Origin of the sequence: Actinokineospora globicatena, assembly GCF_024171945.1 — a bacterium.
Classification (GTDB): Bacteria; Actinomycetota; Actinomycetes; order Mycobacteriales; family Pseudonocardiaceae; genus Actinokineospora; species Actinokineospora globicatena.
In genome coordinates this window covers 57100-114653 of record NZ_JAMTCR010000008.1, presented here as the reverse complement: position 1 = coordinate 114653, position 57554 = coordinate 57100, and the positions used below count along the sequence as shown (strand labels likewise).

Below are 57554 nucleotides of genomic sequence, written 5' to 3'. Positions count from 1 at the left end.
TCGAAACCGGGGTTGGTCAGCAGGTTGTCGGCGTGGGCGGCGATCGGGGTGATCACCAACCCCGCGGTGATGAGCGCTGCGGCGCCCAAGCCGGTGAACAGGCGATGTCGGGTACGCACGGGACCTCCCGGGTGAGGTGGGCTGACGGGGAGTGCAGGGGACACGTCGGCCCAGCATCGGGAATTGGTCTGGACCATATGTCGGATTGAAGCGCGGTACCGGGAGGGTGTCAATAGTGGGGAAATCGCGGCCCACGCGGTGATTCCGATATCCGGACACCGCTGTGCGGCCAACCGCACCCTCCACAGCGGACTACCCGGATGGCCCAACGATCATGGCGTAACGCGCCGCGTACAGCGCACGAGGTGCGGAGTGCAGCGCACTTCCCCGAGCAGGAAGCGAAGGTGGCCGATGCCGTCAGCGCACGAGACCGTCACCAAGTGGGCCAACATCCACCACACGCTGACCACGTTGGTGGTCCTGGACTTCACCACCCCGTCGGTGGACTACGAGGGCAAGTCCGACGGCGGCTGGATCTACCTCAACGGCCTCACCGTCACCCTCGACGGCAAGGCCTGGAACGCGCACATCACCATCACCAAGCCCAGCAAGAAGGGTGCGACGACCGACACCTGGAACCTGTGCCACCTGACCATCACCCGCACGTCGAACCCGCACGTCTTCTACGAGGTCACCGACGACGGCGAGGTCAAGACCACCGACAAGCTGCTGGACATGACGGGCAAGAACCGCAAGGCGTCCGAGCACTACGAGGGCAACCAGATCAACGACGCCAAGGTCGTCAACGCGGTGAAGTCCGACATCGCGCAACTGTTCGCCCACCTGGCATAGCCAGCGGGACTGGGACCGCGGCCCGCCGGTCCCAGTCCAACCCCCAGGTCACAGGCCACCGCCCTCAGGCGGGCCCGCTCGCGGTCGAATCATCCCCGTACCGGCCTGTCGCGTTGCACCCGTTGCACACCCGAGGACCAACCCGTCCCACTCCCGCCCCGGCTGATTCTTGTCCCATCCAGCCAGGAGCCGAAGGGGACGCACAATGGGCCGCAACCGGATCACCGCACTAGTCGCCACCACCGTCGCGGCCTCCGCCGTCGTCGTGGCGCAGCTGCCGGTGTCCACGGCCACCGCCGACGACCGGCTCTACGTCGTCGCCGAGGCGTTCACCTTCGACGAGGCCGGGATCCCCGGCGGCGACGCCAACGCGACCACCACCGCCAAGGCCGCCGCGGACACCTCCTGCTCGGACGGCACCTACGCCCTCAAGACCTGGAAGGTCGGCACCCTGACCTGGCTGTACAACAGCGCGGGCGTCCCGGCCACCATCGCCTCCACCGCGCTGAACACCATCACCACCTCGACCAACACCGTCGCCAAGGGCACCAACCGCTGCGACCTGGCGAACCTCACCACCTCGACCTACACCTACGGCGGCACCACCACCCTCAAGCCGCAGGTCAGCTCGAACGGCAGCTGCTCCGGCAACGACGGCAAGTCGGTCACCGGCTGGGGCGCTCTCCCGACCAAGGTCCTGGCCTACACCTGCACGTTCTACAACGCGCGCGGCGTCGTCGTGGCCTCGGACACCCTGATCGACAACGTCGCCTACACCTGGTTCACGACGAAGCCCGCGAACTGCACCGGCGCCCAGTACGACCTCGAGACCACCCTGACCCACGAGCGCCTGCACACCGCCGGTCTCGGTCACGTCGACCAGGCCCGCAACGCCGCGCAGACCATGACCCCGGCCAGCTCGCCGTGCGACACCTCCCGCCGCCTGCTCGGCGCCGGTGACTACGCGGGCCTCAAGGCCCTCGCCAGCAAGTAGCCAGCACCCCAGCAGCCCCTGTGCCACCAGGCGCGGGGACTGTTCTCGGGACAAACGCGTAACCCATGGGTTACGCTTCCCGGGTGGACGAGGTGGCGGGCGCGATCGCGGACCCGGTGCGGCGGCGGATCCTGCTGATGCTGCGCGACGGGGAGCGCTCGGCCGGGGACATCGCCGCCCAGTTCGCCATCAGCCGACCGGCCGTGAGCCGCCACCTGCGCGTGCTGCGGGAGGCCGGGCTGGTCACCGACCAGGTCGTGGGGCGGCAGCGGGTCTACCGGCTGGAGCCGGGGCCGCTGCTGGCGTTGGCGGGGTGGCTGGGCGGGTTCGCCCCCGCCTCGAAGTGGGAGCCGCGCCTGGCGGCCCTGGACACCGAGGTGCGACGGGCGCGGCGGGACCGCCGGGCCCAGCGAGAGGAGGACACCGGGTGAGTGGCGAGTTGATCCGGACGGCCCTGGGCGACGAGCTCGTGGTGGGTCGCACGTTCCGGGGATCACCGGAGGACGTGTGGGCGAGCATCACGGAGTCGGAGCGGACGGCGCGGTGGTTCGGGCCGTGGGAGGGGGTCGGCGGGCAGGGCAACACGATCCGGGTGCAGATGCTGTTCGAGGAGGGCGAGCCCTGGTTCGACGCGCGGATCGAGACCTGCGACCCGCCCCGGCGATTGGGCCTGTCCGTGCTCGACGAGAACGAGTCGTGGCGGATCGACCTGCTGGTCTCCGCGGTCGCGGACGGCACGCGGTTGCGCCTGGTGCACCACCTGCGGAACCTGGACGCCATCGGCGAGATGGGGCCGGGCTGGGAGTACTACCTGGACCTGTTGGTCGCCGCCCGCGACGGCACCCCGCAGCCGACCTTCGATGACTACTACCCGCGGCTGAAGCCGCACTACGAGGCGCTAGCTCGCCCCGATGGAGTGGGCCAGGGAGTCGAGGAGCCAGGTGTGTGATTCACCGAGGGCGACCGGTTGCGCGGTGACGACCCGAACGCCTGTCCAGTAGCGGCGCATCCTGGGGTCGCGGTCCACGGCGACGTCCGCGAGCAGCGACCGCCGGAACGACGGGCTGTCCCGGTGGCCTCGGACAGCGGCGTGGGTCGCCACGAACAGGTCGAGTTCCTGGCCGGGGCCCGGCGCCTGCCCGGCCGCGACCTTGGGCAGCGCGGCGGCGCACGCGGCACCGACGCCGTCTTGGAGCGCGGCCTCGTCGGTGATCACCTTGGCGTTGGCGTGCGCACTGGCCCGCAGGCCGGCCGCCAGGGCCGGGTCGTTGACCAGGGCGACGAGCTCGGCATAGGCCACGACCTGCGCCGGGGACGGGTCGGTGGGTGGCGGCGGCGCGCTGACGTCGAGGAACATCGCCAGGGTCTCGTCGGGCACCGGGTTGGTGAAGCGGTCGCGCCAGAACACGGCGAGGACCTGGTGCGCGACCCGACCGTCCTGCGCGGCGGCGAGCAGTTCCAGGCGGGCGGCCCGCTCGGCTGGTCCTGCCTGCTCGACGGCGCTGAGGCAGGCGCGGCGCCAGGCCAGGGCGGACAGCTCGACGTCGAGTGCGGCGCGCTCGGCGGCGACGGCCTCCCCCATCGACCGCTCGCCGGTCAGCACGCTGGTGATCGCGGGCAGCCCGAGGCCCAACGCGCGCAACCTGCGGACCAGGTCCAGCCTGGGGATCGCGTCCTGGTCGAACCGGCGGTGGCCGCCGACGCTGCGGACCGGGTCGAGCAGGCCCTCGTCGCAGTAGAACCGGATGGTGCGGACGGGGACGCCGGTGCGCCGCGCGAGGTCCCCGATGCCGAGCGTGTCTCCGGTCACAGTCTGTGGAACCTCCATCCCGGTGGAGTTCCTACGGTACGGGCGTCGCCCCTGAGAGGAGCACCTCGTGGACATCACCCAGCTCGCGGTCGCACTGCGGGACCAGACGGCCGCCCTGGCCGCGGCCCTGACCGGCACGGACCCGGACGCCCCGGTGCCGACCTGCCCGCAGTGGCGGGTCCGGCACCTCATCGGCCACGCCGACCAGGCGTTGCGGTGGAGCGCGGACCTCGCCAGGACCGGGCAGCCCACGGCGGTGCCGGATCCGCTGCTGTCCGACCCGGGCGACCCGGCGACCTGGCTCGAGTCGATGCGCGCGGACGCCGATGGCCTGATCACCGCGGTGGGCGAGGGCACCACGCCGGTGTGGACGTTCTTCGGCTCGCTGCCCTCGCGGTTCTGGCTGCGTCGGATGGTCGCCGACATGACCATCCACCGCGCTGACGCCGCGATCGCCGCAGGTCAGAGCTACGAGGTGGACGCGGCGCTGGCGGAGGAGGTCATCACCGAGGGCCTGGAGCTGCTGACCTCCCCCGCGACGCTGGCGCTGCGCCCGACGTTGGCGGAGCTGCGCGGGACCGGCGAGACGATCCTGCTGCGCGCGGACTCCGGTCGGGGTTGGCTGATCACGCGCAAGCCAGATGGGCCTACCTTCGAGGACACCACCGGTGACGTTGACGCGACTGTTGCCGTGTCAGGGACGGTTCAAGACCTGCTCTGGCTGTTCTCCCAGCGCCTGACGCCGGACGACCAGCGCGTCACGGTCACGGGTGACCGCTCGCAGCTCGACCACTGGTTGGCGCACACGGAGTTCTAGGCGTCACGCGTTGGGACTGTAAGAGAGGTCCACACGGGGTCTAGGACGAACATCGTCGAGTACCTGCGTAGTCCTGGCGCGGACTTGAGCACTCGGTCGGCAACGCGCCGGTGGTGCGGCATCCCGGTGGTCGCGAGCACGACGACGTAGTCGTGGTCACCGGAGACGTTGTAGAGCTGCTGCACTTCCGGCGCCGCCAGGACCCACTCACGAAATCGGGCGTGCTCTTCCGGTGACTCGTGGTCCAAGGTGACCAGGCACACCGCGAGCAACGCCGCGCTGGGATCGACCACCGCGACTTCGCGTCGCACCAGCCCAGACGCGCGATACCTCTCGACTCTTCGCTGCACCGCGCTTGGCGATAGCCCTACCAAGTCCCCCAGCTCCGCGAGAGTGCGGCCGCTGTCTTGCTGTAAGAGGTCGAGGAGGTGGTGGTCGATCTCGTCCAGGTTCGCGGGCACGCGAGATTATTGCGTGATCGGCGGTAAACGCTCAATCGCGGCCCGCATGGTTTCGGATAGCGTTGCCTTCACGCGGATTACGTTGCAGGGCAGAGCCTTCTCCGCGTCCACTGGGGAATCGAGGGCGTGTGTCCGGTAGCAGGAACTTGATGCTCGGCGTGGTAGCGGCCGTGGCGATGGGTAGCGCCGCGCCCGCTCTGAAGCTGTTAGCGCTAACGGAGATGACACCGGTCAACGTCATCCAGGCACGGACAGTGCTAGGGGCCGCTGCGCTGATGTGCGCCGCGGTGTTGTTGCGGCGCAAGCGGTTACGGATCCAACGGTCGGACTGGTGGCTCGTTGCCTGCTATGGCGTGGTGACCCTGGCCGTGAACCAGGTCGTCTATACAGCGGCGATCGCCCGGGTGCCGGTCGGCGTGGCGTTGTTGCTGGAGTACCTGTCGCCGGTGCTGGTGGCGCTGTGGGTGCGGTTCGTGCAGCGGCGCCAGGTACCCGGCCTGCTGTGGGTGGGGATCGCGGTCCTGCTGGTGGGGCTCGCGTTGGTCACCCAGGTGTGGGCGGCGGCCACGATCGACGGGCTCGGGGTGCTGTTCGGGTTGCTGGCGGCGATCACCCTGGCCGCGCGGTTCCTGCTCGCCGAACGTGGGCTGCGGACGCACGACCCGCTGGTGCTGGCCGCCTGGGGTTCGTGCCTGGGCGCCGTGGCGCTGGTCATGGCCGGTGTGGCCGCCCCGTTCCCCTGGCCGGTGTTGGCGACCACCACCGGGGGCGTGCCGGTGTGGGTACTGGTGCTGCACGTGGGCCTGGTCGGCATGGCGGGGGCGATCCTGCTCGGCGTCATCGCGCAGCGGAGCATCCCGTCGACCGCCGCGAGCCTCATCGCCGCTTTGGAGATCGTCATCGGTGGCCTGCTCGCGGCTGTGCTGCTCGACGAGCGGCTCAGCGGCGTCCAGTGGCTCGGCTCGGCGGCGATGCTGGTCGGCATCGTCCTGGCCCAGGTGGCGATGGCCAGGCGCGAGCCCGGGGCGTCGGGCCTGGGTCGACCAGGGACAATCGCCGTGTGAGGGTGAGACTGGGGCAGATCTGGCAGGCGGTGCGCTACCTCTTGGTCGGGGGCGCGACGTCGATGCTGGCTGTCTTCGCGCTGTGCGGCCTGCTGCTGGTGACGGCTATGTGCGCCGTGTTCGGGTTAGGTCTACCGGTGGTGCCGGAAGCTATGCGGGTCATCCGCCTCCTACCCGGACTCGAACGTCGACGCGTAGCCCGTGCCTTGGGCGTACCGGTTCCGGAGGCATACCGGCCAGTGACCGGTCCTCTAAGTCAGCAGATCCGTACCGTGCTCGCCGACCCAGCGACCCCACGGGACATCGCCTGGTTGGCGGTGCACGCCTTCACCGGCATCCTCGCGGCTGGTGGCGCGGTAGGTCTACCGCTGGCCACTCTCAACCAGGCCCTCATACCGACGTACTGGTACCTGCTGCCGAACGGCGCACCAAGCAGCTTCGACTACCAGGTGACGTCTTGGCCGCTGGCAATGGTGAGCGTGCTGGTCGCACTCCTCTATGGAGGGCTGACCCTGCTGCTCCCGGCTGCCGCGCGCAAGCAGGCCCAGTTCGCGAGATGGCTGCTCAAGCCAGCCGAGGGCGTGATGCTGCAAGACCGTGTCGCCGAGCTGACGGCGACCAGAGCGGCCGCGTTGGACGCACACGGCGCTGAGCTGCGGCGGATCGAGCGGGACCTGCACGACGGCACCCAGGCCCGTATCGCGGCGGTCATCATGCAGCTGGGGATCGCCGAGCAGATGCGCGGCCGCGATCTGGACACCGCGTTCGACCTGGTGCGCAAGGCGCAGGACACGGCGATGTCGGCGCTGGCCGAGCTGCGCGACGTCGTCCGCAGCATCTACCCGCCGGTGCTGTCCGACCGCGGCCTCGACGGCGCCGTGACCGCGCTGGCCGCCCGCTGCCCGATCCCGTGTGAGCTGGACCTCGCCCAGGTCGGCAGGCGACCGGCCGCGGTGGAGGCGGCGGCATACTTCATCATCGCCGAGGCGCTGGCCAACGTCACCAAGCACTCCGGCGCCGGACACGTCTCGATCGGGCTCGACGCCGCGGAGGACAGGTTGCTGATCACAGTGGGCGACGACGGTCGCGGCGGTGCCGACGAGGCGCTGGGCAGCGGCCTGGCGGGCATCCGGCGGCGAGTCGAAGCGCTGGACGGCGACACCGCGCTGAGCAGCCCGGTCGGTGGACCGACGGTGTTGCGGGTAGAGCTGCCATGCGGGTCGTAATCGCCGAGGACGACGCCCTGTTGCGTGAGGGGCTCGTCTTGCTGTTGAGCACCGCAGGCATAGAGGTGCTCGCGGCTGTAGACAACGCAACGGACTTTCTTACCGCTGTCACGGCAGAGCGTCCGGACGCGGTCGTAGTAGACGTCCGGTTGCCTCCTACGTTCACCGACGACGGTCTCCGTGCGGCGGTCGCGGCCCGGAAGATGTACCCCGGCCTGCCCGTGTTGGTGCTATCGGCCTTTGTGGAGGACAGCTACGCCTCCGAGCTGCTCGCCGACGGCGCGGGCGGGGTCGGGTACCTGCTCAAGGAACGCGTCGGCCGGGTCGACAAGTTCCTGGACGCCGTGCACCGGGTCGCCGCCGGGGGAACCGCGATGGATCCCGAGGTCATCGCCCAACTGCTGGTGCGGCACAAGGCCGACGACCCGCTGGAGACGCTGACCAGCCGGGAGCGCGAGGTGCTGGGGCTGATGGCGGAGGGGCACGACAACACCACCATCGGCGCCCTGCTCGTGGTCAGCGAGGGCGCGGTGCACAAGCACATCCGCAACATCTTCAGCAAGCTCAACCTGACCAGCGACGAGGCCGGGCACCGGCGGGTGCTGGCCGTGCTGGCGTACCTGAACGCCTCCTGATTCCTGGGCCTTGCGCCCGGTTCGGGTGACGACGCGTGCCACGACCGGGGTCGGCGCGGTCCCCAGGCCACATTCCGTTGACACCGCGCCGTTGTGGGGGACATCCCTCGAGGGCCAACCCCCTGCTGTCGGCTGCGGTCCGTGGGTTCTGAGGCCTGCACCCGAGTCGCACCCGAGGCCGCACCCGACCCGCTCCCGCCACGGCTGAGTCTTGGTACCAGCAAGCCGGAACCGAAGGAGCCAGTCATGATCCGCTCGATCACCACCCTCGCCGCCACCGTCCTGGCCGCCACCGCGGTGATCGTCGCCGGTCAGCCGGTCTCCTCCTCCTCCTCCTCCTCCGACGAACTGTTCCTCGTCGCGGAGGCCTTCACCTACGACGAGGGCGACGCGGTCACCGCCGCCGCCACCGCCGCCTCGGCCGCCAGCGCTTGCGAGGACACCTCCTACGCGCTGAAGACCTGGAAGGTCGGTACCCTGAACTGGATGTACAACGGTGAGGGTGTTCCGGCCAACATCGCCTCCACCGCTCTCGCCTCGATCACCACCTCGACCAACACCGTGGCCAAGGGCACCAACCGCTGTGGCCTGGCGGCGCTGACCACCTCGACGTACAACTACGCGGGCACCACCACCGTCAAGCCGCAGGTGTCGTCGACCGCCACCTGCACCGGCAACGACAACAAGTCCGTCACCGGCTGGGGTGCGCTTCCGGCGAAGGTCCTCGCCTACACCTGCACCTACTACAACGCCAAGGGTGTTGTCATCGCTTCGGACACGCTGATCGACAACGTCGCGTACACCTGGTTCACCACCAAGCCGGCCGACTGCACCGGCGCGCAGTACGACCTGGAGACCACCCTGACCCACGAGCGCCTGCACACCGCCGGTCTGGGCCACGTCGACCAGACCAACAACGCCACCCAGACCATGACCCCGGCCAGCTCGCCGTGCGACACCTCCCGCCGCCTGCTCGGCGCCGGTGACTACGCCGGCCTGAAGGCCCTCGCCAGCAAGTAGTTCCAACGGCTTCGCAGAATCCCTCCCAGCCTTCGCGGCCGGGAGGGATTCTGCTGTTCTAGGCCATCCGCACGATCGGGGGTAGTGCTAGGACTACCCTTGGCACTACAGACAAGTAGAACCCGAAGACTAGTGCTAGCACTATGGGAACGTCCTCCTCGGACTTGTAGCGTGGTTTTCACCGGGATCACAGGGGAACCCGGATCACCAAGGGGGAAATCCAGTGTCGACAACACGTTTGCCGCGCACCGCTCGTCCGCGCCGAGGCGCGAAACGCATGACCGCGCTCTTGGCCGTCGCGGGCTTGGTGTCGGGGGCCGGAGTGGCACAGGCAAGATCCGATGTGGACAGCACAGGTCTGGATCGGTACTACAACCAACGCGTGGCCTGGAAGAGTTGTGACCACGCCGAATTGGACGCGGCGGGGGCGCGGTGCGCCGATGTGACCGTGCCGATGAACTACGCCGAGCCGCGCGGTCGGACCATCACCGTGGCCATCTCACGGCTCAAGGCGACCGACCCCGGGCGGCGGCGGGGCGTCATGCTGTCGAACCCGGGCGGCCCAGGTGGTGCCGGGCTCGACGTCATGCTGACCATCCGCAAGGCGATGACACCGGAGGTGACGGCGCGGTACGACCTCATCGGCCTGGACCCGCGCGGGATCGGGCGGTCGACACCGGTCGACTGCGGCTGGCCGATCGGGTCGATGCTGCGCTCCGGCGGGGTCGACCGGGCCGCGTTCGACCGCAACACCGCCGTCCAGGCCGATCTGGCTCGACGGTGCGCGGACCGACACGGGTCGTACCTGCGCCACGTGTCGACCCGCAACACCGCGCGGGACATGGACGTCGTGCGCGGCGCGCTCGGGGAACGGCGGATCAGCTACTTCGGCTGGTCGTACGGCACCTACCTGGGCGCGGTGTACACGCAGATGTTCCCGGGTCGCGCCGACCGGTTCGTGCTCGACAGCGCGGTCGACCCGAGGGCGTGGCACACCGCGACCCTGGCGTCGATGGCCCGACCGAACGAGGCCGCCTTCGACGACTGGGCCGCCTGGACCGCGTCCCGCGACGCCGAGTACCACCTGGGTGGCACCGCGCGGCAGGTCAGGGCCGTGGTCGAGGGCCTGATCACCCGGGCGGCCGCGGACCCGATCCGGATCGGGCGGTACCGGGTCGACCAGCACGTGGTGCCGATGGTGCCGTTCGTCGAACTCGACGACCCGCGCAAACGGGCCGCGCTCGCGGGCGACATCCGGCTCTTGGTCGACGCCGCGAACGGAAAGGCGGTGCAGCCGAGCCCGAGCCTGGTAGGCATCCTCCAGTTCATCTACGAACCGACCGCCCAACTGCACAACTCCGGCCAGGCGGCCGTGCTGTGCGGAGACGCCGCCGCACCCCACGACCCCGACTGGTACTGGCGCCAGATCCAGCGCGACCGCCGCCAGAACCCCATCTTCAGCGCCATCGCCAACAACCTCAACGCCTGCGCCTTCTGGCCCGCCCCAGCGGAACCGCGGACCACGGTGCACAACACCGTCCCCGCCCTCATCGTCCAGTCCACCGGCGACACCCGCACCCACTACCAGGGCGCCGTCTCCTTACACCGCGCCATGCCCAACTCCCGCCTCATCACCCTGGCCGACGTCAACATCCACGCCATCTTCGGCAACTACCCCAACCCCTGCGTCGAAAACACCATCAACACCTACTTCCGCGACGGCACACTCCCCCACACCAACATCACCTGCCGGGAGCACTGAGCGCTCCGCCCGCCTAACGGTCGGATGATCACCAGGACGTCGATGAAATAAGCAGCGGCCGCGATTCACCAGTATGTCGGCGATGGTCGGCGGCACTAGCCGCCGGTGTTGGGATTGTTCCTCGTTGATCGTCACGCTGACTTGTGTGGCGGAATCGCGTTCTGGCGGAGTTGACAGAATCGACAGCGACATGATCATCCAGTTCCACAACCCCACAGACATGAACAACCACGATGACAGAAATACTGCAACTTCCGACACCGCAAGCACCCGACGGTCTGATCTCGGCGGGCAAGCTGGCTGTGGGCGTTCGACTCGGCGGTCCCGACTACCCCGGCCGGTAGTACAGCGAGCCGATCTGACCTTGCCGCAGGTCTTCAACGATCAACTACGGGGCGCGCTGATCCGTCGAGGCCGCCCGGGCCGCGACCAGGCACCTTTGAGCCCCGATTCCGGTGCCGACGGGTTCGCGGGTTCTGTGGTCGTGGCGCGGCCACCTGACCGTCCCGGACGATGCGGACTCCGCACGGTCGCGGTCGACCGAGGTGTACCTCGTCGGCTGAGGCGGCCTGCTCGGCTGGGTCGTCGCTACCCCAACACCCGCGCCGCGCCCGATCAATGAGTTGCCGACATGACTGAAACCATGAGCTGTCCAGGTCGGGAAGATCAACAGCGCATTGGTCGCTGCTAACACCTTCTCACGGGAAAGTCTTCGTGGAGAGGATCTGCCCGACCTGGACAGCGGTGAACGTCAAGCTGGTCCTCAGTGGAGGACCTTCAACCCCACTACACAACCGACGATGCCGAGAAGGAGGAATACCTTGATCACTGAAACCGGTTCGGCTCCGGTCACCATGGCGTAAGCGACGGTCAACACCGCGCCGATTCCGACCCAGACCGCGTACGAGGTTCCGACCGGGAGCTCACGCATCGCGTAGGCCAGGCCTGCCATGCTGGCGAGCAGGGCCACGACGAAGGTCAGTGACGGCCAGAGTCGGGTGAACTGCTCCGACCTGCCCAGGGCGGTCGCCCACACTGCCTCGAGGACCCCGGAGAGAACCAGCACGAACCACGCCATGACGACCTCCACCAAGCGCCGTCTTGTCACGCCGGGTACGGCACCGCTCGTCCGGGAGGCTCCCATCGGGAGTTCATCTCCATCGTCGCACCACTACCGGCGCCGGGGCCAGCACTGGTGGCCCACCTCTCCAGGCCAGGGCTCACCACCACTCCGCGGGGCGGATGGCTGGGACACGGTGGGCGCGCGACTGGCGCGGCGGTTCCGGAGCGGGTTGGGAGAGGTGGCATGCCCGCGAGCCAATCACGCACCGGTGGCTGGGACGGGCTGGTGGGGCCCACTGGGTGCACGGTGTCGGGCGGGGTGTTCGCAGGCGACGGGCACGAGGTGTCGGGGCTGAGGGTGAGCGCGGCTGAGGTGACCGGTGGGGTGGTGGGGCCTAGGTTGGTGGGGTGTCCACTTTGTTGCTCGTCACCGACCTGACCTATCCGGCGCGGGGGCGTCGCTATGGCGATGAGGATGTGTTCCTCGGGGCTCGGCTGCGGGAGCACTTCGTGGTGGCGTTGTGCCACCCGAAGGACGCGGTGGGGTTGATGGACCGGTTCGACCTCGTCATGGTGCGCAACAGTGGGCCGGTGATGCACTACCCGGCGGAGTACGGGGCGTTCCGGGCGCACGCGCTGCGGCAGGGCAGCGTGGTGTTCAACCCGCTCACCGGGCAGGGTGACATGGCGGGGAAGCAGTACCTGGTGGACCTCACCAGGGCCGGGTTCCCGGTGATCCCCACCGTGGACCGGGTCGCTGATGTGGACGCGTTGCCGGTGGTCGAGACCTACGTGGTCAAGCCGAAGGCGGGCGCGGACTCGGTCGGGCTCGTGCGCACCGACCGCGAGGGCATTCCGGACGGTGAGGGGCTCCTCATCCAGCCGGCGATTGATTTCGACTACGAGGTCTCGTTCTATTTCGTCGACCACGAGTTCCACTACGCCCTCTACGCGCCGGATCCCGAGAAGCGCTGGGAACTGCGGCCCTACGAGCCCTCGACCAGCGATCTCGCCTTCGCCGAGCGGTTTGTCCGGTGGAACACGCTCGACCACGGGATCCAGCGGGTCGACGCCTGCCGGGTCGGGGGTGACCTGTTGCTGGTGGAGCTGGAGGACCTCAACCCGTACCTGTCGCTCGACCTGGTGGCCGAGGAGATTCGGGAGGCCTTCGTCCAGGCGGTGGCGGCGTCGCTGCGGGCGATGAGCGGCGACTAACGGCGCAGATACACCGTAGGGCGTCGGGCACCGGCATGCCGCTGGATACCGGCCCTTCGGGTGATGGGCGAACACGAATCCGCCCGGTCGCGCGGTCGCGGTTCAGTCGTCCAGGGAATTGGCGACCACTCCGGCGAATCCGTATGGTTTCCCTGTTCGCTTCTCCCAGCACGACGGGGGTACGGGGAAGCAGACCTGGACGGACTATCCCGATCGGACAGTCCGGGCACCTGATCCGCGGGTTCCCCTCTCCTGGCGCCAAGCCAGGCGGAGGGGGACCCGCTCCAGTAAGGGGGCGCTACCGGGAGCGGCGGGACGCGGGCTTGCGGACGTTGCCCGCCTTGTCGGTCCGCGGCGGCTTCGGGGCGGGCTTGGGCTGCTTGTCAGCGGCGGCCTGGGTCTTGACCCGCTCGGACTCCTTGCGGAACTCGGCCTGGGTGGTGCGCTCCTGCTGCAGCCACTCCGGGTTCTCCGCCTTGATCGCCTCGATCTGCTCGGTGGTGAGCGGGTCGGCGAAACCGGCCCTGGTCAGGCCACCGATCGAGACGCGCAGCTTCGCGGCGACCACCGTGCGCGGGTGCGGGCCGTCGCGGCGCAGGTCCCGCAGCCAGCTGGGCGGGTCGGCCTGCAGCGCGTTGAGCTCGTCGCGGGTGATGAGGCCGTCCTGGAACTCGGCGGGGGTGGCCTCCAGGTACACGCCCAGCTTCTTCGCCGCGGTCGCGGGCTTCATCGTCTGGGGCGTCTTGTGCGGCGAGGTCATGGGGGCAAGCGTAGCGGGGGCGTTCACCGGCGGTAGTCTGGCCTGGTGACAGGGCCGGACCCAGCTGCACCCTTCAGGCTCGCGTACGCGCCGGGGGTGATCCCCTCGAAGTGGTCGCGGTTGTGGGCCGAGCGGTCGCCGCGGGTGCCGCTGGAGTTGGTGCAGGTGAGCCCCGCCGAGGCCGCGGACCAGATCCGGGAGCGCAGCGTGCAGGCGGCGCTGCTGCGGTTGACCGCCGACCGCGCCGGGCTGCACGCGATCCCGCTGTACACCGAGGTGACCGTCGTGGTCATCCCGAAGGACCACCTCCTCGCCGCGGCCGACGAGGTCACCCCCGGCGACCTGGCCGACGAGGTCGTGCTGCACCCGCTCGACGACACGCTGGACTGGGCGCAGCCGCCCGGCCGCCCGGCCCTGCAGCGCCCCGACACCACAGGTGACGCGATCGAGCTGGTCGCCGCGGGCATCGGTCTGCTGGTGGTGCCGCAGTCGCTGGCCCGCCTGCACCACCGCAAGGACCTGACCTACCGCACGATCACCGACGTCCCGCAGTCCCAGGTGGCGCTGTCCTGGCTGGAGGACGAGACCACGGACGCGATCGAGCAGCTGATCGGCATCGTGCGCGGGCGGACCGTCAACAGCACCCGGGGACGGCAGGCCGAGCCCGAGCCGGTCCGGGAACCCGCACGCGCCGCCAAACCGCAGCGCAGGCCCGCGACCCCCGCCAAGAAGCCCGCCGCCCCGAAGCGCGGGAAGCCGCGCCGCCGCTCCTGACGTTCTCCGTTCCTGACATTCCACTGTGGACGCCGCCGATATTCGGTGGACACCCCGTGCGGGGCGGCGCCAGGGTGGGGTCATGGGCCTGGACGAGACCTGGAACGCCGAGACCGCCAGCCGCTACGACACCCCTGGTGTGGGCATGTTCGCCCCCGAGGTGCTGGATCCCGTCGTCGACCGCCTGGTGGAGCTGGCCGACGGGGGTGCCGCGTTGGAGTTCGCGATCGGCACCGGGCGGGTGGCCGTGCCGTTGGCCGCGCGCGGGGTGCCGGTGACGGGGATCGAGCTGTCCGAGCCGATGCTGGCGCAGCTCCGCACGAAGGTCGACGACGCCACGATCCCGGTCGTCCTCGGCGACATGGCCACCGCGACCGCGCCGGGCGAGTTCTCGCTGGTGTACCTGGTCTTCAACACGATCTCCAACCTGCTCACCCAGGCCGAGCAGGTCCAGTGCTTCCGCAACGCCGCGCGCCACCTGCGCCCCGGCGGCCGGTTCGTGCTCGAACTCGGCATCCCCGACCTGCGCAAACTCCCACCTGGCCAGGACGCCGTCGTGTTCGACCACCGCGAGGGCTACGCGGGCTTCGACACCTACGACACCGTCAACCAGCGCCTCACCTCCCACCACTACACGGAGGTGGCCCCCGGGGACATCCGCCTCGTCCGCAGCCACCACCGCTACCTGTGGCCCGCCGAACTGGACCTCATGGCCCAACTAGCCACCCTCACCCTCGACTCCCGCCACGCCGACTGGACCGGCTCACCCCTCACCCCCCACTCCCCCTCCGCCGTCTCCACCTACCGCAAGCCCACCTCTTAGCCCCCCGCCCAGAGCCCCCGCGAGGCGCGAGGCGCGAGGCGCGAGGCGACAATCGCACCGGCTCTTCCTGTCCCCCCAGCCAGGGCCGAGTGGATCTCCACCGGACCTCTCTCCCCGCTCCGCCTCCCTCCTCTCTCACCTCACCCCCTTCCCTTCCTCCCCAGCGTCTTTCCGCTCTCCCCTCCCCCGCACCCACCCCCTCCTCCCGACTTAAACCCGATATCTTGATAGTCAATAGCGGATAATGAGAACCAACAGCCGCAACGGCTAGCCCAAAGCGTGCTCGGGTGGGTACTGAGCGTGGGATAGTGGGGATCTTGGGGTCGGCGGGGTGGAGGGGTGGGGCGTGGCGGAGAACCTGGGCAATGTGCTGCCGGTGTACGTGGTGGCTGATGAGTCGGGGTCCATGGCGCCGGTGGTGGGGGAGTTGAACGCGGGGTTGGCGGAGTTGCACCGGGCGTTGCTGCGGGAGCCGATGGCGGCGGCGAAGGTGCGGTTCACGATCCTGGGGTTCTCGGTGGACGTGCAGACCCGGTTGTCGTTGGCGGACCTGCGGACCGAGGCGGCGTTGCCGGTGTTGAGCACCCGGTCGTCGACCAACTACGGGGCCGCGTTCGAGGCGTTGCTGAGCCAGATCCCGACCGATGTGGCCGCCCTCAAGGAGCAGGGGTACGCCGTCTACCGGCCCGCGGTGTTCTTCCTGACCGACGGCCAGCCGACCGACGAGCCAGCGTGGCGGGACTCCTACAACCGGCTGGTGGACCGGGAGACCACGCCCGCCGCGCCGAACATCATCGCGTGCGGGATCGGGGGTGCGCGGGCGCGGACGATCCTGGATGTGGCGACCCGGCCGGAGTTCGCGTTCGTGGCGACGCCAGGGGTGGAGCTCGGGCTGGCGATCGCGGAGTTCAGCGTGGCGTTGACCAAGAGCATCGTGGCCTCGGCCCGCGCGGTGGCCGCGGACAAGACCGAGTTGGTGGTCGAGCGGCCCAGCAGCTTCGTCATGGCGGTCGACGTTGTCTGAGGCCCACCTGGGCACGCCGCTGGTGCTCGGCACGCCGGTCGCCGAGTTCGAGCCGCGCCCACCCCGGCGCGTCGGCGGGTACCGGCCGGACACCGCGGTCGACGGGTGGTCGGGCGGCACCTTCGCCGCGCGAGCCGCGTCGGTGCGCGGCTACCAGCACCGCCACGACGGGACCCCGCGGCAGGACGACTTCGCGGTGTCCTGGCACGAGGGCACCGGGGCCGTGGTGGCCGCCGTCGCCGATGGGGTGTCGAGCGTGGAGTTGGCGCACCTGGGCGCCACCCTCGCCTGCCGCAGTGCCACCGACCAACTGCTCCGGGTGCTCGACGCGGGCGAAGAACCGGACTGGCCGGAGGTGATGCGGTGCGCGGGCTGGGCGTTGGTCGAGTTCGCCGCGGCCCAAGCCGGTGATGACGACCCCTCAGCGCGCGCGGAACGCCTGCTGTCGACCACGTTGCTCGTCGCGTTAGTCCGACCGCGTGCCGACGGATCCGCCCACGCCGAGATGTGCCGGGTCGGCGACTCGACCGGGTGGGTGTTCGACGCGGGCACCTGGACCCGCCTGACCCAGGAGTCCCCCGGCATCGCCGAGGTCGCGACCGTGGCACTCCCCCACCTGCCCCGCGACCTGCGCGCCGAGTCCGTCGACCTGCCCGCGGGATCAGTGCTGCTGCTGGGCACCGACGGGGTCGGCGCCGCGCTCGGGGACGGCGCGGGCCTGGTCGGTGCCGCGTTCGCCGAGGCGCTCGGGACTCCCCCGCCGCCCCTGGAGTTCGCCCGGTTGCTGGACTTCTCCCGCGAGACCTTCGACGACGACCGGACGTTGCTGGGGGTGTGGTCGGGGCTCGGTCGGTGAGCGAGGTCCCGGAGGTCGACGCCAGGGCGTTGGGCAGGTTGCGGCTGCTCGGCACCGGCGGCCAGGGCCGGGTGCTGCGGTTGCTCGACCACGCCGACGGCCCGGACGCGGTGGTGTACAAGGAGTACAGCCCCCGGGTGGTCGACGACGTGGACGTCGACGTGCTGCGCCAGTTCGTCGGGTTCGCCCACGACTTGGACGCCCCGGCGCGCGCGGGATTGCTGGCCAGGACGGCGTGGCCGGAGGCGGTGGTGCGCAAGGACGGCGTGGTCGTCGGGTTCCTGATGCGCAAGGCGCCCACCGCGTACACCGCCAGTCTGCGCTTCGGCGACGAGACCACCTCGGAGTTGGCGCTGGTGCAGTACCTGCTCAACCCGCCCGAGTACCTCGCCGCGCGCGGGCTGCGGCTGAGCCCGCGGTTCCGCTACGAGTTCCTGCACGACACGGCGGCGGCGCTGGACCTGTTGCACGGGTTGGGGATCAGCGTCGGGGACCTCTCGCCCAACAACCTGCTGTTCAGCCTGACCGCCCGCCCGCGCGGCTTCTTCATCGACTGCGACGCGATGCGGCTGGCCGGGGAGAGCGTGCTGCCGCAGGTGGAGACCCCGGACTGGCGGATCAGCGAGGTCAGCGACGAGGACCTGGCGACGCCGTCGAGCGACACCTACAAGCTGGGGCTGCTCGCGGTCCGGCTCTTCGGCAACGACCAGCAGAGCAGCGACCCGCGCCTGGTGCCGAGCCGGTTGCGCGCCAAGGTTACGGCGAGCCTGCGCGCGGACCCGGGCAGGCGCCCGTCCGCTCGGTCCTGGGTCGACACGCTGGCGCCAGCGGCCCGTGACGCCGCGGACGTCTCCGACACCCCGGAGGCGACCCCGCCGCCACCGGCACCGGACCCGGTCGTCATCACGCCGCCCACCCCGGTCACGCCCACCCGGGGTCGGTGGATCGCCGCTGGTGTCCTGGTGGCGGTGGTGATCGGCCTCATCGCGCTGGTCGTGGACAACACCCCGACGTCACCGACGGGCGGGAGCTCCTCGGGGTCCGGGTCCACCTTCACGCCGAGGGTGGTCCTGCCCACGTTCAACCCGACCTTCCCTGATCTCCCCCTGCCGACGTTCACCCGGCCCTCGTTCACCCTGCCGACGAACCTGCTGCTCCCCACCGGGGACTACTCCCCGCTGGCCTGCCTGTTCAGCGTGAGCGCCGCGCCGGACGTGCGCGGCGGGGACGGTCTGGACGAGGCCAAGTTCGCCCTGGGGAGCACGGTGTGCGCCGTCAACCGGGCGCAGCGGACCCACATCTCGCCGATCCCACTCGCACCGCTGGTCGAACTCGGCCCCATCGCTACCGCCCGGATCGTGGGCTTCCGGGGCGAGGGGACCGCGTCGCCCCGGGCGGTGGTCGACCTGGCCAAGGAGGCGGGCGGCTGCGTGCGGGCGTCGATCCAGTTCGACCGGGACTACGCGGTCGTGTCGTCGGCGGTCGCGGGGACCTGCTGAGGGGTGGCGCCCTTGTGCAGCTGGTCGTTGACCGCGTCGGCGATCCGAGGCGTCAACCCGCTCGCCACGTCGTGGCCCAGCGCCTCGGCCAGCCCGAGGTGTCCCAGGTCCACAGTGGACTCCACAGCGCCGCCGAACACCTCCGCCGCGACCCGCCCCCTGCGCCAGCCGACCAAACCCACGCCAACGGCGATCACCGAGGCGGGCCACCAGAACCACACCGGGACCAGGTAGAGCAAGCCCCAGCCGACCAGGGTGGCCGCCAGGTCGAGCCTGCCGCGGGCTTGGGCGACGACGACCCGGGTGTCCGCGTCGAGCCGGTGCCACAGGCGGGGCCAGACCAACGCGAGCACCAGGCCGTACTGGGCGTCGACCCGGACGTCCACCAAGCGCAGCCGGTCGCCGATCCAGGTGGGCAACGCGGGCAGGTACCGCTCGGGCAGGCGGGTCCCGTCGCGCTTGAGCCCGCGGCGGACGCGGTAAGCGCGCAGTCGGGTGAGCAGCCGCGCGGGCCAGGCCAGCGGTCCGCGCCAGCGCCCCCACCACAGGGACCGCACTGCGCCACCGAGGCCGCGTGCGGCCAGGCTGGTCAGCATCGCGGCGCCGATCGCGAACCCGCCCCAGGCCAGGGCCTCGGTCGGGCGGTCCCGGACGAGGGTGCCGATCGCCTTGGCCGTGCCGGTGACCGCGCCGGGGTCGAACGGGTGGGCGTGGCCCTGGCGGACGGCGATGGCGAGCACGGCCAACCACAGCAACCCGGGCAGCAACGTGCCCACCAGCCACCGGTCGGGCAGCCGCTTGGTCACCTCACCCAGGAGCGCGGCCACGCTAGCCGCCACGCACGAAGCGCATTTGCTCGTCGAACACCGCGCAGCGCGGCGGACGGGCGTCGTCGTCGCGGTCGGCCCGGCGAGCGCACCGTTTGCCGGGGCAGACGTAGCCACCCACCAGGCTCGGCACGGGCAGCCAGTCGGTTCGTGGCCCGGTGCCGTCGTCGCGATTGGGCGGCGGGGCAGCCGCGGGGTCGAGTTTCAGCTCCTTGCAGGCCGACACGGCGGACCCGCCAGCGGCGACCTCGGCGACGTGCATCTCCAGGGTGTCTTCCCAGAAGCCGCGCACCGCGCGCGTTCGGAGCCCGGGCACCGCGGCGCAGAACACCGCCAGCGCGTACTGCTCGCCGTCGACCGTCGCGGGCACTGCTGTCCCCTTCCCGGCCCGGCGTGGCCGGGCTACCGTGGCGATGATCGACTCTACCCGAGGGGGCTGGCTGGGATGGCCGATCCGCGGCGGGCGGTGCTCGACGACCTGACCGCGCGGATGGCCCGGTTCGACCGGGACGGCACCCAGTCGGCGGTGCTCGACGCCGACGCGCACCGGGCCGCGCTCGCGCTCTACGCCGACGCGGTCGCCGACCGGACCACCGATGCCGAGGTGCTCCAGGTGCTGGGCCAGTGGTTCCTGCGCCACCACTACGCGCTGCCGACCGGGTTGGGCGCGGCGTCGCTGCGGACAGCGCGGCTGTGCGCCGGGTTGGCCCGGGATCTCGCCCCTGACGCGCTGCCGCCGGACCTGCGCGCGTTGCTGGCCGGTGAGTCCGATCCGGCGCAGGCCACGCACGCCACGGCGGTCGTCCTGCTCGGCCAGTTCGAGGAGACCGGGGACCCGAGCCGGGTGGCGGCGGCGAGCAGGCTGCTGCGGTCGCTGACCGACGACCTGCCCGCCGATCACCCGTTGCGGTCCGGTCTGAGCGAGGCGGCGTTGCAGCTGTCGTCGGCGATGTTGGCGATGAAGGCGGATCCGGCCGACGCGGAAGCACTGGTGCGATCGGCGAGGGCAGCGTTGCGCGTGGTGCCCGACTCGACCGACACGGTGAACGCCCTGGCGTGGGCGTTGCTCGTGCGGCACCAACTCTCCGGCGGGCACGAGGACCTGGTGGAGGCGTTGGAGCTGACCCAACGCCACTTGCGCGACGAGAAGGGCACACTGGTGCCGCACATCGCCGCGCAACGGGCCGAGGCGTTGCGCATGCGGTTCGAGGGCACCCGCGAGACCGTGGAACTCGACCAGGCGGTCGCCCTGGCCAGGGAGGCGACGGCGACCGCGCCGAGCGGGCACCCGGTGGCCGACGCGGCGCGGCAGGTGCTCGCGACATGCCTGATCCGGCGGGTGGAGCACCTGGACCGGGCCGACGACCTGGCCGAGGCGCTCGCGTTGTGCGCGGTGATCCGGCCGAGCCTGGCCAAGGCCGGGCCCAGCCGCGCGCACTGGTTGGCCACCGAGGCCGCGTTGTTGACCCGGCGCGCGCAACGCAGCTCGGATCCATCCGATGTGGACGGAGCGGTGGCGTTGGCCGAGGAGTCTTTGCGGCTCTCGCAGGGCCTTGACGGTGTGCGACCGGTCGCGTTGACGAACCTGGGGAGCGCCTTGGCGTTGCGCTACCTCCTGCGTGGCGACCGCGACGACATCACTACCGCCCTCTTGCGGATCCGTGAGGCTCTGGCGGCGACCCGCCCGGAGGACACACGGAGCGCCCTGCTGCACGCGCAACTCACCACGTTGACCGCGCTGGCCGCCGAGGACGGGGTGCGCGGCGCCGGTGTGGACGACGCGATCCGGCACGGCGAGAGCGCGGTCGCCCGGCTCGAACCCGGTCGTGCGCAACGGGTGTCCGCGCTCAACGCACTGGCCCAAGCGCACCGGCAGCGCTACCTGGCCGCAGGCGCGGAGTCGGATCTGGTCAAGGCGATCGCGTTGTGGCGGGCTGCGGCTGAGCAACCGGCGGGCGACGCTGGTGAGCGGATGGCCGCCGCGCGGGCCTGGCTGGGGTCGGCGCTGCGGCTGCGGGACCTGCCCACGGCGGTCGAGGCGGCGACGGCGGCGATCCGGTTGTTGCCGGTGCTGGCCGAGCGCGGACTGGACCGGGCCGCGCAGGAACGCCGGTTGGCCGGGGTCGCGGGGCTCGCGGGCGAGGCCGCCGCGTTGGCCGTGCAGGTCGGTCGGCCCGAGCACGCGGTGGAGTTGGCCGAGCAGGGGCGGACCGTGCTGTGGCGGCAGGCGGTGCAGACACGGGGCGACCTGTCGGCGTTGCGGGGTGTCGCGCCGGACCTGGCCGACCGGTTGGACGGAACCCGGCGCGCTCTGGTGGCGTCCGCGAACGACCCGGCCGACGCCGAGCGGCACCGCAGGCTTGCGGAGCGGTGGAGCGCGCTGCTCGCCGAGGCGCGGTCGCTGCCCGGGTTCGGCACGTTCCTGGGGGCGCGGCCGTTCTCGGAGCTGCGGCACGCGGCGGCGGGCGGGACTGTTGTGCTGGTCAACGTCGGTGTCGGCCGGTGCGACGCGCTGCTGGTGCGGCCGGACGGGGTCACGGTGGTGCCGTTGCCGTGGCTGCGCGCCTCGGACACCCGGCGGCGGGCGGACGCGCTGTTCGGCGCGGCCGGGAACCCGGTGGACCTGCGGCAGACGCTGGTGTCGATGCTGCGGTGGCTGTGGGACACGGCCGCGGCGCCGGTCCTCGCGGCGCTCGACGCGCTCGACGGCCCGGTCCAGCACCGGGTGTGGTGGTGCCCGACCGGACCGCTCGCGGTGCTGCCGCTACACGCGGCCGGGCGCTACGCCACGTCGACCCCGGCGGGCAAGCGGCGGCCCACGGTGCCGGACCGGACGCTGTCGTCGTACACCACGGACCTCGGGGCGCTGATCCGGAGCAGGCGCGCTCGTGAGGCGGGCCGGTCTCGGTTGTTGGCGGTGGGGGTGCCGGAACGCGCTGGTCGTGCGCCGCTGCCCGCCGTGGTGGACGAGCTGAAGCGGATCGCCGCGACGGTGCCGGGCACCCGGACGTTGCTGGGCCCGGCCGCGACACCCGCAACGGTGCTGTCGGAACTCCCCGGCCACCCGTGGGTCCACTTCGCCTGCCACGCCACCCAGAACCTCGACCACCCCGGCAACAGCGCCCTACACCTGCATGACGGCGACCTGTCAGTCCTGCGCCTAGCCGCCCACGACCTCGGCGACGCGGAACTCGCCTACCTCTCGGCCTGCCACACCGCGGGCGGGTCGGTCCGCTTGGCGGACGAGACCGTGCACCTCGCGGCCGCACTGCAACTGGCGGGCTTCCGGCACGTCATCGCCACCCAATGGCCCGTCTCCGACCCCACCGCCGCATCAGCCGCCGACTCGGTCTACCGCCACCTGACCGTGAACGGCGAACTCCACTCCTCGAACGCGGCCCACGCCTTGGCCGCCACCACAGCGGAACTCCGGGAGCGGTACCCGGACCAACCGGACACGTGGGCCCCTTTCGTCCACATCGGGCCCTAACTCACAACGCCCCGGGCAGCGCGCCTGTTCGTCCTGCTTCGAACGTGGCTCAGTAGACCGAGATGGCGGCCATTCGTTCGTAGAGGTGGATCTCCTGGGCGCGGGCGAACAGGTCGTCCACGCCGCCCTCGTCGTCATCGATGTCGGTGTGGTCGACGACAAAAGGCTACCTCGGCTCCATAGTGGACACGGGACGACCGACGACGATCTCCCCGTTCGACGTCGGAGTGACGCTGTTGCTCAGCCCCAGGATCGCGACGGCCGCGCACACCAGCACCAGGTTCTTGAGCACGAACTCACCGGTGGTGGTCAGCAGCAAGGGGTTGCCGTCGTGGATGGCCATGGCGGGGGCCTGGACGAACACCAGGAACGTGCCCGCCAGGTGCGCGGCGACGGCGACCGGGGCCAGCCTGCGGGGCGCGCCGAAGAGCAGGGCGAGGCCGAGGACGATCTCCACCGACCCCAGCGCGGGTAACAGCCACGGCCCGTGGACCCAGGGCATCGTCGCCCGCACCAGGTCCGCGACCGGCGACTGGCCGATCACCTTGAGCAGCCCGAACCACAGGTACACCAGCGCCAGCGAGATCCGCAGACCCGGCACCGCCCACCGCCGGGCCCAGTCCCCCTCGACTCGGTCGAGCACCGTCTTCATCGCGTTCCCCCTGGTCAGCCGGGTCAGGTCGGTCCAGGGTAAGCCCGGTGCGGCGAGTTGGTCTAGACCATTGCGCTGCCACGGCGTTCCCAGATCAACTCTGGTGACCACTGTGGAGGGTCAGCCGCCGAGCAGCTCGGCGGTCGCCAGCAACCGGGCGTCGGCGCACGGGCGGGCCTCCAGGCACAGGCCGACCGGGAGCCCGGCGCGGGTGGTGCCGCCGGGGATGGAGATCATCGGCAAGCCCGCGACGGTGCCGGGGGTGACGTTGCGCGTGACAGTGGGGAAGGTCGGCAGGAGTCGCCCGTTGAGGCTGATGACGTCGTCGGCGCCGAGCAGCGGCGGCGGGACCGGTGTCGTCGGCGACAGGACGACGTCCACCTGCGCGAACACCTCCTGGTAGCGCTGACGCAACAGCCACCGGTCCGCCCGCGCGGCCTCGTACGCCTCGATCGACACCGGCTCGGCCATCGCCGCGATGATCGACCGCACGTCCGGTGACGCGATGTGATCAGGCCAGTCGGACCGGGGATGGTCGGTGTGCCGCGCCAGCAGCCCCGGCGCCTCACGGAAGACCAGCACGTTGCCGGTGTTCGCCAACTGGTCCAGCTCGGTGAAGTCGAGATCGACCAGCTCGTGCTCCACAGTGGACAGGAAGTCCGCCACGACGGCCGCGATGTCCGGGCTGAGGTCGCGGAACCGGTTGCGGGGTATGCCGATGCGCAGGCCGGCCACCGACGCGCCTCGCTCCCCGGTGAGGATCTCGTCCAGCGCCCGAACATCCCGCACGGTGCGCGCGTGGATGCCAACGGTGTCACGGGTCGTGGAGAGGTTGACGACCCCATCACCCGGATAACGCCCCACAGTAGGCCGGAACCCCACCACGCCGCAGTACGCGGCCGGGATCGTGACAGATCCGCCGGTGTCGGTCCCCAACGCGAACGGCACTACACCCGAGGCGACGCTCACCGCACTGCCCCCACTGGACCCACCAGCCGACTTGCCGGGGTCGAACGGGTTGCGCACCGGCCCGAAAGCCTTGTTGTTGCTCGTGATGCCGAACGCGAGCTCGTGCAGGTTCGTCTTGCCGAGCACCACCGCGCCTGCGTGCCGCAGCGCACTGACCACAGTGGCGTCGACGTCAGCGGGCGTCGACCGCAGCAGAGCGCTCCCAGCCGTGGTGACGCACCCCTGGACGTCGATGTTGTCCTTGACCGAGAACGGGATCCCCGCCAGCACGCCGTCGCCGTGCGCGGCAGGCGTGGCGACGCTGATCCACTCCCCCAGCGCCGACTCCCCCGCTGCCCGCGCCGCCTCGGTCACGCACCGAGCGCGCTCCGGCACGGACAGGTCCAGCCAGTCGGACAGCGTGGTCGGCACGGCGGTCACCCCTTCCGGGCCTGGTCGAGAAGGCACCATAAATTCGACGGTCCGGGTGGTCAATGACCGTGCGCGAACACCGCTGTGCACCGCGCGCACTGGCCGCCGCCGGGCAGGCCTGGCACCATCGAGTCACGGAGTGTGATCGCCTGCCCGCCAGGACACCTCGGACCCGAGTGCCGGGGCGGCCCGATACCCGGTGATCGGCTCCCGCTCAAGGGCTCGGCGGTGTGGCGTGGTCCGCCGGACACGGGCGGTGCGCGCTTGCTACTATTGGTCTATACCAAATCGGTCGCGGGTGGCTCGAGGACAGGAAGCACATGGAGATCGTGATCGTTGCCGACCGCGCGGCGGTGGGCGAGGTCGCCGCCGGGGCGATCGCGGACCTGGTCGCGGGCACGCCGCGCGCGCTGCTCGGGGTCGCGACCGGGTCGAGCCCGCTGCCGGTCTACACCGCCCTCGCCCGCCGGGTCGCCGCCGGGGAGCTCGACGTCAGCGAGCTGCGGATCTGCCAGCTCGACGAGTACGTCGGCCTGCCGCCCGGCCACCCCGAGAGCTACCGCGCCGTCATCGAGCGCGAGGTCCTGACGCCGCTCGGCCTCACCCAGGACTCGTTCCTCGGCCCGGACGGCGCCGCCGACGACCTGCCCGCCGCCTGCGCCGCCTACGAGCGGGAGCTGCGCGAGGCCGGTGGCGTCGACCTGCAGCTGCTTGGCATCGGCTCCGACGGCCACATCGGGTTCAACGAGCCGTGCTCGTCGTTCAGCTCGCGGACCAGGGTCAAGACCCTCACCCACCGCACCCGCCTGGACAACGCCCGCTTCTTCGGCAGCCTCGACGAGGTCCCGCTGCACGTGCTCACCCAGGGCATCGCCACCATCAGCGACGCCCGCCACCTGGTGCTGGTCGCCAGCGGCGAGGCCAAGGCCGAGGCGATCGCGCTGACCGTGGAGGGCCCGCTGGCCGCCGTCACCCCGGCCTCGGCGCTGCAGCTGCACCCGCACGCGACCGTCATCGTCGACGAGGCCGCCGCCAGCAGGCTCAAGCACGCCGACTACTTCCGCGCGACCTACGCCGCCAAGCCCTCCTGGCAGAAGCTGTAGCGGCTCAGCAGTCGGGGCCGGGGCGGCAGACCGACCCGTCGCCCTTGAAGCCGAGCACGACCGGTCGGCTGCCGTCGGTGCTCACCCGGTCGCCGGTCGACTCGTCGAAGTAGAAGTCCCCGCTGGCGCCGCGGTACGGGTTCTCGGCGGTGAAGCGCTTCGCGGCCGAGACCCGCATCTGCCGCAGGTAGGCCTCCGGCTCGGTCTCGCTCTCGTCGCGGGCGTCGCGCGCCCACGCGGCGGCGACGTGCAGGGCGTCCCAGGACATGACGGCCCACCCGGTGTCCAATTCGGACTCCCGGCCCGCGAACGCGGAGCGCAACCGCTGGAACTGCGGGCGTTCGGCCAGCGCCCCCGGTTCGGCCAACGAGGTGAAGTACAGCGACACCTCGCCGCCGCGGATCGCGGACATCACCTTCTCGTTGCCCCAGGCCTTGGCCGCGACCTGGTCGGTGTCGCCCATCCGGAACACCGCGGCGTCGGAGGCGCTGACCACGATGACCCGCCCCTCCGCGCACGGCCGGGTGGCCACCTTCTCCACCAGGCTCGACAGGTGCCGCGCCCGGCCCGCGTAGAACACGACCACGGGTTTGCCCGGGTCGGCGCCCAGCCGGGCGCACATGGCGTCGGCGATGCGCCGGAACTGGCTGCCCAGCGCCCGGTCCAGGCTCGCCGGGTCGGTGTCGCCGACGCCGAAGGTCCAGTCGTCGGCCAGTCCCAGCTGTGCCCGCACGACCTCGGCGGAGGTCTTGGAGTAGGTATCGCTCGCGTCGTCGTTGCGCACCACGAACGCCCGTCCGAGGTCGATCCCCTTGGCGCGCAGCACCTCGACGGTCGACTCGAACTGGACCCGGTTGGCCCACGCGACCCGGTGGAAGTTCGGGATGTCGCGGTCGGGGTCGAGCCGGGCCGCGGTGACCACGTCGGACACCATCGGGATCCCGGCCCGCGACAGCTCCCAGGCGGCGTTCTTGGTCTCGTCCTGGCTCAACCCCACGCCGACCACCGCGACCAGCGGCGGGTCGTCGTCGGCCATCGCGACCAGGTCCGCGACCACGGGCGCCCAGTGCTTGGCGGCCGACCCGGTGTTGGCCAGCACCAGCTCGATCTGCGGGTTGTCGTTCTCCGCGTTGATCGCGCGCTGCGCCTCGGCCAGGCCAGCGAGTTCGTGCACGACGCGCGGCCCGGCCAGCGGCGAGGTCAGCGAGGTCATGAAGGCGATCCGGACCCGGGGGTCGGTGACCTGGCCGTTCTGGTCGTCGATCTGGTCCATGACCTCGTCGTAGCGCGACCGCGCGGCGTCGGAGACCTCCACCAGGCCGCCGGAGAAGCTGTGGGAACCGTCGGTGAGCCCGACGCATTCCGGGTTGGACAGTCCACCTCGGACAGTCACACCCAGGTCGATGCCACCGCCGAAGCAGAGGACCACCGGGGCCGCGGCGGTGATGGCCACCAGCGGCAGCGCGACGAGGCCGACCACCAGCAGGACCCTGGCCCGCGTCGAGAGGGACACGTCGGGGCGGATCTCGGCGGTGGAGCGCTCGATCCGGCGCCGGGCCAGGGCCAGGCGCAGCACCCACGCCCAGACCAGCAGTGCCGCCAGCGCGAGCAGCAGGTAGGTCATCGGTCCTCCTCGGCCGGGTCGGCGCAGGTGACCTCGCGCCAGAGCTCGGCCTGGTCGCGGTGGTGGGCGGCGACGGAGACGAACTCGCCGTGGTCGGTGCCCGCCGCGGCGGCCAGGGCGGGGATGCCGGTGGTGACCTCGCCGTGCGCGTCCGCCCGGCCCGCGACCAGGCACGGGTCCGCGCTGGCCCGCCACGCGGTCAGCACGGTGGCGATGACGGCGGTGACCTCGTCCGGGTAGGACTTCTCCACGCGGACCGACGGCGGCGCGGGGCACTGGGCCAGCGCGGCGACCAGCCGCAGCCAGTCCCGGCCGCGGCGGCGGGTCAGCAGGGCCTGCAACTGGCTGGCGACCAGGCCGACGTCCCCGAGGGCGAACAGCGGGTACAGGTTGGCGTTGTCGGTCTCGTCGTCGGCGAGCAGGCCGAAGACCGTCTCCCACGTCGGCTCGGCGGTCCGCGCGGCCAACTGGCGCAGCAGCAACATCCGCAGCAGGGGGTGCATGACCTTGCCGGTGTCCCGCTTGGCCCAGAAGGCGACCGACCCGAGCGGCTCCTGCTCGACGAACGGGGTCTTGATCGCCGGGGTGCCCAGGATCGTGCCCGCCTCGGTGAGGTCCCTGGCCGCCGAGAGGGTCACCAGGTCCGCGCCGATCGACCGTGGGACGCCGTCGAGGAACTGGTCGACGACGCGGTCGGCGACGGACTTGACCGAGGGCGGGAGCACGGCGGTCAGCATCGACTCCGGGCACGCGGTGGCCGGGTCGAGGTGGTTGGCGGCGAGCGTGAGCAGGTGGGTGCCGCCGGGGTGGCCCCGCGTGACGTCGTAGACCAGCCGTACGACCCGGTGGCGGTGCACGACCGGCACGCCGAGGTCACCCGCGAGGGCGAGCACCTCGAGTTCGGTGAGGTCGCGCAGCGGAACCGCCAGCCACGGCCCGGCACCGCCCGTGCGCACCAGCTCCGCCGCCTCCGCCTCGGGGGTCTCGACCGCGTCGAGCCGGGCGGGCAGCGCCGGTCCACCCGCCGCCACGACCACGCAGCGGTCCGCCGCGCGCCGGGGACCAGCCGCGAACCGGGCGTCGCGCAGCGCGAGCAGGAACTCGACGGCCACGTCGTTGTCGGCGTTGTCGAGCAGCACCACCGGGTCCACGGTCTTGGCCGACGCGGCGTCGCGGGTGTCGGCGAGGAAGGCGGCGACGAGGACGCGGTGGAACTCGGCCACCCCCATCTTGCCGCCGTAGCGCCGCAGCTGGTTGAGCGCGACGAGCTCGCCCGCCCAGTCCCCCGCGTGGCCGCTGTCGCGGTGGCCGTACCACTCGCTCGCGGCCTTGCGGGTCCCCCGACCACTCAGGCCCTGCACGAGCGCGTCGACGGCGGCGGTGACGTCGTCGGGCAGCCGCCCCATCGAGTCGCGGATCTGCTTGGCGAACCCGGCGGCATCACCGGCGAGCCCGCGTTTGACCTGGTCCTCGGCGCCGTCGCCGGGCAGGGGCAGCTCGGAGATGACCTTGCCGAGGGTGAAGCGGGGGAACCGCCAGCGCCGGGAGTCCTGGCGCACGAGCTTGAGCACCACGGTGGCGAGCAGGTCGACCACGGTCGGCCGCTGCCCGACCCGGACCAGCTCCGCCCGGTCGACGAGCACGTGCGGCTGGTCACCGAGCTTGCGAGCCACCTCGGCCAGCACCGCCGTCCGCCCCGAACCCCCCACCCCCGCGAGCACCAACGTCGGCGGCTTCCCGACCGCGCCACGCCCACCCTGCACGATCAGCGTGCTCGCGATCTCCAGCAGCCCGTCTCGCCCGCGCACCGCACCCCCTCGAAGCGTCCGTTCAGCCCTGTATCGACGACAGAACAACCCCGCACCACCAGCGTGACCCGACCGTGATCCCCCGAGCCGATGATCCACTCGTTCGGCCCAACGCCCCCCGGGGATGACCCGATGACCAGCACTCTCGGCGGACTCGGGTTACCAGGGGCGGCTAGAAGATGAAGTTCACGAGCAGGGCAAGCACGGTGATCGCGAGGAGCAGAGCCACGCACGACACCGCGCGCACCACCCGCCGCGGTCTCCTCCCGGCGTCGCGCGCAGGAGGGCAGGCGGCGTGCCCACGGCCTTTCCCTCCCGGTGAGCCGGCCCGAGTTCGCCCCCAATGGACAGCCGCACAGCAGGCCGCGGTTCGTCTCGGTGGCCAGACGGCGAGCGGCGTCGGCCACGTGGTCGAGCGCGATAGCCGAGGTCGCCGTGGCCACTACCTCGAGGTTCATTCGGCCTGCCAGACCACGCAGCCCTATCGAGATGACCTTGACACCCGCGATGGCCTCAACCAGGACATCGAGGCCGCGACCTAGATGGTGATCCACTCGTTCGGCCCAACGACCCCGGCGGATGACCCGACGACCGGCGCTGGGGCGACGGGGTCGGTGTGGTGGCTTAGGCTCCTTGGCCATGTCGACGGTGCACCGGCTCAGCAGGCGTGATGCGCGGCGGGTGGCGGTGTTGGGGCAGGTGTTGAGTGGGGTCCGGGCGACCGATCTGCTTGGCGTCGTGCGTGGGGTGACGCTGCTCCAGCTGGACCCGACCAACGCCGTGGCGCCCAGTGCGGACCTGGTCGCCTGGAGCAGGCTGGGGTCCGCGTATTCCCTCTCAGAGCTGCGGGCGGCGTTGGACGCGGGTGATCTGGTGGAGCTGCGGGCGTTCGTGCGGCCCGCGGAGGACATGGCGCTGTACCGGGCCGATATGGAGCGGCGGGTGCGCGGCGAGGGGCTGTCGGAGTGGCAGGAGTTCCGCAAGGGCTGGGTGGAGTCAAACGACCGCTGCCGCCGGGAGATCCTGGGCAGGTTGCGCGCGGAGGGGCCGCTGCCGTCGCGGGAGTTCCCGGACACCTGTGTGCGGCCGTGGGGGTCGACCGGGTGGACGAACAACAAGAACGTCACGCAGATGCTGGAGTTCCTGGTCCAGCGCGGCGAGGTGGCGGTGGCGGGGCGCAAGGGCCGGGACCGGCTGTGGGACCTGGCCGAACGCGTCTACCGCGATGACCCGGTCGTGCCCAGCGAGGAAGCCGAACGCGAGCGCGACCGGCGCAGGCTGCGTGCCCTGGGGATCGCCCGTTCGCGCGGTCCGGAGTGTCCGGTGGAACCGGCGGTGGTCGGCGAGGCCGGGGAACCCGCCGTGATCGCGGACGTCCGTGGCGAGTGGCGGGTCGACCCGGCCCTGCTGGACCAGCCGTTCAAGGGGCGCACGGTCTTGCTGTCCCCGTTCGACCGCCTGGTCCACGACCGCGCCCGAGCTGCGGAGCTGTTCGACTTCGACTACCAGCTGGAGATCTACAAACCAGCCGCCAAACGCCGGTGGGGCTACTACGCGCTCCCGATCCTGCACGGCGACCAGCTCGTCGGGAAGGTCGACGCCGCGGCTGACCGCAAGGCCGGTGTCCTGGTGGTCAACGCGATCCACCAGGACATCCCGTTCACCAAGGCTCTTACCGCCGCCGTCGACCGGGAGATCGCGGACCTCGCGCGCTGGCAGGGGCTAGAGGTCAGGAAGGCTTAGCTCCGACGACGATGGTGGCGTCGCGGTCGGAGCAGGTCAGGACCTGGGTGGTGAGGCCTGCGGCGGTGAAGACCTCGACTGTTGTGGGGGCCTGTTCGTCGCTGGTCTCGACCAGGAGGTGGCCGCCGGGGCGGAGCCAAGGGGTGGCGCCGTGGGCGAGGGTCCGCTGGTGCGCGAGACCGTCGGTGCCGCCGTCCAGGGCGGTGTGGGGTTCGTGGAGGCGGGCCTCGGCGGGCATCCGGGAGATCTCGCGGGTGGGCACGTAGGGGACGTTGGCGACGATGACGTCCACCGAGCCGCGCAGCCGTGGGGGCAGGGCCGCGTACATGTCGCCCTCGTGGACCTCGGCGTGTGGGAGGTTGCGGCGGGCACAGGCGAGGGCAACCGGGTCGATGTCGGCGGCGTGGAGCTCAACACCGGGGACAGCGGCCGACACAGCGGCGCCGATCGCACCGCACCCACAGCACAGGTCAACAACGACGGCCCCAGGGCTGGCCAGCGCCGCTGCCTGCTCAGCGAGGAACTCGGTACGCCGCCGAGGCACGAACACACCAGGCGCGACCACGACCCGAGCACCGGCGAACTCCGCCCACCCGAGCAAGTGCTCCAACGGATCCCCAGCAACCCGCGCCGCCACCAACTCGTCCAACGCGGCCCCATCCGCAGCGGCCTCAGCCAACAACCGCGCCTCATCCTCAGCGAACACACACCCGGCAGCACGCAGCCGAGCCACAACATCGTCGATCACAGTCGAGCCTCTCCCACGGAAGGACGGCGCCTCACCGGGACACGGGGTGCGACACCAGGACACTGCGCATGGGGTCCCACCTCCTCGACTCGACCTCGACTCGGACCACGGACCCTACCGCCCCAGCCGATCAGCGCGGGATTCCAGGTAGCGGCGTTCGGGGAGGCTCAGGGTGCCGCGGGCGGCTTCTCGGTAGGAGTCGCGGGCGGCGGTGGGGTTGTCGGTGAGTTCCAGGAGGTGGGCGCGGACGGCGGCTAGGCGGTGGTGGCCTGCGATGCGTTTGTCGGACTTCAGGGAGTCCAGGAGGGCCAGACCCGCCTGGGGGCCGGATACCTCCGCCACCGCCACGGCGCGGTTGAGGGTGATCATCGGGTTGGGGGCGATGCGGGTGAGGATGTCGTAGAGGATCAGGATCTGGGGCCAGTCCGTGGTTTCCGTCGACGTCGCCTCGGCGTGGATGGCGGCGATGGCGGACTGGAGTTGGTACGGGCCCAGGGGCGCGCGGGACAGCGTGTCGGTGACCAGGGCGACGCCTTCGGCGATCGCGGCGCGGTCCCACAGGGTGCGGTCCTGGTCGGCCAGCGGGACCATCGCGCCGTCGGGGGTGGTGCGGGCGGCGCGCCGCGACTCGGTGAGCAGCATCAGCGCAAGCAGGCCGGTGACCTCGCCGTCGTCGGGCAGCAGGCGGTGCGCGAGGCGGGTGAGGCGGATGGCCTCGGTGGTCAGGTCCGGTCGGTGCAGGGCGGGACCGGAGGTCGCGGTGTGGCCCTCGGTGAAGATCAGGTACAGCACGTGCAGCACCGCCGCGACCCGACTCCGGTCCGCCCCGCGGGGGAACGCCGCACCGCGCAGGCGGGACTTCGCGCGGCTGATCCGTTGCGCCATGGTCGGCTCGGGGACCAGGAACGCAGCCGCGATCTGGGCGGTGCTGAGGCCGCCGACCGCGCGCAGCGTCAACGCGACCTGGGACGGCGCGCTCAGGTTCGGGTGGCAGCACAGGAACAGCAGCTCCAGCGTGTCATCGGTCTCGTTGACCTGCGGGGCCACCAGTTCGGCCTGCGCGGCGACGACGTCCTCGCGCCTGCGCCGGGCGTTCTCAGACCGCCAGTGGTCGGTGAGCCTGCGGCCCGCCGTGGTGACCAGCCAGCCGGTCGGGTTGTCCGGCACGCCGTCGCGCGGCCAGGTGGACGCGGCGGCCAGCAGCGCCTCCTGCACGGCGTCCTCGCACGCGTCGAAGTGGCCGTGGTGGCGCACGAGCACCCCGAGGACCCGCGGCGCGCACGCACGCAGCAGGTCCTCGGTGGTCGGGGCAGGCGTCACATGTCCGACCCGGCGGAGAACATCACCGGCCGGACCTCGACGGCGAGACCGGCGAAGCGCACGTCCGGGATCAGCTGAGCCAACTCCACCGCGCGCTCCTTGCTCTCGCAGTCGACCAGGTAGTACCCGCCCATGTACTCCTTGGCCTCGGCGAACGGCCCGTCGGTCACCACGGTCTCCCCGTCGCGGCTGGACACGGTGACGCTGGTGGTCGGGTTCCCCAGCGCGTGCGTGCTGACCAGCTCGCCGGACTCCTGGATGGACTTGATGAACGCCTGGTGCCCGGCCATCACGACCTCGCGCTCGGCCTCGGTCAGCGCGTCCAGGATCGCGTCGTTGATCTGCATGATGAGCAGGTACTTCACAGTGCACTCCGGTGTGCTCCGGCGCGGCGCCCTCGGCCGCGCTCGCCCCCATGACGGAGCCGCCGCCAGGGTCTCGACATCCCCGACCGAACGATCTTCCCCAACCGAACAGCTCAGCGCAGCAGCGAGGTCGCCGTCGGCTCGAGCAGAAGGTGCTCCGGCCCGCGGACCGCCCGCCGCGCCCAAGACGCTGGCACAGGCGGGATCGCGGTGTCCAGCGAGACGGTCACCAGCACGTGCTCACCCTCCCGCACCGGCAACGCGGGGAACTCGTTCGGACCGGGATGCGTCGCCAGCACCAGCCGGTCCGGACTGTCCCCGGCGAGGTCATCGGCGGGACCGTCGAAGTGGTGGACGCTGATCCGCACCGGTCCGGCCTGCTCGCGCGGCGCGGGGAAGTCCCCTTGGACCGGTCGCAGCAGGAGCACGTCTCGGAAGTCGACCATGGTGGCGTTGGCGGCGGCGCTGTGCGCGGCCCACACCGGTCCTGTGTAGAACTCGGTCAGCGACGGCCCCCGGCCCGCGAGGTCGGGGAACGCGCGCAGCCACACGAACCGGTCCGGCGCGGACGGTTGGCGGAAGGTGCCCAGGACGGGCATCCCCACCGCCGCCTGCGAGTCGACGAACTCGCGCTCGAACAGCTCGACCAACTCGTCGCGCCTGCCCGGGTGCAGCGTGTACTGGCGCAGCTCGACGATCCCCGGTGTTGCCAACACTCCCCCTCGCCTACGGTCCCGCACCGAGGTTACGGGCGTTCGCGGGCCTGCGTGGCGAGGGTGGCGTCGGTCATCAGCGTCGGCCGCCGCATCCAGGCGCCGTGCGGGCGGGCCAGCAGCGCCTCCAGCGGCTCGGGCTCACCCAGGTGGAAGCCCTGCGCGACCCGGACCCCGAGCCGCGACAGCGCCTCCACCTGGGTGGCGCGCTCGACCCACTCGGCCACGACGGAGAGCCCGAGGCCGCGGGCGATGTCGACGATGCCCTGCACCAGGACGGTGTCGCGGCTGCCGTAGTCGATGCCGTGGATGAACTCGCCGTCGATCTTGAGCCCGGTGATCGGCAGCTGCTTGAGGTGCACGAACGAGCCGAAGCCGGAGCCGAAGTCGTCCAGGGTGATCCGGCAGCCGCTGGCCCGCAGCTGCTGGGCCAGGCTGCGCGCGGCGTCGAGGTTGGTCACCGCGGCGGTCTCGGTGATCTCGAAGCCGAGCCTGCCGGGGGCCACGCCCGCCGCGGTCAGCCGGTCGAGCACGAACCCGCCGAAGCCCTCGTCCTCCAGGGTCCGGCCGGAGACGTTGACGTTGAACCGCAGGCCGGGGTACGGGTGCTCGACCAGCGCCTCGATGGCCTTGTCGGCGACCCACCGGTCGATCTCGAACACCAGGTCGCTGCGCTCGGCGGCGAGCAGGAACTCGCCGGGGCCCAGCCGTGGCTCGCGGCCGTCCTCCAGCCGCAGCAGCAGTTCGTGGCCGATCACCCGACCGCTGCCCAGCTTCACCATCGGCATCGCGTTGAGCACGAACCCGCCGTGCTTGAGCGCGGCGCGGACCCGCTCGATGACGGTGACCCGCAGCGCGGTGTCCTTGTAGTGGCCCTGCTCGTACACGGTGACCCGGTTGCGGCCCGCCGCCTTCGACGCGTACAGCGCCATGTCGGCGTTGGCCAGCACCTCCTGCCAGCCCACCCCGGAGTCGAAGGTGGCGATCCCCACGCTGACGGTGATCCGGCTGGCGCCCGCGACCCCGCTCATCGGGATGGCGGCGATGGCGTTGCGCAACCGGTCGGCGACCGCCACGGCCTCGCGCTCGTCGGTGTCAGCCAGGACCGCGGCGAACTCGTCGCCGGAGAGCCTGCCGAGCACCTGACCCCGCACGCCGCCGAGGCGGTCGCGTAAGAGGGAGGCCAGGGTGCACATGACCCGGTCGCCGGTGGGGTGACCGTGCAGGTCGTTGATGTCCTTGAAGTGGTCGAGGTCGAGCAAGAGGAACGCTCCGCGCGCCCCTAACGCGAGCTGACGCTCTAGCTCCCTGGTCAGCGCGCGCCGGTTGGGCAGCCCCGTAAGAGGGTCTTCGTCGACCATGCGCAGGAGTTCGTCCTGGTGACCCGCCAGGCCCGCGGCGTCGAGTTCGCGGGCGCGCCAGCGGGACACGTCGGACACGCGGTAGAGCAACCTGCCGTGCCGCGCCTGGGTGCAGCGGATCTCGAGCCAACGGTGCCCGCCGCCGTCGGGCAGCGGGATGGACACGACGACGTCGGTGCCGCGCGGACCGTCGGGGGCACCGGCCAGCAGCGCGGTCAACGCCCGGCCGATGCTCTGCTCGGCGGTCAGCCCGAGGAGGGCGGACATCGAGGGGTTCAGCCAGCTGATGTGGCCGCGGTGGTCGGTCAGCGCGAACGCGGTGTCCGTGGTCGCGAGCACCGCGGCGACATCGGCGCTCAGGTCGACCGCGGGCCCGTCAGCGCCGCTGGGCTCGTCCGAGCGCGGATTCGCGACAAAGGGGACGCGGTGGGCACTGTCCGCGACGCTGCCGGTACTCTCGGCGATGACGAGCCCGGGAACATCGGCGGCCGGAGCGGGGTCGACCTCGACCGGACCGCTGACCGGACCCGTACCGGGGACCACGACGGGACCAGGGGCGGAAACCGGCTCGGCACGCGTCGTGGCCACGTCCGGCTCGGTCACCGGCTGCTGAACGCTGTCACACTCGGTGTCGCTCATCACCCCAACCCCTCACCCGTTCTCGTGGGGACACGAGCACGAAGCGTAGTGGACCGGTGATGTTCAGCGCAGGCGCTCGAGCCCTTTGGCGCCCGCGCGCACCCGCTCGGCGAGTTCTCCCAGCTCAGCGGGGGTGGCGCCGTCCTCGGCGGCGGTGAGCACGTCCTCGGCCGCGCAGCGCAGCTGGAACAGGCGATCCTGCAGGTCGGCGAGCTCGGCGGTGGACAACACGACCGCGTCCTCGGGCAACCCGCCGCGCTGGACCGCCGTGCGCCGCTCGTAGGCCCGCTGCCTGCACGACTGGGCGCAGTAGCGGCGCCGACGCCCGGCGCCGGTCTCCTCCGGGAGCTGGGCGCCGCACCACCCACACGGATTAGCCCGTCCGGGGCGGCGCCTGCCGGGGGTGAACGGGTCGACGGGTGCCGCTGCCTGAGGCGCGCCGGGTGATGACATGGCCGTGGACGCTATCCGGACACCCGGAGTGCACCACCGCGCCACGCCGCTGGGGCACACTCGAGGGGTGAGTCCCACCTCCGCGGCACGCCACGGCTTCCTGGAAGGCCCCTACCCGCGCGCGTTCGTCCACCGCGGGTGGCACTACGGCGACCTCGCGGGCATGGAGAACTCCCTGACGGCGTTCCGGCGCGCGGCGGCCGAGGGCTTCACCTACCTGGAGACCGACGTCCACGCGACCAGCGACGGCGTCGTGGTCGTGCACCACGACAGCACCCTGGAGCGCACCACCGACGCCGTGGGGACCGTCGCGAGCCAGACCTGGCAGGCGGTCAGCCGGGCGCGGATCAACGGCGTCGAGCCGGTGCACCGCCTGGAGGACCTGCTGGAGGAACTGCCGGACGCCCGGATCAACATCGACGTCAAGGCCGAGTCGGCCATCGCGCCGGTGCTGGCGGTGCTGCGCCGGATGGGCGCGGCCGACCGGGTGTGCCTGGCGTCGTTCTCCGAGGCGCGGCTGGCCCGCATCCGCAGGCAGGCCGGGCCGGGGGTGCTGACGTCGATGGGGATGCGGGCGATGGTCGGCTTCTGGGCGGCGCGGCGGCTGCCCGCGGCGCTGCTGCGGCCAGGCCCGCGCCCGCTGGTCGCCCAGGTCCCGGTGCGGCACGGCCCGCTGCGCGTGGTCGACGCCGCTCTTGTGGCCGCCGCGAAGCGCCGCGCCGCCGAGGTGCACGTGTGGACGATCGACGAGCCCGGGCAGATGCGCGAGCTGCTCGACCTCGGCGTCGACGGCCTGATGACCGACAAACCGCAGGTGCTCAAGGACGTGCTGGTCGAGCGCGGGCTCTGGCAGCACGCCTGAGCGCGGCGTAGGTCACCCCGGCACGCGTCCCAATCGGCCCGCGGTGCTCCCGAAACCCACCCCGACCGGGCATCCTTGGCGGGTGAGCACCCCACCCGCGACGAACACCGCCACGACCACCACGCCGCCGGGTGACCAGGTGGACCTCGTCACCGCGATCACGGTCGCGCTCGGCGCCCCGGGGACCGGCGTCACCGTGCTGGTGGGCGACGACCGGGACATCCTGTCGGTGGTGCGCGCCCGCGGTCGGGTCGTGGTCGTCGGGGCGGACGTGCGGGCCGCGACCGACGCGTTGCCGCTGCGCGACGGGGCGGCCGAGGCGCTGGTCGCCGTGCACGCGCTGCGCGAGGTCGACGACGTGGACGCCGCGATCGCCGGGTTCGCCCGGGTCGTCGGCGCGGGCGGCCGGGTGGTGATCGCCGCGAACGCGCTGGCGCACCGCCGGGAACTACGCGGGTTGTGGGCCACCGCCGCACGCGACTGCGGGGTCGTCGACCCGCCGCCGCTGCTCGACACCGACGAGCGGTTCTCCCTCGACCACGCGCAGGCCTGGCTCCGGCGGCACCTGACCGACGTCACGGTCACCCCGGTGCGCGGGACGACGGTCCTCGACACCGCGCAGGCGCTCGCCCTGCTGCGCGCCGAGCGCCCGGTCGACGCCGGGGTCACATGGGACCTGCTGGCCTCGGTCGTGGAGAGCCGGGTGCGCGACGCCGTCGCCGACCGCGGCGGGTTCACGCTGTCCACTTTGACCGGTATCGCGACCGGCGTGGTGGCGGCCAAGGGCGGGTCGGCGCCCACCAAGTGAGGAGTTTGGACTCAACCGATCCACCGGCCAAGTCCGACAAGTACGCTGCCGCTCGCGTGATCAGCGTTACTCCCCCACGGTGGTTCCCCGCACGGAGGCGGCCTTGAGCATGGTGGAAGACAGCCAGACAGCCGAGGCCCGGAAGCGGGAACAGCGGGGGTGGTGCTGGTACGACTGGGCGAACTCCGTGTTCCCCACCTCGGTCACGACCGTGTTCGGCTCTCTCTACCTGACCGAGGTAGCGGCATCGGCGGCGATGGCCGACAAGGGACTCAACGGCCCCAACCCATGTCCGGCGGACGGCGCGGGTAACACCGACAAGCTGCGTGACTGCGACATCAGCCTGTTCGGGCTGGACTTCCCCGCGGGCTCGCTCTGGGGCTACCTGCTCTCGATCGCGACCGTGATCCAGGTGCTGATCGTGCCGCTGATGGGCGCGATCGCGGACCGGTCGTCGAACAAGAAGCCGATGATGGCCGCGTTCGCGTTCGGCGGCGCGCTGGCCACGATCGCGATGGCGCTGGTCAGCGGCACGAACTGGGAGCTGGGGGTGGTGCTGTTCATCCTCGGCAACATCGGCTACGGCACCTCGGTGGTGATCTACTACTCGTTCCTGCCGCAGATCAGCACGGCCGACGAGCGCGACGGGCTCTCCTCGCGCGGGTGGGCGTTCGGCTACCTGGGCGGCGGCTGCGCACTGGCGATCCAGCTGGTGATCTACCTGATGCGCGACAGCATCGGCATCACCTCGGGCAACGCCGCGCAGATCGCGTTCGTGCTCTCCGGCATCTGGTGGGCGCTGTTCACCCTGATCCCGCTGCGGCGGCTGCGCGGGCACCACGAGCGCCCGCAGGGCACCGGCACCGAACGCTCCGGATCGGTGCTGACCGCGGGCTTCCGCGAGCTGTTCACCACGCTGCGCGAGGCGCGGGCCTACCCGCTGACCCTGGCCTTCCTCGGCACGTACCTGATCTACACCGACGGCATCGCGACGGTGGCCAACGTCTCGGCCCAGTACGGCAGCGAGGAGCTGAAGTTCGAGGCGGACGTGCTGATCACCACGATCCTCATCGTCCAGTTCGTCGCCTTCATCGGCGGCGTGCTGCACGGCCTGCTGGCCAGGCGCATCGGCGCCAAGAAGACCATCATGGCGAGCCTGTCGGTGTGGGTGCTGGTGATCGGCGCCGCGTACTTCGTCCAGGCCGGGCAGGCGCTGCAGTTCTACCTGCTGGCCGCGGGCATCGGCCTGGTGCTCGGCGGCACCAACGCACTGTCGCGGTCGCTGTTCAGCCAACTGGTCCCCGCGGGCAAGGAAGCCCAGTACTTCTCGGTCTACGAGATGGGCGAGCGGGCCACCTCGTGGCTGGGCCCCCTGCTGTTCGCGGTGATGGCCAGCACCACCGGCTCCTACCGGTACGCGATCATCTCCTTGGTCATCTTCTTCGCCGTCGGACTGATCCTGATGTCCTTCGTACCGGTCCGCAGGGCCATCCGGGCAGCGGGCAACCCAGAACCCGCCCTGCTCTAAGGAGCTCCTCCGCCCCGACGCTCGCTCGTCGTCGACGGGTCGAGCGGCTACGCGTTGGGGGTTCGGTCGGGTTGATGTCCGAGGTGGTCGTCGGTGGTTGAAGGGGCGATGTGGACGCGTTCGGTGCCGCCGGTGATGCGCTTGTACTCGCTGCGTGAGACGGAGATGTAGCGCTCGTCGCCGCCGATTTCGATCTGGGGGCCGCCGGTGACCGGGGTGCCGTCGGCGTCGGTGCGGACCACCATCGTCGCCTTGCGGCCGGTGTGGCAGATGGTCTTGATCTCCACCAGGGAGTCGGCCCAGGCCAGCAGGTACTGGCTGCCCTCGAACAGCTCGCCGCGGAAGTCGGTGCGCAGGCCGTAGGCCAGGACCGGGATCCCGAGCCGGTCGACGACGTCGGTCAGCTGCCACACCTGGGCCTTGGTGAGGAACTGGGCCTCGTCCACCAGCACGCAGTGCGGCCGTGCCCCCGCCGCCACCACCGCGAACAGGTCGTCGGCGGGATCGAAGACGTGCCCCTGGGCGGCCAGCCCGATCCTGGAGGCCACCACGCCCTCCCCGTCCCGGTCGTTGATCCGGGGCGTGAGGATGAGCGTGGTCATGGACCGCTCGTGGTAGTTGTACGCACTCTGCAGCAGCGTGGTGGTCTTCCCCGCGTTCATCGCCGAGTAGTAGAAGTACAACTTCGCCACCAGATCTCCTCGCGCACCGGTCCGCGACCCAGGACAGGCCGCCACTGACCGAGGAGTATCTCCTCAGCCAACAAGTAACTCCACAGCGGCAAGTCAGGTCACAGATAGTCAACCCCAACGGCGAAGTCAGGGCACATCGGCCCCGCCGACCTGGACTGATAGTGTTCAGAACATGATCACCTCAACACGAAGCGTCACATTTCGAGTGGAGGGTGCGTCCTGGGCTCGCGCGCGAGACGCCCGGCTCCCGATCTCGGGGCAGGTCGACGACGCGTACCGCTTGGGGAATGCCGCCGACGTCCGGGGCAAGTTGTTCCCGGGAGGCCCGCGGCGGACACGCAGACACGCGAGATGACGACGGAGGGTGACGACATCGTCAGTGGCTCCGGAACCGTAGGGGCTACGGTCCGTTATCGGGTGCCGAGCGGGTGCCACTTCCGCCCCGGGGACCCCGGCACCACCTCCGGTGTGCAAGGGCCACTCGCGTTCGCCTGATCCGCCCCGGTGTGGATAGCATCCCCCGAGTGGGTGAGATGTCGACGTCGTTCCCGCGATCGCGCGTCACAATCCCGGAGACGTGGCATCTCTTAGGAGGATGCTGTTGTTGACGGGTGAAGCATGTCACCCTGAGCGATGGCGGCGGGCGGAACGGGAATCATTTTCCCGACCCAACCGTTGCTCTGGGTAAGCAACACCCTGGCCCGTCCCGGCGGGCCCAGTGAAAGGACACCGCTATGGCCGACCGTGTTCTCCGTGGTAGCAGGCTAGGTGCGGTCAGCTACGAGACTGACCGCAACCACGACCTGGCCCCCCGCCGTACGGTCCGGTACGCGTGCCCGAAGGGTCACGACTTCGAGGTGCCGTTCAGCGACGACGCCGAGGTGCCCTCGGTCTGGGAGTGCCGCCTGCACGGCGCCGAGTCCAAGATGATCGACGGCTCGGACCCCGAGCCCAAGAAGATCAAGCCGCCGCGCACGCACTGGGACATGCTCCTGGAGCGGCGCACGATCGCCGAGCTCGAGGACCTGCTCACCGAGCGGCTCACCGAACTGCGCGGCCGCCGCAGCCGCAGCGCCTGAGACGACCTCCCCCACAGACGGCCGCCCGGAACCCCCCACCGGGCGGCCGTCGCTTACCCGTGCCCGCTGGGCGGCGGCGCGACGCCGTCCTACCCGGCGGTGGATATGCCTCTCCAGCGCCTGTGGGACGACAGGCGCGAGGGCGGTGACAACTGGCGCGAGCGCGGGTGGGGACCGGGGTGCGGCTAGCGCTTCGGGGTGAAGAGGGACTTGAGCTGGGAGCCGCGGCGGCGCAGACCCCACTTGGTGACCCGGAGGTAGGCCTCGCGGACGATGTTGCCGCTCATCTTCGACTCGCCGCGCTCGCGCTCGGCGAAGGTGATGGGGACCTCGACCACGGTGAAGCCCGCCTCGATGGTGCGCCAGGCCAGGTCGATCTGGAAGCAGTAGCCCTGGGAGGCGACCGTGTTGAGCTTGAGCTTCTCCAGGACCTCGCGGCGGAACGCGCGGTAGCCGCCGGTGATGTCCTTGGGCTTGGCGCCCAAGGCGAGGCGGGCGTAGAGGTTGCCGCCGCGCGAGAGGAACTCCCGGTGCCACGGCCAGTTGACGACGCTGCCACCCGGGACGTAGCGGGAGCCCAGCACCAGGTCGGCGTCGGGCAGCGCGCCCAGCAGCCTGGGCAGGTCCTCCGGGGCGTGCGAGCCGTCGGCGTCCATCTCCACGACCACGGCGTAGTCGCGCTCAAGCGCCCAGCCGAAGCCAGCGATGTAAGCGGCGCCCAGGCCCGCCTTCTCGGTGCGGTGCAGCACGTGGACGCGCTCGTCCGCGGCGGAGAGCTCGTCAGCGAGGTCACCGGTGCCGTCCGGGCTGCCGTCGTCGACCACCAGCACGTTGGCGTCGGGCAGCACCGCGTGCAGCCTGCGCACGATCGGCTCCAGGTTCTCCCGCTCGTTGTACGTCGGGATCACCACCAGCACCGGTTGCAGCTGCCCTTGGCCCTGCTGCTGATCCATGCGTTTCCTCTCCCCGTCACTTCACCTTGTCGCGCCTGGCCCGCGCCACGGCCACGACCAGCGCGGCGAGCGCGAGGGTGACCATGACCCGTTCGGGCCAGGCACCCAACCGGTCCGCAATGGTAGTGGCCGTCCGCAGCGGCACGCGCTCGACCAGCGCGGCAGGGGTGAACAGGTCGGTGCTGGCGCGCACCGAGCCGTCCGGCGCCACGATCGCCGACACCCCGCTGGTGGCCGCGACGACCACCGCGCGGCCGTGCTCCACGGCGCGGACCCGGTCCATCGCCAGCTGCTGGTAGGTCATCTCGCTGCGGCCGAACGTGGCGTTGTTCGTCGGGACCGCGAGCAGGTTGGACCCGTTGAGCACCGAGTCGCGCACGACCCCGTCGAAGGCGACCTCGTAGCAGGTGACCAGGGCCAGCCTGGCCTCGCCCATGGCGAACACGGTTGCCTCGTCGCCGGGCACGAAGTTGCCTGCGCGCTCCACGGCGCTGCTGAACAGCTTGAAGAACGAGCGCATCGGCATCGTCTCGCCGAAGGGCTGCAGCCGGCGCTTGGTGTAGGTGTCGATCGGTCCGCGCACGGGGTCCCAGAGGATCACCGTGTTGCGCGGCAGCCGGTCGTCGCCGACCACCACGGCGCCCAGCGCGATCGGGACGCCGATGTCCTTGGCGGCCATGTCGATGAGCTGGTAGGCGTCGCGGTTGCGCAGCGGGTCGATGTCGGAGGCGTTCTCCGGCCAGATCACCAGGTCGGGCCGGGCCACGGCGCCGGAGCGGACGTCGGCGGCGAGCTGCTCGGTCCGCCGGACGTGGTTGTCGAGCACGGCGCGGCGCTGGGCGTTGAAGTCGAGCCCGGCGCGCGGCACGTTGCCCTGGACGGCGGCGACGGTCACCTCGCCCGCGTCGGCGTCGGTGCCGACCAGCGGGCCGGTGGCGACAGCGGCGAGGAGCGGCACGAGCACGGCCAGCGCGGGCACGGCCAGCAGCCGGGGCGCGGTCTGCCTGGCGGCGACCCTGCGGGCGAGGTCGCCGAGACCGAAGCCGGTCAGCGCGACGGCGAAGCCGATCAGCGGGGTCCCGCCGAGCGCGGCGAGGTGCAGGAACGGCCCCTCGGGCTGGCTGAACGCGACCCGCCCCCAGGGGAAGCCGCCGAACGGGAACAGCGACCGCAGGTACTCCCCCGCGACCCAGACCAGCGCGGCGAGCACGACCCCACCGCGCAGCCGGGTGACCAGCGGCACGGCCATGCACGGCACGCCGACCAGCAGCGCCTCCAGGGCGCTGAGCGGCAGCCAGGCGACGGGGCCCACGAAGATCCCGGTCCAGGCCAGCAGCGGGGTCATGAACCCCATGCCGAAGAGGAACCCGTAGCCGAGGGCGGCCCTGGCCCGGCGGCCGTGCAGCAGCCAGCCGAGCACGGCGAACCCGAGCGGCGCCAGCCACCACAGGGTGCGCGGCGGGACGCTGAGGTAGACCAGCGCGCCCCCGCCGAGGGCGGCGAGCGAGCGGGCCGCGACCCAGGCGCGCGTGCGCGCGGCCGAGCCGGTGACCTCAGGCGCTGGGGACAGGGCGGGGGCGACCACGCGGTCAGCGTACGGGCAGTCAGCTGAGGCCCCGGTGTGGGGACGCCGCGCAGGTCAGCGGTAAGCCTCAACCTCAAGTCGAGGGTGAGAGTGAGGCAATTCTCGGTCTGAAGTGGAGGGTGAGGCACTAGCGTCTTGACCGTGGCAGAACAGTGGCGCGTCGAGTTCGACGCCGAGGTGACCTTCCGCAACGGCGGCTCGCTGAGCGTGCGCGGATTCCGGCTCGACTCGCCCACCCCGGAGCTGACCGACGCCGAGGTGGGCGAGTCGCTGGTGCGCCACCTCGGCCTGCTGATGGTCGGCGGGGTCGAGATCGCGAACCGGCGGATGCTCGCCGAGCCGCACAAGGGCTCCCGCGGCGTCGAGACGGCCCGACCGACCGCGCGGCTGGTCGACCTCAGCCACCCGATCCACGCTGGCATGGTCACCTACCCCGGCGTCCCCGGCCCGGAGATCACCGACCACCTGACCCGCGAGGCGTCCCGGTCGGTCTACGGCCCCGGCACCGAGTTCCACATCGGCAGGATCACCCTGGTCGCCAACACCGGCACCTACGTCGACAGCCCGTTCCACCGCTACCCCGACGGCACCGACCTCGCGGGCCTGCCGCTGGAGCGGCTGGCGGACCTGGACGGGGTCGTGGTCCGGGTCGCCGGGGATGGCCTGCGCGCGGTGGACAGGGCGGCGTTGCTGCCCTTCGACGTCGCGGGCAAGGCCGTGCTGGTGCACACCGGGTTCGACGAGCACTGGGGCACCGACGCCTACTTCCGCGACCACCCGCACCTGACCGCCGAGGCCGCGGACTGGCTGGTCGAGCAGGGCGCCGCGCTGGTCGGCATCGACAGCCTCAACATCGACTCCACCGACGGCCCGCACCGGCCGGTGCACACCGGCCTGCTGGCGGCGGGCATCCCGGTGGTCGAGCACCTGCGCGGCCTGGAGCAACTGCCCGCGTCCGGGTTCCGGTTCCACGCCGTCCCGCCGCCGGTGGTCGACTTCGGGACCTTCCCGGTCCGGGCCTACGCCGTCCTCTGAGGCCCTGGGAGACGCACTGGGGGCCCTATGCCGTCGGCTGGGGCACGGGCTTGGTCGCGACGCGGACGCACAGCACCAGGTGGACCACGATGACCGGCGCCCAGCCGTAGCGCTCCCACGGGCTGCTGGACGCGGCGTTCATCAGCGCGCCCGCCGCGAGCAGCGCCACGACGACCCAGCTCCCGACCCGCCCGACCCGCTCGGGCACCGGGCTGTCCAGGCCACCGCGGCGCAGCAGCACGAGGGCGGCGAACGCCCACAGCACCACCGCGACGCCGCTGGCCACCCGCAGCCCGGTGGGGAGCTCGGCCGAGGTGCCGCCCCAGGCGGCCCGGCCCAGTGGCGCGCCCGCGGCCAACGCGAGCTGGAACGCGGCCACCACCCCGCACAGCCCCGCGGCGGCGATGGTCGATCTCCTGCGGTTCATGACTCTTCTCCACTCTGTGCGGCTTCGGGCCGGTCGGCTCGGGACAGGGCTGCCTCGGACTCGCTGGATCCGAGCAGGGCGGCGAGGGATTCCTCGGCCCAGGCCAGCGCGGCCCGGGCGGTGTGCTCCCCAGCGGAGAGGGTGATCAGCGCGTACGGGGTGTCCGGGCCGTCCTCGGCGGCGACGACGGCGCGCACGGCAGCGAGCCGGGCCAGCTGCTCCTCGGCCTCGGCCTTGGCGTCGAGCAGCAGCTGACGACAGGCGTCCGGCCCGAGCTGGCGCCCGAAGAACAGCCGCAGCATCAGCCCGTTGCGGGGCGGCACGCGCTGCGCGGGTTCGGCGAGCAACTCCCGCAACCGGACCTCACCCCGCGCGGTCAGCTCGTACGGCGCCGCCCGGTCCGCCCGCCGCACCAGCTCCCGCTCCTCCAGCGCGGCCAGCGTCGGGTAGATCTGCCCGAAGCTCTCGCTCCAGAAGTGCCCGAGGACGTCCCGGATCGCCTCCCGCACCGCGTACCCGGTCATCGGCGCCACGCTCAACGCCCCCAGCACCGCCACCTCGGTCTGACTCCTCCGCACCACGTCACCCTCTCTGTCAGATATATCTAACAGATACCAGGTCGGACACCGCGCGTCCACCGTCCCCCTTCTGGCCACCCCGCCGAGGCGCTGTCCACCGTGACCGGCACCCCGCGCCACGGCGGCTCCGGCAGCCTGGTTTTCCCGGTGGTGACCTGGGAGACTGGATCCTCTGTCCGGCGGAACCCACACATCCGGGGGAACTGGATGTCCATCGAGCCGATCAGACCCGCGGGCGAGGCCCGTCGCGGGCCACGACCCCACCGCGCGCACGGCCGCTCGACCAACCACCTCCCCGGCCCCGTGCTCGGGGCGGCGATCCAGGCCAGCCGGGTCGACGCGCTCGTGGTCACCATGACGCCCCCCACCGCGTCGGCCGCTGTCCCGCCAGACCCCGCCCAGCACTGGCTACCGCCGCGCCAGGTCCCCGCGCCGTTCCGCGAGGTGCTCGCCAGGGAGCGCGAACTGCTGGCGATCGACGAGTTCGCGGGTCCTCCGGCGCGGGCGCACCGCCCGAAGGTGCTCGTGGTGAGCGGGATGAGCGGCGTGGGCAAGACGACGGTGACCACGCACTGGGCGTGGTCGAACCGGTCGCGGTTCACCGGCGGTCAACTCTTCAGCGACCTCTCGCACTACCGCGGTCGCGGCGCGGTGGCCACCGTGGAGGTGCTGGGCGGGTTCCTGCACGCGTTGGGGGTGCCCGCGCAGGTCATCCCCCCGGACCTGGCCGGACGTGCCGCGCTGTTCCGGTCCAGGACCGCGGACGCGCCGGTGCTGGTGGTGCTCGACGACGCGGACCAGGCGGCGCAGGTGCGGCCGTTCGTCCCCAGCGCCCCGGGCAGCGTGGTCCTGGTGACGAGCAGCCACCGGCTCAGCGGGCTGCTGGTGGAGGGGGCGAGCTCGCTGGCGCTGCGGCCGCTCGACGCCGAGGCGGGCTACCGGCTGCTGGTCGACCAGGTCCCCGACGAGGTGCGCCGGTCCCTGCCGCGACCCGACGTCGACGCCGTGGTGGACCTCTGCGGCGGCCTGCCGCTCGCGCTGCGCATCGCGGGCGCCCGGTTGGCGGAGGCCACGAACTGGCCCGCGCGCACGCTGCGCAAGTACCTGTCCGACGACAAGCACCGACTCAGCCGCCTCGCCGTGGGAGGGCACGCCGTGCGACACGTCTTCGACACCACAGTCGACAACCTCCACCCCCGGCTGCGGACCTTCTACCGCAGGCTCGGGCTGCACCCGGGCCCGGAGTTCAGCGTGGCGGCGGCCGCGACCGTCTCCGGGCTCTCCGAGTCCGACAGCGCGGAGGCCCTGGACCACCTGTTCGAGGCCAACCTGGTGGAAGGGGTGCGACCGCACCGGTTCCGGTTCCACGACCTGGTGCGGCTGCACGCCAGGGCGGTGGCCGACCAGGACGAACCCGCCGCCGAGCAGGAGTCCATCCTGGACCGGATCACGTCCTGGTACCTGGCGGGCGCCCGCGCGGCCGACGTGGCCGTGGTGGGGGCCGACCGCTGGCGCTCGTGCGCGGCGCCGAGCGCCACCTGGCCGGGCCCGGCGTTCACCCCGGCGACGGCGGTGCGCTGGTGGGAGACCGAGCGGCGCAACCTGCTGGAGACGATCCGCACCGCCGAGGACCGCGGCGACGACCAGGCCGTGCTGGCGCTCTGCGAGGCGCTGTGGCCCTTCTACCACGGGCACAAGCTGCACTCGGACTGGATCGAGGCCCACCGCGTCGGGGTGCGGTCGGCGCTGCGGTCGGGCGACCTGGTAGCCGAGACCCGGATGCGCAACCAGCTGGCGCGCGCGTACCTGGAGCTGCGCCAGTTCGACCAGGCGGACGCGGAACTCGAGGCGGCGCTCGCGGCGGCGGAGCGCTCGGGTGAGCCACGAGCGGCCGCTGTGGTGCGGGAGTCGCGCGGGGTCGCGTTCCGCGATCGCGGTGACTGGCCGCACGCCGCGGTGGAGTTCGAGGAGTCGCTGCGGATCAACGCGGGGGTGGCCGACGAGCGCGGCACCGCCCTGCAGCTCTACCACCTGGCGGACGTGCTGGTCCGGGCGGGCGAGCCCGAGCGGGCGATCGAGTTGCTGACCAGGGCCGCGGGCATCGCCGAGCGGCTGGGCGACGACATGACCACCGCGCGGGTGGACATCGTCCTCGGCGCGGCGTACCAGGAGTTGGACCTGCCCTCGGCCGCGCGGCCGTTCCTGGAGCGGGCGGCGGCGACGGCGCGGGAACGCGGCCAGCGCGCCAAGGAGGTGGAGGCGCTGCGGCGCCTGCTGGTGGTGCTGGGTGAGACCGCCCCCGCGGCGCTCACCGAACGGTTGACCCAGCTCGCCGACGCTGCCGAGCGGGAGCCACCCGTGGGGTGCTGACCGGCCGCGGTCAGGGCGAGTGCGCGTTGGCCGAGACCCGTGTTATCGCGATGGTCGAGGTCATGGCACCGACCTGGACCTCCACTGTGGACACCCCGCGACCCGCCACTCCGGACGGGGACAGCTCGCGCCCCGGCTCGACGGCCAACTGGTAGACGGCGGCGGCGAGCGCGCCCGGGTCGATGGGGACCCCGCCGACCCGCCGGACGTCCCAGCGGCCGCCCAACCGGGTCCCGACCAGCAGCCGCGAGCCGTTCACGCCCGCGGCGAGGAAGCACGGCGAGTCGAGCAGCGTGCGGGTGATCCGGCCCCACACGGCGGCCGCGTCCCGGTCGTCGCCGCACACCCGGACCTCCGCGGACTCCTTGAGCTGGTGGTTGGACTCGTGCTCGTCCACCACCAGCACGGCCGCTCCCCCACCGTGCGCCGGGGACCGGTGCTCGGCCAGGACAGCCGGGTAGCGCTCGACGGACACCGTCACCGTGCAGTCGGGGCGCACGGTCAGTGTCGGGTGGCAGTGGAACGCGGTCACGCCGTGGTCGTCGCGCACCAGCCGCAACCGGCTGTACCGCCTCGGGTGCGGGACCTGGGGCGGTGGGTCGAGCGCCATCAGCTCGTAGAACTTGGCCTGCAGCAACCGCAGCGACCGGCCCTGGCTGCCCATGGCCCGGCGCGCGACCTCGGCGACACCCGACCTGGCGTAGCGGCGCATCGCGTCGACGATCTGCGCGCGCAGGTCCGCCGCGGCGTCCAACCGGCCCGCGGCCCGGACGAAGTCCAGCGTGGTCGACCCCTTGACCAGCTCGTCGTCCCCCCGGCCCGCGAACAGGAACGGCCTGCCCAGCGCGGCCGCGTAGACCGAGACGGACCCGTGGTCGCCGATGAACGCGTCGACGGCGATCAGCGGCGCGGGCCAGTCGGTGGTCGGCAGGACGATGACCAGCCCGGCCTCGATGGCGTCGCCGAAGAGCCCGCGCACCCCGAAACCGGTGTGGTGGGTCCAGACGTTGGGGTGCAGGATCAGCACGACCCGGTACTCGTCGTGCGGGAGCGCCGCCACCACCCGGTTCACCACCAGGTGGTCCACCCCGAGCGTGGAGTCCGGCCCCCAGGTGGAGCTGATCCCGATCAGCCGGTGGTGCGCGCCGATCCCGAGCTCGCGGCGGAAGCTCTCCCGCATGTCCACATTGGCCACCATCCGGTCCCAGGTCGGGTCGCCCATCTGGAACGCGCGCGGCACGGCGTGCGGGTTGGCCATGGACAACTGGTCCACCTGCGACTCGCAGGACAACCCGATCGCGGCGGCGACCACGCGCTCGCCGCGCGTCAACTCCTTGGCCGACAGGCCCGCGGGCGAGTCGGCGTCCTCCGTGCGCCACAGGACCCTGCGGTTGTACCCGGTCCCGTGCGCCATCGTCACCACCGGGCCCACCAGCTCCCCGAGGGCGCCGTCGCTGTGCGCGGCGATGATCAAGTCGAACACCATCGAGCGGGCCTGGCCCCACTCGACGAACTGGACGTCGAGGCGCGCCAGCCGTTCGCGGGCCCCACCCGCGAACCTAGACCCCTCGTTGATGGTCCAGTAGAAGTCGAGCCGCGGATCACCGTCCAGCGCCCGCAGCACGTCCAGCATCCGACTCAGGTCGGTGCGCGTCCTGATCACCACGCACACCCGGTGGGATCGCTCCCAGGTGGCTCGTCGGTCGTCGGCGAACATCAGCCCCCCTCACACGAAAGGCTGACCAGGTCGCCGTCACTGTGCGGCGCGCCGCAGCCTCGGTATATAACTTTCCGCGTCAAGCCCGTTGGCGATCTGCCACATGGCTGTCATGCTTCCTGACGTAAGTCGGGTAGCACCACTCATGTAGACATGTAGCAGTGTGGCACGTCTAACAGCTTTTTGGGAGGTCGCAAGTGTCCGTCACCAGGGGTGCGGAGCCCCAGCAGCGCAAACTCCGCCTCGAACTCCGCCACGCCCGCACCGCCGCGGGTTTCTCGCAGAAACAGGTCGCTGACGCGCTGGAATGGTCGCTGTCGAAGGTCGTGCGCATCGAGCAGGGCGCGGTCGGGGTGTCCATCACCGACCTGCGCGCGCTCCTGCACCACTACGGCGTCTCGGATCGTGAGATCGTCGACGAGCTGCTCGACCTCGCCCGCAAGCGCACCGAGAGCCGGTGGTGGGAGAAGTACGCGAAGGACATCCCGACGGTCCTCGTCCAGCTCATCGAGATGGAGGACGTGGCGACCCGGATCCGGCAGTTCCAGGGCCACATCGTGCCGGGCATGCTGCAGAACGAGGAGCTCACCAGGGCGATCATCGCAGGCTACCCGGGCGAGCCTGCCAGGGTCGAGCAGATGGTCAGCCTCCGGCTGCGCAGGCAGCACATCCTCGCGGACGAGTCCCGGGAGTTCACCTACATCCTCGACGAGTCGGTGCTGCGCAGGCGCATCGGCTCGACCGAGATCCTGGCGGCGCAGAACCGCAGGCTGGTCGAACTCACCGAGCGCCCGAACATCTCCATCTCGGTGATCCCGTTCAGCCACGGCAGCCACCAGGCCATGCAGGGGTCCTACACGGTGCTGGACGTGCCGGTCGGGTACGACGATGACGACGTGGATTCCATCGTCCTGCTCCAGGGACCGCTGCGGGACTCGATCATCCGCCGGGACCCGAATCGGATCAGCGAGTTCATCGAGGCATTTGCCCAACTGGAGCACATGGCCATCCCACTGGAGAACTGGGAAGGGCTGGCCGACCTGGTGTGACACCAGCGATTCCCAGTTTGTCGCACATTTGTCAACCCGGGTGATCGAGTTAGCTCTGTCGGCCCTAGCTCGCCCGCGCCCGGGAGACCTAACCTGCACACGTACGGCTCAGTCGGGGGCCCGTGTGGTGCCACCGCGCCGCACGTGGACTCCCCGCCATGGAGGGAGTCCGCGCGTGGCGAGGAAGAACCCCACCCACGTGGAGACCGACTATCGCGGCCGGCGCTGGGTGAAGAGTTCGTTCAGCGCCCCTACCACGGATTGCGTCGAAGTCGCGTGCGATCTAGAACGTGCGCATATCCGCTCCTCACGCAACAGAAATGGGGACACCCTCGCTGTGCCCGGTGCCGCGTGGTCAGCGCTCGTCGATTTCGCCGCCGCGCGGGATTCGGCAACCTCGATTCGTCAGTCCTGATCGGCGAGCAGGCGGGTGACGACCTTGCCGGTGGCGTTGCGGGGGACGCGGCGGACGAAGAAGACGTCGCGGGGGACCGACGAGCGTTCCAGGTGGTCGTGGACGTACTCGCGGACGGCGGTGGCGCCGAGGCGGGTGCCGGGTTTGAGCGCGACGTAGGCGGCGAAGCGCTGGCCGTACTCGCGGTCGGGCACGCCGACCACGGCGGCGTCGGCGACGGCGTCCATGCCCAGCAGCAGTTCCTCCACCGGGCGCGGGAAGACGTTCTCGCCGCCGGAGACGATCATGTCATCGTCGCGGCCGGAGACGAAGAGCCTGCCGTCGGCGTCGAGGTAGCCGCGGTCGCCGGTGACCATGAGGTCGTCGTGCATCTCGGTGCTGGTGCCGTTGGTGTAGCCCTCGAAGAGCATCTCGTTGCCCACGCAGATGCGGCCGACCACACCGGGGGCGACCGGGCCGCCGTCGGCGTCCAGTATCCCGACCCTGGTCCCCACCGGGCAGCGGCCCGCGGTGGTCGGCGCGGCGCGCAGGTCGGTCGGGTCGGCGATGCTGGCCCAGGACACCTCGGTCGAGCCGTAGAGGTTGTAGAGGACGTCGCCGTAGGAGTCCATGAAGGACGTCACCAGCTGGCGCGACAGCGCTGACCCGCTGGAGGCCACCACCCGCAGGCTGGACGTGTCGTAGCGGGCCCTGGTCCGCTCGGGCAGCGCCATGATCCGCTGCAGCATGACCGGCACCGCGATCAGCGCGGTGCACCTGAGCTCGGCGACCGCGGCCAGCGTGGCCTCGGCGTCGAAGCGGCGCTGCAGCACCAGCGAGGCGTGCAGCGGCATCCCGAGCTGGACCGCGGCCAGGCCCCAGGTGTGGAACAGCGGGGCGGCGACGAGCATCCGCTCCCCCGCGCGCAGCGGTATCCGGGACAGCACCGAGGCGGCCGACCCGAGGCCGGGCGGGTTGCGGCGCCGCGCGCCCTTGGGCGTCCCGGTGGTCCCCGAGGTCAGCACGATGATCTTGCCAGCGTGCTCGGGCGGGTGGACCGGGGTGGCGGGCGCGGCGGCGATGACGGTGTCGACGGTCAGCCCGTCCGGGGCGGCCGACCAGGTGGAGATCCACGGCAGCGACGCGGGCAGGTGGTGGAACAGCGGCGCGAACTCGTCGTCGGCGGCCAGCGCGACCGGGCGGTGCGCCTCGACCAGGTCGGCGACCTGGTCGGCGGAGAGCCCGGTGTTGAGCAGCAGCACGTCCGCGCCGAGCTTGCCGCAGGCGATGGTCACCTCGACCAGGCCCGCGTGGTTGCGGCACATGACCGCGACCCGGCGCCCGGCCCGCACCCCGTGCTTGGCCAGGCCGTTGGCCAGCCGGGTGGTCCTGCGGTCGACCTCGTCGAAGGTCAGCTTGCCGCGCTCGTCGACCAGCGCGACCGCGTCGGGCACCCGGGCGGCGGCGGCCCGGTACCCGCCGACCAGGGTGGCGCCCCAGCGGGCCAGCGCGCCCAGCTGCCGCATGACCCGGTCGGGCCTGCCGGGGTTGAGCACCCCGGCCCTGGCCAGGGTCCTGGCGACGGTGAGCGCCGAGTGCCCGCGCGAGGTCTGGTCGATGCGGGTCGGCGAGCTGGTGGTGGCCCGGCCCGCGAGGTGGTCGTCGACGCGGGTCAGCGCCTTGCGGATCCGCTTGCGCAGCCAGGCGACGGTCAGCGCGGTGCCCGCGGTGAGGTCCTCGGGCAGCGACAGCACGACCTCGACCGCGGTCTCGTCGCCCGCGGGGTCGAGCCGGATGGACAGGTGACCGCCCGCCCAGGCCGGTCCGACCAGCACCAGGTGCTCACCGGGGCGGTTCACCAGCACCTCGACCCGGTCGTGCACCGGTTCGCCACCGGCCACGCTGAACCGGACCCGGTAGCGGGCCTTGCCCGCCGAGGTGGGCTCGCGTTCGGCGCAGGCGATCTCGCGGACGAACCGGGGGTAGAGCGCGGGGTCGCCCAGGACCTCCCAGACCCGCTCCGGCGGGTGGCCGACGACCTGCCGCACCTCGACGAGCTCGCTGGGCATTGTCCTCCGTCGACGACGGCCGCCGGGGACCGGTCAACACCCCGACAGCGTTGTTCACACCTAGTCCCGGTTGTTATCAGCGAAGGGCCGACCGGCGCAAGCGAGGTGTCCGCCGAACGGAGCAAGAGCCGCCAAGATCACTCACTCGGCGCAGCCAGTCGGTTACTTGTCACCCACTGGTGGGACCACGACCGTGCCCTTGGCCCTGGTGATGAGGACTGGCGGCTCCAGCACGTCGGCCGCCGACGGCCCGCGCTCGGGGGCGGCCCGGCACACCACGCGCGCCTCGAACTCCACGCCGCGCGAGCGGGTGCCGACCCGGACCAGGGTGGCGGTCGCCTCCACGACGTCACCCGCGCGCAGCGGCGCCAGGAACTCGACCTGCTCGTACCCGGCGAAGAGCCCCTCGTCGCCGTCGGTGCGCACGCACAGCTCCGTCGCGACGTCACCGAAGAGGCCGAGCGAGTACGCGCCGTCGACCAGGCTGCCGCCGTAGTGGGCGTGGGCGTGCGGCACGTAGCGCCGGTGGGTGACGGCGAGACCGACCTCGGGGCTCATGCGGGCTGCTCCTTGCGCTGGTTGATGGCGTGGACGAGGTAGCTGGCGACCTCGCCCGGGGTGGTGCCGCGGCTGAACACCCGGTCGACGCCCAGGTCACCGGCCATCCGCGGGTCGAACCGGGGGCCACCGGCGATGAGCAGCGGGCGGCGCCCGCCCATGGCCTCGCGGAAGGCGGCCGACATCTCCTGGGTGTTGAGGATGTGCGCGTCGCGCTGGGTGACGACCTGGGAGACCAGCACCGCGTCGGCCTTCTCCGCGCGAGCCCGCTTGACCAGGTCGGGGACGCTGACCTGGGCGCCGAGGTTGACCACCCGCAGCTCCCGGTAGTACTCCAGCCCCTTCTCCCCCGCGAAGCCCTTGATGTTGAGGATCGCGTCGATGCCCACGGTGTGCGCGTCGGTGCCGATGCAGGCGCCGACCACGACCAGCTTGCGGCGCAGCGCCCGCTTGATCACGGTGTTGACCTCGCTGGGCGGCAGCAGCGGGTACTCGCGCTCGACGACCTCGACCTCGGTGAGGTCGATGATGTGCTTGGCCGAGCCGTAGACGACGAAGAAGGTGAAGTCGGGGCCGATCGGGTTGGAGTGCACGACCATGGCCGGTTCCAGGCCCATCTTGGCCGCGAGCAGCAGCGCGGCGCCCTCGGCTCGGGGGCCGTGCGGGACGGGCAGGGTGAACGAGGTCTGCACCATGCCGTCGCCGCTGGTGTCGCCGTAGGGCCGCACGTAGCGCTTCTCGCTCGACCCTGGCGCCTGGGTGTCGGAGCTGGTCACTTGGTCGCCCCCTCGTCCAGCAGGTCGGTGGCCGGGTTGCGGTAGCCCTCGCCCTTGGCGATCACGCCCGCGACGCCCTTGCCCTGGTCCGGCGGGCGCTTCATCAGGCCGAAGGTGCCCTCGGCGATGGCGTTGAGCAGCCCGTCGTCCACGACCCGGCCGAGCAGGTCGACCGCCTCGCCGAGCACCTGGTGGGCGCGCTTGACGATCAGCCCGTCCGGGGCGGGCCGGAAGTCCTCGGCCAGGTTCCCGGCGGCCTCCAGCACGTACCGGACGTTGGCCAGGGCCAGGTCGCGGTCGGACAGGAACGGGGTGACCACGGCCTCGGTCATCATCCCGACCAGCAGGATCGACTGGCCGGTGAGCGCGCCCGCGAGGTTGAAGAACCCGTCGAGCAGGTAGCCGTTGAACACGTCGCCGGTCATGTGCTTGGTCGGCGGCATCCACTTGAGCGGGGCGTCCGGGAACAGCTCGCGGGCCAGCAGCGCGTGCGCCAGCTCCAGCCGGAACGACTCGGGCACCTTGGGGTTGATCTCGAAGGCGTGGCCGAGGCCGAGCAGCTCGTCCGGTAGGCCTGCCTCGTGCGCGAAGTGCTCGTTGAGCAGCTGCGAGACGGTGACGGTGTGCGCGGCGTCCACGGCGTCGGCGGTGGTGAGGTAGTTGTCCTCGCCGGTGTTGATGATGATGCCCGCGCGGGCGTGCACCTGGCGGGAGAACCGCTGGTCGACGAAGGTGCGGATCGGGTTGATGTCGCGGAAGAGGATGCCGTACATGGAGTCGTTGAGCATCATGTCCAGCCGCTGCAGGCCCGCCAGCACCGCGATCTCGGGCATGCACAGCCCGGAGGCGTAGTTGGTGACCCGCACGTACCGGCCGACCTCCCTGGACACCTCGTCCATGGCGGCCCGCATGATCCGGAAGTTCTCCTGGGTGGCGTAGGTGCCCGCGAACCCGTGGTGGGTGGCGCCCTCGGGCACGTAGTCCAGCAACGACTGCCCGGTCGAGCGGATGACGGCGATGATGTCGGCCCCCGCCCGCGCGGCGTTCGCGGCCTGCACGACGTCCTCGTCGATGTCCCCGGTCGCCACGATGAGGTAGATCCAAGGACGCCGCGGCGGATCCCCGAGCTTGGCCACGAGCTTGTCGCGCTGAGCCCGGTTGCGATCGACGGTCCGCAGCCCCTTGGCGACGGCGGCCCGGGAGGCCTTGGCGGCGCGGGTGGCGTCCTTGCCGGTCGGCACCCGGTAGGTGACCTGCCCGGCGGCGGTGGCCTCGGCCAGCTCGGTCAGGCTGCCCAGGTTGTGCTCGGCGAGCGCGTGGAACACCGGCCCGCACACACCGTCCTGCAAACCGCAGTGCTCAGCGACGGTGTCCACGACCCGGTTGACCCACGGCACGTCCCCCGCGCGGTGAGTGCTGTCAGCACCGGTGATCCCCGCGAGCCGCAGCGTGGCGCGCTCGACCGACACCGTGGTGTGCGACCGCGCGATCTCCACCACCGGCGCGGCCGCCTTCGCCGCCAAATGACGCGCCGTGGCCACCACGGCCGGGTCGAGGTCGAGCAGCGGCGGGCGGCTATGGACGGACATTCGAGCTCCCCTCGCGGTCGCGGGTCGTGCTGCTGTTGTCAGAGTCGGTGCGTGAGCGGGAACCGGCACTAGGAGGTGGCATGGGGAGTCACCTCGTGGTCGTAGATGGTGTGGCCGCGCAGGACGGTGCGGAGGCAGGTGGGGGTGGGGGTGGTGGGGTCCATCGGGGGGAGGCCGGGGACTCGGGAGCGGGGGTCGGTCGACCAGCGGCGGACCCGGTCGTCGGGGACGGCTACCACGAGGTCTGGGGCGTCCCAGACGGCGAAGGTGGCGGGGGCGCCGGGGACGAGGGTGCCGGTGAGGCCGTCGTCGACGCCTGCCGCGCGCCAGCCGCCCCGGGTGTGGGCGGTGAAGGCGGCTCGGGGGGAGAGGCCGGAGCCGTCGGTGCGGTGGTTGACCGCCGCGCGGACGGTGGACCAGGGGTCGACCCTGGTGACGGGGGCGTCGGAGCCGAGGGCGAGCACGACACCGGCGGCCACGAGCAGGGCGTACGGGTTGAGCGAGGTGCCGCGCTCGACGCCGAGGCGGGTGGCGTACATGCCGTCCGGGCCGCCCCAGGCCGCGTCGAACTGGGGTTGAACCGAGGCGACCACACCCCACTGGCC

54 protein-coding genes, 1 pseudogene and 1 riboswitch (2 of these 56 only partly in view) are annotated in these 57554 nt (G+C 71.7%); of the genes and pseudogenes, 27 read left to right on the top strand and 28 right to left on the bottom strand.

What is annotated here, in order from left to right:
- Positions 1-119 carry the beginning of a fibronectin type III domain-containing protein gene (locus LV79_RS32740; protein ID WP_253842194.1) on the bottom strand. The gene continues 1504 nt to the left of window position 1, outside the view, so 119 of the gene's 1623 nt are visible here — the first part of the coding sequence; it begins with the start codon at positions 117-119; the stop codon falls past the left edge of the window.
- Between the two features lie 292 nt (positions 120-411).
- Between LV79_RS32740 and LV79_RS32735 the strand changes: the two genes are divergently transcribed.
- The 4 genes from LV79_RS32735 (at position 412) to LV79_RS32720 (ending at position 2795) form a co-directional block, all read left to right on the top strand.
- Positions 412-852 (top strand): hypothetical protein, encoded by a 441-nt coding sequence (locus LV79_RS32735; RefSeq protein WP_253842193.1) that lies wholly within the window; start codon positions 412-414, stop codon positions 850-852.
- Between the two features lie 205 nt (positions 853-1057).
- The gene (locus LV79_RS32730; RefSeq protein ID WP_253842192.1) at positions 1058-1846 is read left to right on the top strand and encodes a peptidase M10A; all 789 of its coding nucleotides are present in this window, start codon (positions 1058-1060) and stop codon (positions 1844-1846) included.
- Between the two features lie 83 nt (positions 1847-1929).
- Positions 1930-2277, top strand: a complete 348-nt coding sequence (locus LV79_RS32725; protein WP_253842191.1) for an ArsR/SmtB family transcription factor — start codon at positions 1930-1932, stop codon at positions 2275-2277.
- A complete protein-coding gene (locus LV79_RS32720; protein ID WP_253842190.1) occupies positions 2274-2795 on the top strand; it encodes an SRPBCC family protein in 522 nt (173 codons plus the stop codon). Before LV79_RS32725 ends, LV79_RS32720 begins: the two co-directional genes overlap by 4 nt.
- Here the strand turns inward: LV79_RS32720 and LV79_RS32715 are convergent.
- Positions 2745-3656 carry a helix-turn-helix domain-containing protein gene (locus LV79_RS32715; protein WP_253842189.1) on the bottom strand — a complete coding sequence of 304 codons (912 nt, stop codon included), beginning with the start codon at positions 3654-3656 and terminating at the stop codon, positions 2745-2747. The two genes, LV79_RS32720 and LV79_RS32715, sit on opposite strands and share 51 nt — an antisense overlap.
- A gap of 67 nt (positions 3657-3723) precedes the next feature.
- On the opposite strand from LV79_RS32715, the gene LV79_RS32710 reads away from it, so the two are divergent.
- Entirely contained in the window at positions 3724-4473 is a 750-nt protein-coding gene (locus LV79_RS32710) for a maleylpyruvate isomerase family mycothiol-dependent enzyme (protein WP_253842188.1), read from the top strand.
- On the opposite strand, the gene LV79_RS32705 is transcribed toward LV79_RS32710, so the two are convergent.
- Positions 4470-4934 (bottom strand): Lrp/AsnC family transcriptional regulator, encoded by a 465-nt coding sequence (locus LV79_RS32705; RefSeq protein ID WP_285470702.1) that lies wholly within the window; start codon positions 4932-4934, stop codon positions 4470-4472. The genes LV79_RS32710 and LV79_RS32705 overlap by 4 nt on opposite strands.
- A 149-nt stretch (positions 4935-5083) precedes the next feature.
- On the opposite strand from LV79_RS32705, the gene LV79_RS32695 reads away from it, so the two are divergent.
- The 5 genes from LV79_RS32695 (at position 5084) to LV79_RS32675 (ending at position 10641) form a co-directional block, all read left to right on the top strand.
- The gene (locus tag LV79_RS32695) at positions 5084-5998 is read left to right on the top strand and encodes an EamA family transporter (protein ID WP_253842187.1); all 915 of its coding nucleotides are present in this window, start codon (positions 5084-5086) and stop codon (positions 5996-5998) included.
- Positions 5995-7224, top strand: coding sequence for a sensor histidine kinase (locus tag LV79_RS32690; RefSeq protein WP_253842186.1), 1230 nt, complete (start codon positions 5995-5997; stop codon positions 7222-7224). The genes LV79_RS32695 and LV79_RS32690 overlap by 4 nt, the downstream gene beginning before the upstream one ends.
- Complete coding sequence (locus LV79_RS32685; protein WP_253842185.1) at positions 7212-7859, top strand: response regulator; 648 nt, start codon at positions 7212-7214, stop codon at positions 7857-7859. The genes LV79_RS32690 and LV79_RS32685 overlap by 13 nt, the downstream gene beginning before the upstream one ends.
- Positions 7860-8105: 246 nt before the next feature.
- The gene (locus LV79_RS32680) at positions 8106-8879 is read left to right on the top strand and encodes a peptidase M10A (RefSeq protein WP_253842184.1); all 774 of its coding nucleotides are present in this window, start codon (positions 8106-8108) and stop codon (positions 8877-8879) included.
- A gap of 277 nt (positions 8880-9156) precedes the next feature.
- The gene (locus tag LV79_RS32675) at positions 9157-10641 is read left to right on the top strand and encodes an alpha/beta hydrolase (RefSeq protein WP_253842183.1); all 1485 of its coding nucleotides are present in this window, start codon (positions 9157-9159) and stop codon (positions 10639-10641) included.
- A 763-nt stretch (positions 10642-11404) separates the two neighbouring features.
- Here the strand turns inward: LV79_RS32675 and LV79_RS32670 are convergent.
- Complete coding sequence (locus LV79_RS32670; RefSeq protein WP_253842290.1) at positions 11405-11719, bottom strand: DMT family transporter; 315 nt, start codon at positions 11717-11719, stop codon at positions 11405-11407.
- Between the two features lie 12 nt (positions 11720-11731).
- A riboswitch (guanidine-III (ykkC-III) riboswitch) is annotated at positions 11732-11796 on the bottom strand.
- Positions 11797-12111: 315 nt separating this feature from the next.
- On the opposite strand from LV79_RS32670, the gene LV79_RS32665 reads away from it, so the two are divergent.
- Positions 12112-12918 (top strand): ATP-grasp domain-containing protein, encoded by an 807-nt coding sequence (locus tag LV79_RS32665; RefSeq protein ID WP_253842182.1) that lies wholly within the window; start codon positions 12112-12114, stop codon positions 12916-12918.
- A gap of 400 nt (positions 12919-13318) precedes the next feature.
- Here LV79_RS32665 and LV79_RS32660 read toward each other — a convergent pair.
- A pseudogene (locus tag LV79_RS32660) lies at positions 13319-13678 on the bottom strand (DUF5997 family protein); the annotation flags it as partial.
- Positions 13679-13723: 45 nt separating this feature from the next.
- Here LV79_RS32660 and LV79_RS32655 point away from each other — a divergent pair.
- The 5 genes from LV79_RS32655 to LV79_RS32635 all read left to right on the top strand — a co-directional run bounded on the left by LV79_RS32655 (position 13724) and on the right by LV79_RS32635 (position 18654).
- A complete protein-coding gene (locus LV79_RS32655; protein ID WP_253842181.1) occupies positions 13724-14452 on the top strand; it encodes a LysR substrate-binding domain-containing protein in 729 nt (242 codons plus the stop codon).
- 82 nt (positions 14453-14534) lie between these two features.
- Positions 14535-15275, top strand: coding sequence for a class I SAM-dependent methyltransferase (locus LV79_RS32650; protein WP_253842180.1), 741 nt, complete (start codon positions 14535-14537; stop codon positions 15273-15275).
- A gap of 346 nt (positions 15276-15621) precedes the next feature.
- Positions 15622-16299, top strand: coding sequence for a vWA domain-containing protein (locus tag LV79_RS32645; RefSeq protein ID WP_253842179.1), 678 nt, complete (start codon positions 15622-15624; stop codon positions 16297-16299).
- On the top strand, positions 16292-17155 hold the full coding sequence (locus LV79_RS32640) for a protein phosphatase 2C domain-containing protein (protein ID WP_253842178.1): 864 nt from the start codon (positions 16292-16294) through the stop codon (positions 17153-17155). Before LV79_RS32645 ends, LV79_RS32640 begins: the two co-directional genes overlap by 8 nt.
- Positions 17152-18654 (top strand): protein kinase family protein, encoded by a 1503-nt coding sequence (locus LV79_RS32635; protein ID WP_253842177.1) that lies wholly within the window; start codon positions 17152-17154, stop codon positions 18652-18654. The genes LV79_RS32640 and LV79_RS32635 overlap by 4 nt, the downstream gene beginning before the upstream one ends.
- On the opposite strand, the gene LV79_RS32630 is transcribed toward LV79_RS32635, so the two are convergent.
- Both LV79_RS32630 and LV79_RS32625 read right to left on the bottom strand, forming a co-directional pair.
- Entirely contained in the window at positions 18615-19481 is an 867-nt protein-coding gene (locus tag LV79_RS32630; RefSeq protein ID WP_253842176.1) for a hypothetical protein, read from the bottom strand. The genes LV79_RS32635 and LV79_RS32630 overlap by 40 nt on opposite strands.
- A 1-nt stretch (position 19482) precedes the next feature.
- Entirely contained in the window at positions 19483-19851 is a 369-nt protein-coding gene (locus tag LV79_RS32625; protein WP_253842175.1) for a hypothetical protein, read from the bottom strand.
- Positions 19852-19926: 75 nt separating this feature from the next.
- Here LV79_RS32625 and LV79_RS32620 point away from each other — a divergent pair, with 75 nt between their 5' ends.
- Positions 19927-22971, top strand: coding sequence for a CHAT domain-containing protein (locus LV79_RS32620; RefSeq protein WP_253842174.1), 3045 nt, complete (start codon positions 19927-19929; stop codon positions 22969-22971).
- Between the two features lie 166 nt (positions 22972-23137).
- On the opposite strand, the gene LV79_RS32615 is transcribed toward LV79_RS32620, so the two are convergent.
- Together LV79_RS32615 and LV79_RS32610 are read right to left on the bottom strand one after the other, a co-directional pair.
- The gene (locus LV79_RS32615; RefSeq protein ID WP_253842173.1) at positions 23138-23734 is read right to left on the bottom strand and encodes a DoxX family protein; all 597 of its coding nucleotides are present in this window, start codon (positions 23732-23734) and stop codon (positions 23138-23140) included.
- A gap of 9 nt (positions 23735-23743) precedes the next feature.
- Positions 23744-25003 (bottom strand): amidase family protein, encoded by a 1260-nt coding sequence (locus LV79_RS32610; protein ID WP_253842172.1) that lies wholly within the window; start codon positions 25001-25003, stop codon positions 23744-23746.
- A 320-nt stretch (positions 25004-25323) separates the two neighbouring features.
- On the opposite strand from LV79_RS32610, the gene LV79_RS32605 reads away from it, so the two are divergent.
- Entirely contained in the window at positions 25324-26106 is a 783-nt protein-coding gene (locus LV79_RS32605) for a glucosamine-6-phosphate deaminase (protein ID WP_253842171.1), read from the top strand.
- Between the two features lie 4 nt (positions 26107-26110).
- Here the strand turns inward: LV79_RS32605 and LV79_RS32600 are convergent, their stop codons facing one another.
- Both LV79_RS32600 and LV79_RS32595 read right to left on the bottom strand, forming a co-directional pair.
- The gene (locus LV79_RS32600) at positions 26111-27730 is read right to left on the bottom strand and encodes an ABC transporter substrate-binding protein (protein WP_253842170.1); all 1620 of its coding nucleotides are present in this window, start codon (positions 27728-27730) and stop codon (positions 26111-26113) included.
- Complete coding sequence (locus LV79_RS32595) at positions 27727-29538, bottom strand: hypothetical protein (protein WP_253842169.1); 1812 nt, start codon at positions 29536-29538, stop codon at positions 27727-27729. The genes LV79_RS32600 and LV79_RS32595 overlap by 4 nt, the downstream gene beginning before the upstream one ends.
- Before the next feature lie 639 nt (positions 29539-30177).
- On the opposite strand from LV79_RS32595, the gene LV79_RS32590 reads away from it, so the two are divergent.
- Complete coding sequence (locus tag LV79_RS32590) at positions 30178-31281, top strand: DNA glycosylase AlkZ-like family protein (protein ID WP_253842168.1); 1104 nt, start codon at positions 30178-30180, stop codon at positions 31279-31281.
- Here the strand turns inward: LV79_RS32590 and LV79_RS32585 are convergent.
- The 6 genes from LV79_RS32585 to LV79_RS32560 form a co-directional block, all read right to left on the bottom strand.
- Complete coding sequence (locus LV79_RS32585) at positions 31268-32026, bottom strand: putative protein N(5)-glutamine methyltransferase (RefSeq protein ID WP_253842289.1); 759 nt, start codon at positions 32024-32026, stop codon at positions 31268-31270. The two genes, LV79_RS32590 and LV79_RS32585, sit on opposite strands and share 14 nt — an antisense overlap.
- Positions 32027-32143: 117 nt before the next feature.
- The gene (locus tag LV79_RS32580; protein WP_253842167.1) at positions 32144-33349 is read right to left on the bottom strand and encodes an RNA polymerase sigma factor; all 1206 of its coding nucleotides are present in this window, start codon (positions 33347-33349) and stop codon (positions 32144-32146) included.
- Positions 33346-33714 (bottom strand): YciI family protein, encoded by a 369-nt coding sequence (locus tag LV79_RS32575; protein ID WP_253842166.1) that lies wholly within the window; start codon positions 33712-33714, stop codon positions 33346-33348. The genes LV79_RS32580 and LV79_RS32575 overlap by 4 nt, the downstream gene beginning before the upstream one ends.
- 113 nt (positions 33715-33827) lie before the next feature.
- Positions 33828-34427 carry an NIPSNAP family protein gene (locus tag LV79_RS32570; protein ID WP_253842165.1) on the bottom strand — a complete coding sequence of 200 codons (600 nt, stop codon included), beginning with the start codon at positions 34425-34427 and terminating at the stop codon, positions 33828-33830.
- Between the two features lie 32 nt (positions 34428-34459).
- Positions 34460-36427: a putative bifunctional diguanylate cyclase/phosphodiesterase gene (locus LV79_RS32565; RefSeq protein WP_253842164.1), complete on the bottom strand. Its 1968-nt coding sequence runs from the start codon at positions 36425-36427 to the stop codon at positions 34460-34462.
- Positions 36428-36490: 63 nt separating this feature from the next.
- Positions 36491-36880, bottom strand: coding sequence for a hypothetical protein (locus LV79_RS32560; protein WP_253842163.1), 390 nt, complete (start codon positions 36878-36880; stop codon positions 36491-36493).
- Positions 36881-36947: 67 nt separating this feature from the next.
- Here LV79_RS32560 and LV79_RS32555 point away from each other — a divergent pair, with 67 nt between their 5' ends.
- The 3 genes from LV79_RS32555 (at position 36948) to LV79_RS32545 (ending at position 40078) form a co-directional block, all read left to right on the top strand.
- Positions 36948-37742 carry a glycerophosphodiester phosphodiesterase family protein gene (locus LV79_RS32555; RefSeq protein WP_253842162.1) on the top strand — a complete coding sequence of 265 codons (795 nt, stop codon included), beginning with the start codon at positions 36948-36950 and terminating at the stop codon, positions 37740-37742.
- An 82-nt stretch (positions 37743-37824) separates the two neighbouring features.
- Positions 37825-38550, top strand: a complete 726-nt coding sequence (locus LV79_RS32550) for a methyltransferase domain-containing protein (protein WP_253842161.1) — start codon at positions 37825-37827, stop codon at positions 38548-38550.
- Positions 38551-38659: 109 nt separating this feature from the next.
- Positions 38660-40078 carry an MFS transporter gene (locus LV79_RS32545; protein ID WP_253842288.1) on the top strand — a complete coding sequence of 473 codons (1419 nt, stop codon included), beginning with the start codon at positions 38660-38662 and terminating at the stop codon, positions 40076-40078.
- A gap of 47 nt (positions 40079-40125) precedes the next feature.
- Here the strand turns inward: LV79_RS32545 and LV79_RS32540 are convergent, their stop codons facing one another.
- Positions 40126-40770: a thymidine kinase gene (locus LV79_RS32540; RefSeq protein WP_253842160.1), complete on the bottom strand. Its 645-nt coding sequence runs from the start codon at positions 40768-40770 to the stop codon at positions 40126-40128.
- Positions 40771-41504: 734 nt separating this feature from the next.
- Between LV79_RS32540 and LV79_RS32535 the strand changes: the two genes are divergently transcribed.
- A complete protein-coding gene (locus LV79_RS32535; RefSeq protein WP_253842159.1) occupies positions 41505-41849 on the top strand; it encodes an RNA polymerase-binding protein RbpA in 345 nt (114 codons plus the stop codon).
- 185 nt (positions 41850-42034) lie between these two features.
- Here LV79_RS32535 and LV79_RS32530 read toward each other — a convergent pair whose 3' ends face one another.
- Both LV79_RS32530 and lnt read right to left on the bottom strand, forming a co-directional pair.
- On the bottom strand, positions 42035-42802 hold the full coding sequence (locus LV79_RS32530) for a polyprenol monophosphomannose synthase (protein ID WP_253842158.1): 768 nt from the start codon (positions 42800-42802) through the stop codon (positions 42035-42037).
- A gap of 16 nt (positions 42803-42818) precedes the next feature.
- A complete protein-coding gene (gene lnt / locus LV79_RS32525) occupies positions 42819-44387 on the bottom strand; it encodes an apolipoprotein N-acyltransferase (protein ID WP_253842157.1) in 1569 nt (522 codons plus the stop codon).
- Positions 44388-44528: 141 nt separating this feature from the next.
- Between lnt and LV79_RS32520 the strand changes: the two genes are divergently transcribed.
- Entirely contained in the window at positions 44529-45422 is an 894-nt protein-coding gene (locus tag LV79_RS32520; RefSeq protein WP_253842156.1) for a cyclase family protein, read from the top strand.
- A 25-nt stretch (positions 45423-45447) separates the two neighbouring features.
- Here the strand turns inward: LV79_RS32520 and LV79_RS32515 are convergent, their stop codons facing one another.
- Together LV79_RS32515 and LV79_RS32510 are read right to left on the bottom strand one after the other, a co-directional pair.
- Positions 45448-45849, bottom strand: a complete 402-nt coding sequence (locus tag LV79_RS32515; RefSeq protein ID WP_253842155.1) for a hypothetical protein — start codon at positions 45847-45849, stop codon at positions 45448-45450.
- Positions 45846-46427, bottom strand: a complete 582-nt coding sequence (locus LV79_RS32510; RefSeq protein WP_253842154.1) for a PadR family transcriptional regulator — start codon at positions 46425-46427, stop codon at positions 45846-45848. The genes LV79_RS32515 and LV79_RS32510 overlap by 4 nt, the downstream gene beginning before the upstream one ends.
- Positions 46428-46634: 207 nt before the next feature.
- Here LV79_RS32510 and LV79_RS32505 point away from each other — a divergent pair, with 207 nt between their 5' ends.
- Entirely contained in the window at positions 46635-48797 is a 2163-nt protein-coding gene (locus LV79_RS32505; protein WP_253842153.1) for a tetratricopeptide repeat protein, read from the top strand.
- Between the two features lie 10 nt (positions 48798-48807).
- Here the strand turns inward: LV79_RS32505 and LV79_RS32500 are convergent, their stop codons facing one another.
- Complete coding sequence (locus LV79_RS32500; RefSeq protein WP_253842152.1) at positions 48808-50514, bottom strand: hypothetical protein; 1707 nt, start codon at positions 50512-50514, stop codon at positions 48808-48810.
- Positions 50515-50711: 197 nt separating this feature from the next.
- Between LV79_RS32500 and LV79_RS34735 the strand changes: the two genes are divergently transcribed.
- Positions 50712-51563, top strand: coding sequence for a helix-turn-helix domain-containing protein (locus tag LV79_RS34735; protein ID WP_253842151.1), 852 nt, complete (start codon positions 50712-50714; stop codon positions 51561-51563).
- Between the two features lie 40 nt (positions 51564-51603).
- Positions 51604-51978 carry a DUF397 domain-containing protein gene (locus LV79_RS32490; RefSeq protein ID WP_253842150.1) on the top strand — a complete coding sequence of 125 codons (375 nt, stop codon included), beginning with the start codon at positions 51604-51606 and terminating at the stop codon, positions 51976-51978.
- Here the strand turns inward: LV79_RS32490 and LV79_RS32485 are convergent.
- From LV79_RS32485 to LV79_RS32465, 5 genes are all read right to left on the bottom strand, one after another.
- Positions 51969-54026 (bottom strand): AMP-binding protein, encoded by a 2058-nt coding sequence (locus LV79_RS32485; protein WP_253842149.1) that lies wholly within the window; start codon positions 54024-54026, stop codon positions 51969-51971. The genes LV79_RS32490 and LV79_RS32485 overlap by 10 nt on opposite strands.
- A 162-nt stretch (positions 54027-54188) precedes the next feature.
- Positions 54189-54584: a 3-aminobutyryl-CoA ammonia lyase gene (gene kal, locus LV79_RS32480; protein ID WP_253842148.1), complete on the bottom strand. Its 396-nt coding sequence runs from the start codon at positions 54582-54584 to the stop codon at positions 54189-54191.
- Positions 54581-55360, bottom strand: a complete 780-nt coding sequence (kamE, locus tag LV79_RS34730; protein WP_253842147.1) for a lysine 5,6-aminomutase subunit beta — start codon at positions 55358-55360, stop codon at positions 54581-54583. The genes kal and kamE overlap by 4 nt, the downstream gene beginning before the upstream one ends.
- Positions 55357-56949, bottom strand: a complete 1593-nt coding sequence (gene kamD, locus LV79_RS32470; RefSeq protein WP_253842146.1) for a lysine 5,6-aminomutase subunit alpha — start codon at positions 56947-56949, stop codon at positions 55357-55359. Before kamD ends, kamE begins: the two co-directional genes overlap by 4 nt.
- A gap of 68 nt (positions 56950-57017) precedes the next feature.
- Positions 57018-57554: the 3' end of an amidohydrolase gene (locus tag LV79_RS32465; protein WP_253842145.1), read on the bottom strand. The gene runs 1080 nt beyond the window's last position; 537 of the gene's 1617 nt are visible here — the last part of the coding sequence; its start codon lies off the right edge, out of view — the gene reads right to left on this strand; the stop codon is at positions 57018-57020.

Coding starts and splice junctions, on each gene's coding strand:
- LV79_RS32735 (WP_253842193.1), top strand. CDS start 412: ATGCCGTCAGCGCACGAGACCGTCACCAAGTGGGCCAACATCCACCAC.
- LV79_RS32730 (WP_253842192.1), top strand. CDS start 1,058: ATGGGCCGCAACCGGATCACCGCACTAGTCGCCACCACCGTCGCGGCC.
- LV79_RS32695 (WP_253842187.1), top strand. CDS start 5,084: ATGCTCGGCGTGGTAGCGGCCGTGGCGATGGGTAGCGCCGCGCCCGCT.
- LV79_RS32685 (WP_253842185.1), top strand. CDS start 7,212: ATGCGGGTCGTAATCGCCGAGGACGACGCCCTGTTGCGTGAGGGGCTC.
- LV79_RS32680 (WP_253842184.1), top strand. CDS start 8,106: ATGATCCGCTCGATCACCACCCTCGCCGCCACCGTCCTGGCCGCCACC.
- LV79_RS32675 (WP_253842183.1), top strand. CDS start 9,157: ATGACCGCGCTCTTGGCCGTCGCGGGCTTGGTGTCGGGGGCCGGAGTG.
- LV79_RS32670 (WP_253842290.1), bottom strand. CDS start 11,719: ATGGCGTGGTTCGTGCTGGTTCTCTCCGGGGTCCTCGAGGCAGTGTGG.
- LV79_RS32650 (WP_253842180.1), top strand. CDS start 14,535: ATGGGCCTGGACGAGACCTGGAACGCCGAGACCGCCAGCCGCTACGAC.
- LV79_RS32620 (WP_253842174.1), top strand. CDS start 19,927: ATGGCCGATCCGCGGCGGGCGGTGCTCGACGACCTGACCGCGCGGATG.
- LV79_RS32605 (WP_253842171.1), top strand. CDS start 25,324: ATGGAGATCGTGATCGTTGCCGACCGCGCGGCGGTGGGCGAGGTCGCC.
- LV79_RS32600 (WP_253842170.1), bottom strand. CDS start 27,730: ATGACCTACCTGCTGCTCGCGCTGGCGGCACTGCTGGTCTGGGCGTGG.
- LV79_RS32590 (WP_253842168.1), top strand. CDS start 30,178: ATGTCGACGGTGCACCGGCTCAGCAGGCGTGATGCGCGGCGGGTGGCG.
- LV79_RS32565 (WP_253842164.1), bottom strand. CDS start 36,427: ATGAGCGACACCGAGTGTGACAGCGTTCAGCAGCCGGTGACCGAGCCG.
- LV79_RS32560 (WP_253842163.1), bottom strand. CDS start 36,880: ATGTCATCACCCGGCGCGCCTCAGGCAGCGGCACCCGTCGACCCGTTC.
- LV79_RS32545 (WP_253842288.1), top strand. CDS start 38,660: ATGGTGGAAGACAGCCAGACAGCCGAGGCCCGGAAGCGGGAACAGCGG.
- LV79_RS32535 (WP_253842159.1), top strand. CDS start 41,505: ATGGCCGACCGTGTTCTCCGTGGTAGCAGGCTAGGTGCGGTCAGCTAC.
- LV79_RS32530 (WP_253842158.1), bottom strand. CDS start 42,802: ATGGATCAGCAGCAGGGCCAAGGGCAGCTGCAACCGGTGCTGGTGGTG.
- LV79_RS32515 (WP_253842155.1), bottom strand. CDS start 45,849: ATGAACCGCAGGAGATCGACCATCGCCGCCGCGGGGCTGTGCGGGGTG.
- LV79_RS32505 (WP_253842153.1), top strand. CDS start 46,635: ATGTCCATCGAGCCGATCAGACCCGCGGGCGAGGCCCGTCGCGGGCCA.
- LV79_RS32500 (WP_253842152.1), bottom strand. CDS start 50,514: ATGTTCGCCGACGACCGACGAGCCACCTGGGAGCGATCCCACCGGGTG.
- LV79_RS32485 (WP_253842149.1), bottom strand. CDS start 54,026: ATGCCCAGCGAGCTCGTCGAGGTGCGGCAGGTCGTCGGCCACCCGCCG.
- kal (WP_253842148.1), bottom strand. CDS start 54,584: ATGAGCCCCGAGGTCGGTCTCGCCGTCACCCACCGGCGCTACGTGCCG.
- kamD (WP_253842146.1), bottom strand. CDS start 56,949: ATGTCCGTCCATAGCCGCCCGCCGCTGCTCGACCTCGACCCGGCCGTG.